The sequence below is a fragment of the Aeromonas sp. 1HA1 genome, assembly GCF_029237385.1.
GTDB lineage: Bacteria > Pseudomonadota > Gammaproteobacteria > Enterobacterales > Aeromonadaceae > Aeromonas > Aeromonas popoffii.
On record NZ_JAACGC010000017.1, the window covers coordinates 1 to 57671 of the forward strand.

At 58.7% G+C, this 57671-nt stretch carries 52 protein-coding genes, 1 tRNA gene, 2 pseudogenes and 1 riboswitch (1 of these 56 running past the window's edge); of the genes and pseudogenes, 21 read left to right on the plus strand and 34 right to left on the minus strand.

Annotated features, from left to right (window positions below):
* The first annotated feature begins 371 nt into the window (after positions 1-371).
* Positions 372-794, plus strand: coding sequence for a hypothetical protein (locus tag GWQ22_RS07685; RefSeq protein ID WP_275929936.1), 423 nt, complete (start codon positions 372-374; stop codon positions 792-794).
* Positions 787-1098, plus strand: coding sequence for a hypothetical protein (locus GWQ22_RS07690; RefSeq protein ID WP_275929937.1), 312 nt, complete (start codon positions 787-789; stop codon positions 1096-1098). Before GWQ22_RS07685 ends, GWQ22_RS07690 begins: the two co-directional genes overlap by 8 nt.
* A 162-nt stretch (positions 1099-1260) precedes the next feature.
* Here the strand turns inward: GWQ22_RS07690 and phoU are convergent, their stop codons facing one another.
* The 6 genes and pseudogenes from phoU to GWQ22_RS07720 form a co-directional block, all read right to left on the minus strand.
* Positions 1261-1971: a phosphate signaling complex protein PhoU gene (gene phoU, locus GWQ22_RS07695; RefSeq protein ID WP_275929938.1), complete on the minus strand. Its 711-nt coding sequence runs from the start codon at positions 1969-1971 to the stop codon at positions 1261-1263.
* A gap of 194 nt (positions 1972-2165) precedes the next feature.
* Positions 2166-2984: a phosphate ABC transporter ATP-binding protein PstB gene (gene pstB, locus GWQ22_RS07700; RefSeq protein ID WP_275929939.1), complete on the minus strand. Its 819-nt coding sequence runs from the start codon at positions 2982-2984 to the stop codon at positions 2166-2168.
* A gap of 225 nt (positions 2985-3209) precedes the next feature.
* Positions 3210-4859, minus strand: coding sequence for a phosphate ABC transporter permease PstA (pstA, locus tag GWQ22_RS07705; protein ID WP_275929940.1), 1650 nt, complete (start codon positions 4857-4859; stop codon positions 3210-3212).
* A 32-nt stretch (positions 4860-4891) separates the two neighbouring features.
* On the minus strand, positions 4892-7129 hold the full coding sequence (locus GWQ22_RS07710; protein ID WP_275929941.1) for an ABC transporter permease subunit: 2238 nt from the start codon (positions 7127-7129) through the stop codon (positions 4892-4894).
* 204 nt (positions 7130-7333) lie between these two features.
* Positions 7334-7873 (minus strand): tRNA adenosine(34) deaminase TadA, encoded by a 540-nt coding sequence (tadA, locus tag GWQ22_RS07715; RefSeq protein WP_084204632.1) that lies wholly within the window; start codon positions 7871-7873, stop codon positions 7334-7336.
* A 53-nt stretch (positions 7874-7926) separates the two neighbouring features.
* A pseudogene (locus tag GWQ22_RS07720) lies at positions 7927-8070 on the minus strand (tRNA adenosine(34) deaminase TadA); the annotation flags it as partial.
* 322 nt (positions 8071-8392) lie between these two features.
* On the opposite strand from GWQ22_RS07720, the gene GWQ22_RS07725 reads away from it, so the two are divergent.
* The 4 genes from GWQ22_RS07725 to aceA all read left to right on the plus strand — a co-directional run bounded on the left by GWQ22_RS07725 (position 8393) and on the right by aceA (position 12573).
* Positions 8393-8469, plus strand: a tRNA-Pro gene (locus GWQ22_RS07725).
* A 259-nt stretch (positions 8470-8728) separates the two neighbouring features.
* A complete protein-coding gene (locus GWQ22_RS07730) occupies positions 8729-8863 on the plus strand; it encodes a hypothetical protein (protein WP_275929942.1) in 135 nt (44 codons plus the stop codon).
* Positions 8864-9577: 714 nt separating this feature from the next.
* Positions 9578-11185: a malate synthase A gene (gene aceB, locus GWQ22_RS07735; RefSeq protein ID WP_275929943.1), complete on the plus strand. Its 1608-nt coding sequence runs from the start codon at positions 9578-9580 to the stop codon at positions 11183-11185.
* A 74-nt stretch (positions 11186-11259) separates the two neighbouring features.
* Positions 11260-12573, plus strand: a complete 1314-nt coding sequence (gene aceA, locus GWQ22_RS07740; protein ID WP_042036481.1) for an isocitrate lyase — start codon at positions 11260-11262, stop codon at positions 12571-12573.
* A 100-nt stretch (positions 12574-12673) separates the two neighbouring features.
* On the opposite strand, the gene hda is transcribed toward aceA, so the two are convergent.
* From hda to upp, 3 genes are all read right to left on the minus strand, one after another.
* Complete coding sequence (hda, locus tag GWQ22_RS07745; protein ID WP_041998276.1) at positions 12674-13375, minus strand: DnaA inactivator Hda; 702 nt, start codon at positions 13373-13375, stop codon at positions 12674-12676.
* Between the two features lie 103 nt (positions 13376-13478).
* A complete protein-coding gene (locus GWQ22_RS07750) occupies positions 13479-14498 on the minus strand; it encodes a DUF2066 domain-containing protein (RefSeq protein WP_275929944.1) in 1020 nt (339 codons plus the stop codon).
* 147 nt (positions 14499-14645) lie between these two features.
* Positions 14646-15272 (minus strand): uracil phosphoribosyltransferase, encoded by a 627-nt coding sequence (gene upp / locus GWQ22_RS07755; RefSeq protein WP_212514474.1) that lies wholly within the window; start codon positions 15270-15272, stop codon positions 14646-14648.
* Between the two features lie 175 nt (positions 15273-15447).
* Between upp and purM the strand changes: the two genes are divergently transcribed.
* Positions 15448-16485 (plus strand): phosphoribosylformylglycinamidine cyclo-ligase, encoded by a 1038-nt coding sequence (gene purM, locus GWQ22_RS07760; protein ID WP_042036471.1) that lies wholly within the window; start codon positions 15448-15450, stop codon positions 16483-16485.
* A gap of 8 nt (positions 16486-16493) precedes the next feature.
* Complete coding sequence (gene purN / locus GWQ22_RS07765; protein WP_275929945.1) at positions 16494-17132, plus strand: phosphoribosylglycinamide formyltransferase; 639 nt, start codon at positions 16494-16496, stop codon at positions 17130-17132.
* A gap of 118 nt (positions 17133-17250) precedes the next feature.
* Here the strand turns inward: purN and GWQ22_RS07770 are convergent, their stop codons facing one another.
* The 5 genes from GWQ22_RS07770 to GWQ22_RS07790 all read right to left on the minus strand — a co-directional run bounded on the left by GWQ22_RS07770 (position 17251) and on the right by GWQ22_RS07790 (position 23194).
* Positions 17251-18012: a Nif3-like dinuclear metal center hexameric protein gene (locus tag GWQ22_RS07770; RefSeq protein ID WP_042036465.1), complete on the minus strand. Its 762-nt coding sequence runs from the start codon at positions 18010-18012 to the stop codon at positions 17251-17253.
* A 138-nt stretch (positions 18013-18150) separates the two neighbouring features.
* Positions 18151-19494: a sigma-54 dependent transcriptional regulator gene (locus GWQ22_RS07775; RefSeq protein WP_275929946.1), complete on the minus strand. Its 1344-nt coding sequence runs from the start codon at positions 19492-19494 to the stop codon at positions 18151-18153.
* The gene (locus GWQ22_RS07780) at positions 19491-20525 is read right to left on the minus strand and encodes a sensor histidine kinase (RefSeq protein WP_108537396.1); all 1035 of its coding nucleotides are present in this window, start codon (positions 20523-20525) and stop codon (positions 19491-19493) included. Before GWQ22_RS07780 ends, GWQ22_RS07775 begins: the two co-directional genes overlap by 4 nt.
* Positions 20526-20631: 106 nt before the next feature.
* Complete coding sequence (locus GWQ22_RS07785; RefSeq protein WP_275929947.1) at positions 20632-22053, minus strand: sigma-54 dependent transcriptional regulator; 1422 nt, start codon at positions 22051-22053, stop codon at positions 20632-20634.
* A 265-nt stretch (positions 22054-22318) separates the two neighbouring features.
* The gene (locus GWQ22_RS07790; protein WP_275929948.1) at positions 22319-23194 is read right to left on the minus strand and encodes a DUF2726 domain-containing protein; all 876 of its coding nucleotides are present in this window, start codon (positions 23192-23194) and stop codon (positions 22319-22321) included.
* Between the two features lie 189 nt (positions 23195-23383).
* Here GWQ22_RS07790 and GWQ22_RS07795 point away from each other — a divergent pair, with 189 nt between their 5' ends.
* From GWQ22_RS07795 to ppx, 3 genes are all read left to right on the plus strand, one after another.
* Positions 23384-23896 (plus strand): ACT domain-containing protein, encoded by a 513-nt coding sequence (locus GWQ22_RS07795; protein ID WP_042036456.1) that lies wholly within the window; start codon positions 23384-23386, stop codon positions 23894-23896.
* A 75-nt stretch (positions 23897-23971) separates the two neighbouring features.
* A complete protein-coding gene (ppk1, locus tag GWQ22_RS07800) occupies positions 23972-26041 on the plus strand; it encodes a polyphosphate kinase 1 (protein ID WP_042036455.1) in 2070 nt (689 codons plus the stop codon).
* Positions 26031-27521: an exopolyphosphatase gene (gene ppx, locus GWQ22_RS07805; RefSeq protein ID WP_275929949.1), complete on the plus strand. Its 1491-nt coding sequence runs from the start codon at positions 26031-26033 to the stop codon at positions 27519-27521. Before ppk1 ends, ppx begins: the two co-directional genes overlap by 11 nt.
* Positions 27522-27603: 82 nt before the next feature.
* Here the strand turns inward: ppx and mgtE are convergent, their stop codons facing one another.
* The 14 genes from mgtE to GWQ22_RS07875 all read right to left on the minus strand — a co-directional run bounded on the left by mgtE (position 27604) and on the right by GWQ22_RS07875 (position 42050).
* Positions 27604-28947, minus strand: a complete 1344-nt coding sequence (gene mgtE, locus GWQ22_RS07810; protein WP_275929950.1) for a magnesium transporter — start codon at positions 28945-28947, stop codon at positions 27604-27606.
* 122 nt (positions 28948-29069) lie between these two features.
* Positions 29070-29239: riboswitch (M-box (ykoK) riboswitch) on the minus strand.
* A gap of 219 nt (positions 29240-29458) precedes the next feature.
* Positions 29459-30667 (minus strand): flagellar hook-associated protein FlgL, encoded by a 1209-nt coding sequence (gene flgL / locus GWQ22_RS07815; RefSeq protein WP_275929951.1) that lies wholly within the window; start codon positions 30665-30667, stop codon positions 29459-29461.
* Positions 30668-30671: 4 nt separating this feature from the next.
* Entirely contained in the window at positions 30672-32669 is a 1998-nt protein-coding gene (locus tag GWQ22_RS07820) for a flagellar basal body rod C-terminal domain-containing protein (protein WP_275929952.1), read from the minus strand.
* Positions 32670-32672: 3 nt separating this feature from the next.
* Positions 32673-33746, minus strand: coding sequence for a flagellar assembly peptidoglycan hydrolase FlgJ (gene flgJ / locus GWQ22_RS07825; protein WP_275929953.1), 1074 nt, complete (start codon positions 33744-33746; stop codon positions 32673-32675).
* Positions 33747-33789: 43 nt separating this feature from the next.
* Positions 33790-34887, minus strand: coding sequence for a flagellar basal body P-ring protein FlgI (locus tag GWQ22_RS07830; RefSeq protein ID WP_042036444.1), 1098 nt, complete (start codon positions 34885-34887; stop codon positions 33790-33792).
* Positions 34888-34895: 8 nt separating this feature from the next.
* On the minus strand, positions 34896-35567 hold the full coding sequence (gene flgH / locus GWQ22_RS07835; protein ID WP_108536316.1) for a flagellar basal body L-ring protein FlgH: 672 nt from the start codon (positions 35565-35567) through the stop codon (positions 34896-34898).
* Positions 35568-35627: 60 nt separating this feature from the next.
* A complete protein-coding gene (gene flgG, locus GWQ22_RS07840; protein ID WP_042036440.1) occupies positions 35628-36416 on the minus strand; it encodes a flagellar basal-body rod protein FlgG in 789 nt (262 codons plus the stop codon).
* A gap of 14 nt (positions 36417-36430) precedes the next feature.
* Positions 36431-37177, minus strand: a complete 747-nt coding sequence (gene flgF, locus GWQ22_RS07845; RefSeq protein ID WP_275929954.1) for a flagellar basal-body rod protein FlgF — start codon at positions 37175-37177, stop codon at positions 36431-36433.
* A 146-nt stretch (positions 37178-37323) separates the two neighbouring features.
* Positions 37324-38655 (minus strand): flagellar hook protein FlgE, encoded by a 1332-nt coding sequence (gene flgE, locus GWQ22_RS07850; RefSeq protein WP_275929955.1) that lies wholly within the window; start codon positions 38653-38655, stop codon positions 37324-37326.
* Positions 38656-38665: 10 nt separating this feature from the next.
* Positions 38666-39400, minus strand: a complete 735-nt coding sequence (locus GWQ22_RS07855; RefSeq protein ID WP_042036436.1) for a flagellar hook assembly protein FlgD — start codon at positions 39398-39400, stop codon at positions 38666-38668.
* 15 nt (positions 39401-39415) lie between these two features.
* Positions 39416-39835: a flagellar basal body rod protein FlgC gene (gene flgC, locus GWQ22_RS07860; RefSeq protein WP_275929956.1), complete on the minus strand. Its 420-nt coding sequence runs from the start codon at positions 39833-39835 to the stop codon at positions 39416-39418.
* On the minus strand, positions 39835-40233 hold the full coding sequence (gene flgB / locus GWQ22_RS07865) for a flagellar basal body rod protein FlgB (protein ID WP_108537813.1): 399 nt from the start codon (positions 40231-40233) through the stop codon (positions 39835-39837). Before flgB ends, flgC begins: the two co-directional genes overlap by 1 nt.
* A 62-nt stretch (positions 40234-40295) precedes the next feature.
* Complete coding sequence (locus GWQ22_RS07870) at positions 40296-41120, minus strand: protein-glutamate O-methyltransferase (RefSeq protein ID WP_042036433.1); 825 nt, start codon at positions 41118-41120, stop codon at positions 40296-40298.
* 18 nt (positions 41121-41138) lie between these two features.
* Positions 41139-42050: a chemotaxis protein CheV gene (locus GWQ22_RS07875; protein ID WP_042036432.1), complete on the minus strand. Its 912-nt coding sequence runs from the start codon at positions 42048-42050 to the stop codon at positions 41139-41141.
* 222 nt (positions 42051-42272) lie between these two features.
* Between GWQ22_RS07875 and flgA the strand changes: the two genes are divergently transcribed.
* The 3 genes from flgA (at position 42273) to GWQ22_RS07890 (ending at position 43702) form a co-directional block, all read left to right on the plus strand.
* Positions 42273-42878: a flagellar basal body P-ring formation chaperone FlgA gene (gene flgA / locus GWQ22_RS07880; RefSeq protein WP_275929972.1), complete on the plus strand. Its 606-nt coding sequence runs from the start codon at positions 42273-42275 to the stop codon at positions 42876-42878.
* Positions 42879-42965: 87 nt separating this feature from the next.
* The gene (flgM, locus tag GWQ22_RS07885; RefSeq protein WP_275929957.1) at positions 42966-43289 is read left to right on the plus strand and encodes a flagellar biosynthesis anti-sigma factor FlgM; all 324 of its coding nucleotides are present in this window, start codon (positions 42966-42968) and stop codon (positions 43287-43289) included.
* A complete protein-coding gene (locus tag GWQ22_RS07890; RefSeq protein WP_275929958.1) occupies positions 43286-43702 on the plus strand; it encodes a flagellar protein FlgN in 417 nt (138 codons plus the stop codon). Before flgM ends, GWQ22_RS07890 begins: the two co-directional genes overlap by 4 nt.
* Before the next feature lie 65 nt (positions 43703-43767).
* Here GWQ22_RS07890 and yfcE read toward each other — a convergent pair whose 3' ends face one another.
* Both yfcE and GWQ22_RS07900 read right to left on the minus strand, forming a co-directional pair.
* Complete coding sequence (gene yfcE / locus GWQ22_RS07895) at positions 43768-44310, minus strand: phosphodiesterase (RefSeq protein WP_108537815.1); 543 nt, start codon at positions 44308-44310, stop codon at positions 43768-43770.
* A gap of 10 nt (positions 44311-44320) precedes the next feature.
* Complete coding sequence (locus GWQ22_RS07900) at positions 44321-45958, minus strand: peptide ABC transporter substrate-binding protein (protein ID WP_275929959.1); 1638 nt, start codon at positions 45956-45958, stop codon at positions 44321-44323.
* Positions 45959-46196: 238 nt separating this feature from the next.
* On the opposite strand from GWQ22_RS07900, the gene GWQ22_RS07905 reads away from it, so the two are divergent.
* Positions 46197-47096, plus strand: coding sequence for a DMT family transporter (locus tag GWQ22_RS07905; RefSeq protein ID WP_275929960.1), 900 nt, complete (start codon positions 46197-46199; stop codon positions 47094-47096).
* A 137-nt stretch (positions 47097-47233) separates the two neighbouring features.
* On the opposite strand, the gene rsuA is transcribed toward GWQ22_RS07905, so the two are convergent.
* A complete protein-coding gene (rsuA, locus tag GWQ22_RS07910; protein ID WP_275929961.1) occupies positions 47234-47926 on the minus strand; it encodes a 16S rRNA pseudouridine(516) synthase RsuA in 693 nt (230 codons plus the stop codon).
* A 173-nt stretch (positions 47927-48099) separates the two neighbouring features.
* Here rsuA and GWQ22_RS07915 point away from each other — a divergent pair, with 173 nt between their 5' ends.
* Positions 48100-49296: an HD-GYP domain-containing protein gene (locus GWQ22_RS07915; RefSeq protein ID WP_275929962.1), complete on the plus strand. Its 1197-nt coding sequence runs from the start codon at positions 48100-48102 to the stop codon at positions 49294-49296.
* Here the strand turns inward: GWQ22_RS07915 and GWQ22_RS07920 are convergent.
* Both GWQ22_RS07920 and fsa read right to left on the minus strand, forming a co-directional pair.
* A complete protein-coding gene (locus tag GWQ22_RS07920; RefSeq protein ID WP_275929963.1) occupies positions 49293-49481 on the minus strand; it encodes a hypothetical protein in 189 nt (62 codons plus the stop codon). The two genes, GWQ22_RS07915 and GWQ22_RS07920, sit on opposite strands and share 4 nt — an antisense overlap.
* Before the next feature lie 109 nt (positions 49482-49590).
* Positions 49591-50241 (minus strand): fructose-6-phosphate aldolase, encoded by a 651-nt coding sequence (fsa, locus tag GWQ22_RS07925; RefSeq protein ID WP_275929964.1) that lies wholly within the window; start codon positions 50239-50241, stop codon positions 49591-49593.
* A gap of 127 nt (positions 50242-50368) precedes the next feature.
* Between fsa and GWQ22_RS07930 the strand changes: the two genes are divergently transcribed.
* From GWQ22_RS07930 to GWQ22_RS07950, 5 genes and pseudogenes are all read left to right on the plus strand, one after another.
* On the plus strand, positions 50369-51265 hold the full coding sequence (locus tag GWQ22_RS07930) for a glycyl-radical enzyme activating protein (protein ID WP_275929965.1): 897 nt from the start codon (positions 50369-50371) through the stop codon (positions 51263-51265).
* 4 nt (positions 51266-51269) lie between these two features.
* On the plus strand, positions 51270-53693 hold the full coding sequence (locus tag GWQ22_RS07935) for a formate C-acetyltransferase/glycerol dehydratase family glycyl radical enzyme (protein ID WP_275929966.1): 2424 nt from the start codon (positions 51270-51272) through the stop codon (positions 53691-53693).
* A gap of 94 nt (positions 53694-53787) precedes the next feature.
* On the plus strand, positions 53788-54534 hold the full coding sequence (locus tag GWQ22_RS07940) for a DNA-binding transcriptional regulator YciT (protein ID WP_042036415.1): 747 nt from the start codon (positions 53788-53790) through the stop codon (positions 54532-54534).
* 165 nt (positions 54535-54699) lie between these two features.
* Positions 54700-55519 (plus strand): annotated as a pseudogene (locus tag GWQ22_RS07945) (EamA family transporter).
* A 133-nt stretch (positions 55520-55652) separates the two neighbouring features.
* Positions 55653-57503: an extracellular solute-binding protein gene (locus tag GWQ22_RS07950; RefSeq protein WP_275929967.1), complete on the plus strand. Its 1851-nt coding sequence runs from the start codon at positions 55653-55655 to the stop codon at positions 57501-57503.
* Positions 57504-57630: 127 nt separating this feature from the next.
* Here GWQ22_RS07950 and GWQ22_RS07955 read toward each other — a convergent pair whose 3' ends face one another.
* On the minus strand, positions 57631-57671 hold the final stretch of the coding sequence (locus GWQ22_RS07955) for a DUF2750 domain-containing protein (protein ID WP_042036410.1). 352 nt of this gene lie beyond the right edge of the window; the window shows 41 of its 393 coding nt (coding positions 353-393); its start codon lies beyond the right edge, outside the window; it ends in the stop codon at positions 57631-57633.

Genomic DNA, 57671 nt, shown 5'->3' on the forward strand with positions numbered 1-57671 from the left:
ATTGGCGAGGCCGATACCCTGGAAAAGCTCGAAGCCCTGCTGCCATGGAACGTCCCGCTGGAGCCGATTGCAAAAAAAGTGGCGCAATACGGTAAAGGCAAGTAGGTCGATTTAACGGCGCTTACCTTTATGTTGTTCACGTCAGCAGCAGCAAAGGGAAACCTTTTCCCCCTGAATTTTACCTGCAAAGACAAATGTTATTCAGCAAACTGGATGGGCACTTGTCAAAACTAGCCGTGTCTGGAATCAGTATTTCGGATTACAGCACTCTCAAAAGGCGGCTCGGTCTATCCACAAAATCGGTACTTCATAACTGGCGAACCGTCTCACGCCATGGAGAAGTCCCAGCACTTGGAGAACGAATTGCTCATATGAGTAAGTTCGTTGCAGGTGCAAACCGGATTGGATATGTCAGCATCGGGCTGGATGCGGCGACAGGCTTAACCAAGGTCCATCACGCATGTACCGAAGGCACTCAATGCCAAAAAACTACTGCGCGTGAAATTGGGCGCTTTAGTGGAGCTGTCGGTGGAGGGATCTGGGGAGCGAAAGTAGGGGGTTCTATCGCTATTGGGGCGGCCAGTGGTGTCGCTATCGCCTTTGGCGTTGTGCTATCAGCTCCTGTTATTGCGGTGGTTGGCATCGGTGGAACAGTAGCCGGTGGCTATTACGCTGGTAGCAAGTTCAGTGAGATGGGAGCTCAGGTTGGAGAGATCATTTCCGATGCTGCCGACAATGGTTCAGAAAAGGTTATGGATGTTTTGTATAAAATGAAAGGTGCTCTTGATGACTGACATACTCGATCTGATTGGTGCCATCAGCAGCCTAATATTATTAGGGCTATTTTTCACATTGCCGTTCACTTTGCTAATGATGATTTTCATGACACCAAAGCTGGATCAGTTCATGTCTGATAATCCAAAGTTTGAAAGCCAGTGGTTCGTGAATCGTTTTACGAGATTCCACCGGTATGGTGTTGCGCTGATGGTTGACTCAAAGCGCTACAAATGCCCCAACGGGCTACGACGGCTAGCCGTTCTCTCGACCCTTATGAGTTTTCTTTTCTTACTATCTTGCATCGTAACGTTATTACTCTGAACCTAGAGCTCACGTCAAAAAGCCCCTGCAGTACAGGGGCTTTTTCATTCTAGTTTCTCGATGTGGTCACAGTGTGGACACTGCCTGAAATAAATCCTTTTATTTCAAATGCATAACGAATTATATCAAGGCGCCCAAAGCGCCTTTTTATTCATTTTACGGTCAGTGCTTGCCAAGCAGCTCATTGAGCTCGTCCGCCTTGGTATGGCGCACATCCTTGCCCTTGACGTAATAGACGATGTATTCGCAGATGTGCTGACAGCGATCGCCGACCCGCTCGATGGCCCGCGCCGCCCACAGCACGTTCAGTACCTGGGGTATGGTGCGCGGATCTTCCATCATGTAGGTCATCAGCTCGCGAATGATGGACTCGTACTCCCGATCCACCTTGTCATCTTCTTTGTAAACGGCGATGGCCGCCTCCAGATCCATGCGGGCAAAGGCGTCGAGCACGTCATGCAGCATCTTGATGGTGCGTCGACCCATGTTCTCTAGCGATACCAAAGGCGGCTGCGGCTTGTTGGCGTTGTCGGTCAGCATGCGGGCAATCTTGTCCGCCACGTCGCCGATGCGCTCCAGATCCGTGATGGTCTTGATGATGGCCATCACCAGGCGCAGGTCGGACGCGGTGGGCTGACGTTTGGCGATGATGCGGGTGCACTCCTCGTCGATCGCCACTTCCATAGCGTTGACCTTGTGGTCGTTGGCCACTATCTTGCACGCCGCATCCAGATCCTGATCGTGGATGGCCGCGATGGCGTCGGTCAGTTGCTGCTCCACCAGACCGCCCATCACCAGCACCTGATTGCGCACGCTCTCTAGCTCGGCATTGAACTGACCGGAGATGTGTTTATTGAGGTTCATATTGTCCATACAAATAATCCTTGATGCTCCGATTATGCCTTAGCCGTTGAACTGACCGGTAATCTGTTTATTGATGCTCATCTTGTTCATACCCATGATCCTTGTTGCACCAACCATGCCTCAGCCGTTGAACTGACCGGTAATCTGTTTATTGATGCTCATCTTGTTCATATCAATAAGATCCTTGTTGCACCCACCATGCCTTAGCCGTAACGACCTGTGATGTAATCTTCGGTCTTTTTCTTGGCCGGGGTGGTGAAGATGGTGTTGGTGTTCGAGTACTCGATAAGCTCGCCCATATACATGAAGGCAGTCTGATCCGACACCCGCGCCGCCTGTTGCATGTTGTGGGTCACGATCACCACGGTGAACTGGCTCTTGAGCTCGTTGATCAGCTCCTCGATGGTGAGGGTCGAAATCGGATCCAGCGCAGAGGTGGGTTCATCCAGCAGCAGCACTTCCGGTTCGATGGCGATGGCCCGGGCGATCACCAGACGCTGCTGCTGACCACCGGAGAGACCGAAGGCATTGTCGTGCAGACGATCCTTCACCTCGTCCCACAGCGCCGCACCGCGCAGGGAGCGCTCGGCCGCCTCATCCAGGGTGCGTCTGTCGTTGATGCCCTGCAGGCGCAGGCCGTAGATCACGTTCTCGTAGATGGACTTGGGGAAAGGGTTCGGACGCTGGAACACCATGCCCACCTGACGACGCAGGGCAGAAACATCCACTCCCTTGTCGTAGATGTTGTGGCCGTGCAGCTGGATCTCCCCCTCGATGCGGCAGATCTCCACCAGATCGTTCATCCGGTTGATACAGCGCAGCAGGGTCGATTTACCACAACCGGACGGACCGATAAACGCAGTCACCTGCCCTTTCGGGATCTTCATGTTGACGTTGAACAGCGCCTGTTTGTTGCCGTAGTACAGGTTAAGATCCTTCACCTTCAGCGCGGTCTGCTCCGGGCTCAGGTTGAGCAGATCCAGCGCAGTGTGCTGGGTGGACGTGGTCGTTACGTTGATCATCTGTTACCTCAAATCAGTCGGTGGCGGCGGGCATCTTGATGCGCCAGCGGCCGGAACACTTGACTGGCAAGGGGGGAAACCCGTCCCTTGCCTCACATCAGTCTGGGGTGGCTGGATTCATGTTCCAGCCACCGGGATTTCTCACGCAGTGGTTACGAATGGCTGTGATGTCGGTCAGGTTCATGCTGTTCATCCATTGTCTCAACATCCGTCCGGGCAGCCACATCAATGTTCCAAAGAGCGGAATTTTTCACGCAAGTGGTTACGAATACCGATGGCAGTCAGGTTGAGGCTAACGATCACCGTCACCAGCAGGAAGGCGGTGGCATAGACCAACGGGCGCGCCGCCTCGACGTTGGGACTCTGAAACCCGACATCATAGATGTGGAAGCCCAGGTGCATGAACTTGCGCTCCACGTGCAGGAACGGGAAGTTGCCATCCATCGGCAGGGTCGGCGCCAGTTTCACCACCCCCACCAGCATCAGCGGCGCCACTTCACCGGCAGCACGGGCAATCGCCAGAATAAGGCCGGTCATGATGGCCGGACTCGCCATCGGCAGCACGATGCGCCACAGGGTCTCGGCCTGGGTGGCCCCCAGTGCCAGCGAGCCCTGACGTATGGTGCCCGGGATCCGCGACAGCCCCTCTTCGGTGGAGACAATCACCACCGGCAGAGTCAGGATAGCCAAAGTCAGCGCCGCCCAGATAACACCGGGTGAGCCAAAGGTCGGGCTCGGCAGCGCTTCCGGGTAGAACAGCCGATCCAGCGAGCCGCCCAGGGTATAGACGAAGAGGCCCAGACCGAACACGCCGTAGACGATGGAGGGTACACCCGCGAGGTTGATCACGGCGATGCGGATGATCTTGGTCAGACTGTTCTTGCCCGCGTACTCGTGCAGGTAGACAGCCGCCACCACGCCGAGCGGCGTGACTATGATCGCCATCAGGAGCACCATGAACACGGTGCCGAAGATGGCCGGGAATACGCCGCCCTCGGTGTTGGCCTCGCGGGGATCGTCGGAGACGAACTTGCCGATCTGGTGGAACCAGTGACCCACCTTGGCCAGCAGGCTCATGTCGTTGGGCCACACCACATCCAGTACCTTGGACATGGGCATGGTCACCAGCTCACCACGCATATCCTTGACAGTAATGGCGTCGCGGTCGGCCTGGCTGCGCAGGGAGAAGAGCTCTTTTTCCAGCAGCTGATAACGGTCGTTGAGCGCCTGGCGCTCACTGGCCAGTTCGGCTTTGAGCTGATCGGTCAGCTTGTCATCCAGCTCGGCCCTGCGCTCTTTCAGGCGCAGCCGCTCCAGCTGATAGTTGATCCTGCCAATATCCCCTTTTTGCAGATCGTTAGCCTGTGCGGAGAGCGCATTGGCGCGAGCCAGCACCCGCTTCAGAGCAGGGTGCAGATCCGTGGTCAGCTCGTTGCCATCCTCCTTCACCCCCACGATGTAGCCGTAGAAGTTGCCGTTGGTGGTACGCTCCACCATCGCCAGCTCGGCAGGCCGGGTCCGGGACTTGATGTCGGTCTCCAGCACCCAGCGGAAATCGAGGTCGACGAACTCGCGGTTGCCAGTCTTGACCAGATAACGAGTGATCTGCTCACGCTCCTCCCCTTCCAGCGGGATACCTGCGGCACGCAGCCGCTCCACCGGCACCAGCTCGCGATCATTGATCTCACCGATCAACACGCTTTTGTTGCCGTTGGCATCCTCAAGTTGCCACTCATAGATAGGGTGAGGCCAGAAGTAGACCAGACCACGCCAGCCGATGAGCAGCAACAGACCCAGTACCGCCACCAGACTCAGGCTGACGGCCCCCCCCGTCATCCAGATCCAGGGGGCCCCTGATTTAAACCACTTACCCATTGTCGATTCCTTGTCCATTACAGAGTTGCCCCTTACATCGAGCTGTATTTTTCACGCAACCGCTGACGGACAAACTCGGCCAGGGTGTTGAACATAAAGGTGAACACAAACAGGACGAAGGCCGCGAGGAACAGCACCCGATAGTGGGAACTGCCTACTTCCGATTCCGGCATCTCCACCGCGATGTTAGCGGCAAGGGTGCGCAGCCCCTGGAACATGGAGAAGTCCATGATGGGGGTATTGCCGGTGGCCATCAGCACTATCATGGTCTCGCCCACGGCGCGGCCAAGACCCATCATCACCGCCGAGAAGATGCCCGGACTGGCGGTGAGGATCACCACCCGGCTCAGGGTCTGCCAGGGAGTCGCCCCCAGCGCCAGCGAGCCCTGAGTGAGATGCTTGGGCACGGAGAACACGGCGTCCTCTGCGATAGAGAAAATAGTAGGGATGACAGCAAAGCCCATGGCGATACCGACTACCAGGGAGTTGCGCTGATCAAACTTGATGCCCATCTCGTGAGTCAGCCAGATGCGCGAATCGCCGTGCATGAAGGCGTTCTCGATGAGCGGGCTCACCGCGAAGGCGCCCCAGCCGATCAGCAGCAGCACGGGGATCAGCAGGATGGCGTGCCACCCCTCCGGCAACCAGGATTTGCAGCGCTCCGGCAGATAGTTCCACACCAGCGCGGTCAGCAGCATCCCCATTGGCAGCAGGATGAATAGCAGCACTACCCCGGGCAGCGTCCCTTCGATGATGGGCGCCAGCCACAGACCCGCCAGAAAGCCCAGAATAACGGTCGGCAGCGCCGCCATGATCTCGACCGTCGGCTTGACGTATTTGCGCAGCCCGGCCGACATGAAGTAGGCGGTGTAGATGGCGCCAGCGACCCCGAGCGGCACCGCAAACATCATGGCGTAGAAGGCGGCTTTCAGGGTGCCAAACACCAGCGGCACCAGGCTCAGCTTGGCTTCGAAGTCGTTGCTGGCGGAGGTGGATTGCCACACATACTGAGGCTCGGGATAGCCTTCGTACCACACCTCTTGCCACAGAGCAGACCAGGTCACCTCGGGATGCTCATTCTCCACCGTGAACAACTTGAAGCCACCCTCCTGCTGCATCAGCAGCACGTTGTGGCGTGGCGAGATGGCCAGGGCCGACAAGGGGCCGCCCTCGACCTTCTCGCTCAGCAGCTTGGTCTCGCCGGTGGCGTGGAAGAAGCTGACGGTGCCATCACTGCCTGCACTGATGAAGCCCTTGCGAAAGTGCTCCGGGGTGAGCAGATCCACAGGGCCATCGCCCTTGAAGTCACGAATTTGGGTGAACTGGCGCTTGCCATCCTTGGCCACTTCAAACCACTGGGAGATGACGCCGTTGTCGTTGCCCACCAGCAGGGAGGAGGCACCGGAGAGCAGCTCAACCCGGGTCACGTTGGCATTGGGGGCATTGATCTCCATGACGTTGCGCAGGGAGATGTCATTGAGGTTGTGGATGTCGTAGACAGAGAGGCGGTTGCCGTCACGCACGAACAGGATACGCAGATTGGGGGTCAGCAACAGCTGATCCACATGACGCGGCAGGGAGGGAATGCTGTAGTTCTGGGCGCTCCACTCCACCTCGCCGGAGAGGAAATTCTCCTCGCCGGTCATCACCGTCATCACGCCGCGACCATCCTCGGTCACAGCGGCGGTGGCCATCTTCTCCTTGGTCGCCGCGAACACCATCAGCTGCAACGCTTTTCCTTGCGGATCAATCACCACAGGTGTTTCACCGAAGGGATACTGCAGGCTGGGTTCTATGACCCGCACATCGTTGGGATAGGAGACCTTGAAGTAGGGCTGCATCACCAGCGCCGTGCCATCGGCAAAACCGTAAGCGATGAGCTTCTGACCCGGCGCGGGTGACGCGACCGTGGTGATGTCGCCGGCAACCTGGGCCTGACCCAGGGCCTGCCCCACCTTGACCTTGCCATCCCCCTGGACGGCGAAGAAGTTGACCAGCCCCTTGTCGCTGAAGCGATAGCCAATCTCGTTCTGCTCCTCTACCCCAAGCCAGGCCGTCTTGCCCTCAACGGGCAGCGTAAACGACGCGGTCGGCTCCATCGTGGCACCATTGAAGATGGGTTTCACCACATAGAGCAGGTAGAAGAAAATGAGCAACAGGGCCACCAGCACCAGGGCACCACCTGCGGTGACCCCGTACTTGGCCAACTTATCCTTGATACGGCGCTTTCTACTGCCCGCCATACCCAAGTTTATCGATTCCGATGACATGCAAGACCTCAATGTGCGCTAGCTTGGCGGCATTATATGGCGGTTGCATGACAGTTTTGTTACATCAAGGCCCTCTGCGAATAGGCTATTTTGAGGGGCATTCAGGCAGGATGTTGTGGGCAATCAGCAGTGCCAACCATCTGTTTTATATGGGGATATATGAAGGCATCAAGCGCGGGGCAAGGCGGCTCACCCCCGTTGGCCTCAGACGGCAGGGCCGCCGCTTTGTTGCAGCGCCTGTCTGGCCGCCTTTTTCTCGGCGCGGCGACGCTTGAAGAAGGCTGACAGCTGGGCCGAGCAGGCTTCCGCCAGCACACCGCCGGTCAGCGTCACCCTGTGGTTATGACGCGGGTCCTGCAATATTTCGAACACGGACCCCGCGGCTCCGGTCTTGAGATCTCGCGCCCCGAACACCACTCGCTTGACCCGACTGTGGATCAGGGCGCCGGCGCACATGCAACAGGGCTCCAGCGTCACATAGAGGGTGGTGTCGAGCAGACGGTAGTTCGCCAGCCGAACACCTGCCGCGCGGATTGCCATGATTTCCGCATGGGCGCAGGCGTCATGAGTGCTGATGGAACGATTCCACCCCTCACCGACCACCTCGTCCCCCAGCACCAGCACGGCACCAACCGGGATCTCGCCTATCCCTTCAGCCCTGGCGGCCAGCGCCATGGCGTAATGCATCCAGCGCTCGTCTTGTTGCGCTTGCTCAAAGGAGTCAGCCTTCTCTGATGGCGTCACGCCCTTACCTCTTTGTCGTTATATTGCCTGTGCGCCTTGAACATTGACGCAGTGCCGACCGGGATCTCACCTGTTTCCCCCTCAGCCCTGGCGGCCAGCGCCATGGCGTAATGCATCCAGCGCTCGTCTTGTTCGCTATACCCCAAGCACGGTGCGACTTCTGATAGTTCCACGCCCTTGTCCTCTCTCGACAGCATGTTCATGACGGTTTGCCCTGCCTCCCGGCCTGACTGATGACGCTCATCTGTCTCTGGTCTTTGTGCGGATGTGGTTATCCGGGACAGGTCCCTGCCCGGCGGGTGATAACAAGGTGCGTGATCACCCGGCAAGGCTGCGCGCCTGGCAGTGGCTGCGCGCACCACAACACGGGGCGGCGATTATGCCAAATCTCACCTGCGGCCCCAAGCTACATCTTGGTTGCACAATAAAGAAGCAGTCGGCATCTCCCTGATAAAAAAGGAGTTGCACCAACCAATCCATATCATTAGACTCCCTTTCGTCAGCTCGAACTGACCTCGTCGGTGTGTAGCGCAGCCAGGTAGCGCATCTGCATGGGGTGTAGAGGGTCGGAGGTTCGAATCCTCTCACACCGACCATTTTCCCCGAAAATAGCCCAGTCACATGACTGGGCTATTTTTTTGCCTCGTTGCCAACGCCCTATCTTTATTGTCCTGCAAAACGCCCTACCCAAAGAGCCATCACTTATCAGCGGCACGCTTTTTACCCAGAACCACTTGAAACCCAACCAAAGTATCGCTAGGATACGCCACTTTTCCGCCGGCAGTGGATACAAGGAGGTGGAAACCCGGGTGATGGAGTCACCAACCGGCTTGCAATCCAACAAGGCAAGCACCCATGACGCAAACCGTTGACGCACAACCCGACCAGACCCCTCTACCACCACCGAACGTCGAACTCGGCGATAACGAATACGGCACTATCGTACGCCTCGACGTGGTCGATCTGGCGGCACCGGACGACGATTACTGATCACGCCCTTAAAGGGATCCCCGGCACGCAATGGGATTGTGTGGCCACTGAGCCGTGAATTTCGCCACCTTGCATCCTCCCGAGGGGCCAGAAAGAGCGGCTGATACAAATAACAATAAAATGCTATATATCTGAACATTACCAGTTGTATTCACTATTCATCACCCTCCCCTCCCCCTGCGTGTTGCCAGGCCAAGCTGATACAAACCTACGTTATTGCTCGTCACTTTGCCCTCGCTGATGGGGTAAATCCCATTCGCCTCCCATTCGCGACTCAAGTTTTAAACAAACGTTCACTAGCCAATGCTGGCAGGATCTGGATATTCACTGGGATCGCAGATCCCATTTCATACAACCGTTTTTTGAAAGCTTGGAGTTAGGTCGGGATTTGTTTTTGCATATGTAATTTTATTACGTAATAAATTACATATCGAGCCTCATTATCCCCACTGGATCACACCACCATCAGGGGTCGGAAAACAAGAGCATAACCATCTGCATAGAGTTTTTACGCTAATCATATAAAGCCATTAAAAACATAACCTTAACCACAACCCAAAAACGGGTGTTTTAAAAAACCGGTTGACGAGCAGAGCAATATTTCGCACCTTATAAATCGTGTCACCCCGTCGTTACGGGACGTTTGAAAGAACAGGGATCGACTTTGGTCGTAGTTAGTAAGTTCAAAATGTAATTTTCAAAGGAGTGAACCTTATGTCGGCACCGGCTCAGACCCACTGCAGCGCCCGCCTTCGCATCCAGGGCGAGATGCTGCCCGAATGCGCGCAAATTCTGACGCCGGACGCGGTGGCTCTGGTCGCCGAACTGGTAGAACGTTTTGCTCCCCAAAGAGGGGAATTGCTGAAACAACGTGTGGCACGCCAGGCCCGCATTGATGGCGGCGAGCTGCCGGACTTCCTGCCCGAAACCGCCCACATTCGTGCCGGTGACTGGACCGTTCGCGGTATTCCCGCCGACCTGCAAGACAGACGGGTGGAGATCACGGGCCCGGTCGAGCGCAAGATGGTGATCAACGCCCTCAATGCCAACGTTAAAGTGTTCATGGCGGACTTCGAGGATTCGCTGGCCCCCGCCTGGAACAAGGTGATCGAGGGGCAAATCAACCTGCGCGATGCGGTCAACGGCACCGTTTCTTACACCAGTCCGGAAGGAAAGGCCTATACCCTGACCCCCAACCCGGCCGTGCTTATCTGCCGGGTTCGTGGCCTGCACCTGCCGGAAAAATATGTCACCTTTGATGGCTCCCCCATCCCGGGCGGCCTGTTCGACTTTGCCCTCTACTTCCTGCACAACTATCAGGCGCTGCTGGCCAAAGGGTCGGGCCCCTACTTCTATGTACCCAAGTTGCAAAGCCATCTGGAAGGGCGCTGGTGGAGCGAAGTGTTCGCCTGGACCGAAGACAAGTTCGGTCTGCCCCGCGGTACCATCAAGGCCACCGTACTGATTGAAACCCTGCCCGCCGTATTCGAGATGGATGAGCTGCTCTATCAGATGCAGGATCACATAGTCGCGCTCAACTGTGGCCGCTGGGACTACATCTTCAGCTATATCAAGACGCTCAAGAACCACCCGGATCGAGTACTGCCAGACAGGCAGGTGGTGACCATGGACAAACCCTTCCTCTGCGCCTACTCGCGCCTGCTGATCAAGACCTGTCACAAGCGCGGCGCGCTGGCCATGGGCGGCATGGCCGCCTTCATCCCGGCCAAAGATGCGGCCGTCAACGAGCAGGTGTTTGCCAAGGTCAAAGCCGACAAGGAGCGCGAAGCCAACAACGGCCACGATGGTACCTGGGTCGCCCACCCCGGCCTCGCCGATACCGCCATGGCGGTGTTCAACACCACCATCGCGGCTGGCGCCAAGAACCAGATCGGTGTGTTGCGCGAGCAGGATGCCCCCATCACCGCCGCCGACCTGCTGGCCCCCTGTGAGGGTGAGCGCACCGAGGCGGGGATGCGCACCAATATCCGCGTTGCTCTGCAATATCTGGAGGCATGGATCAACGGCAACGGCTGCGTGCCCATCTACGGCCTGATGGAAGATGCCGCCACCGCCGAGATCTCCCGCACCTCCATCTGGCAGTGGATCCGCCATGGCAAGAGCCTGTCGAATGGTCAAGTGGTGACCAAGGATCTGTTTCGCCAGATGCTGGTCGAGGAGCAGCAGGTGGTCAAACGCGAACTGGGCGATGCCCGCTGGCAGGCAGGGCGTTTTGCCGAAGCGAGCGAGCTGATGGAGCAGATCACCTGCGCGGATACCCTGATCGATTTTCTGACGCTGCCCGGTTACGAGCGACTCTGAATCACGGGCCCCCCAGCGGGGCTCGCCAATAACAAGTCAATGGACACGTGAAATCAATGAAAGAGGGAACTGATATGGCACTGACCCGTGAGCAACAGATCCAGGCTATCGAGAAAGACTGGGCACAAAACCCCCGCTGGAAAGGGATCAAACGCGGCTACAGCGCCGAAGACGTGGTGAACCTGCGCGGCAGCTTGCAGCCTGCGCACACCCTGGCTCAGCGTGGCGCCGACAAATTGTGGGAACTGATACACGGCAGCGCCAAGAAAGGCTACGTCAACTGCCTCGGTGCCCTGACCGGCGGCCAGGCGGTGCAGCAGGCCAAGGCGGGCATAGAGGCCATCTACCTCTCCGGCTGGCAAGTGGCGGCGGACAACAACTTGTCCTCCACCATGTATCCGGATCAGTCCCTCTACCCGGCGAACTCTGTCCCGTCCGTGGTGGAACGCATCAACAACTCGTTTGCCCGTGCCGATCAGATCCAGTGGGCCAACAAGGTGGGTCCGCAGGATGCCGGTTTCATCGACTACTTCCTGCCGATCGTGGCGGATGCGGAAGCCGGTTTCGGCGGCGTGCTGAATGCCTTCGAGCTGATGAAGGGAATGATTGAAGCCGGTGCCGCCGGTGTGCACTTCGAAGATCAGCTGGCCTCGGTCAAGAAGTGCGGCCACATGGGTGGCAAAGTGCTGGTCCCCACCCAGGAAGCGGTGCAGAAGCTGGTTGCAGCACGCCTCGCAGCCGACGTCTGTGGCACCACGACGCTGGTGATCGCCCGTACCGACGCCAACGCGGCGGACTTGCTGACCACGGATGCAGACCCTTACGATGCCGGCTTCCTGACCGGTGAACGCACCGCAGAAGGCTTCTACAAGGTGCAGGCGGGTATCGAACAGGCCATCTCCCGTGGTCTGGCCTATGCCCCTTACGCCGACATGGTGTGGTGTGAAACCGCCAAGCCGGATCTGGACGAGGCGCGCAAGTTTGCCGAAGCCATCAAGGCGCAGTACCCGGACACCATACTGGCCTACAACTGCTCCCCCAGTTTCAACTGGAAGAAGAACCTGGACGATGCCACCATCGCCCGCTTCCAGCAGGAGCTGTCCGATATGGGTTACAAGTACCAGTTCATCACGCTCGCCGGCATTCATAACATGTGGTTCCACATGTACGAACTGGCCTACCAGTACGCCCGTGGCGAGGGGATGAAGCACTACGTCGAAATGGTACAGGAGCCGGAATTTGCCGCCGCCAGCCGTGGTTACACCTTCGTGGCGCACCAGCAGGAAGTGGGCACGGGTTACTTTGACAAGGTGACCACCGTCATTCAGGGGGGCCAATCCTCGGTCACCGCACTGACAGGTTCCACCGAAGAAGATCAGTTCCACTGATAAGCAGGGCTTCCTTGAGATAGCAAAACCCCGGCCAGGTGCCGGGGTTTCTTTTTGTCTGTTGTATCAGCGCCGCTGCGGCTCAGGCACACCCAATGGCTCAGAGTTCGAGGATCTCTTTGACAAAGGGGATGGTGAGCTTGCGCTTGGCGCGAAATGAGGCGTTATCGAGCTGATTGAGGGTGGTAAGCAGGGTGCGCATGTCGCGGGAGAGTCGGTTGAGCAGGAAGCGGCCCACGTCGATGGGCAATTTGAAGCCCCGCAGCTCGGCACGCAGCTGCAGGGCACTGAGCTTGCCTTCATCATCCAGCTCGTCGAGGTGGAAGCTCACCCCCCAGTCGAGGCGGGAGGCAAGATCCGGCAGTTGCAGCCCCAGCTTGCGCGGTGCACTGCAACCCGTGACCACCAGCGTCCCCTCCCCTTTCTCCTGCCAGCGATTGTAGAAATCGAACAAGGCCCGCTCCCACAGCGCATTGCCGGCGATTGCTTCGAGACTGTCGAGACAGACCAGTGGCAGGCTTTCGAGGGCATCGAGCATGCTGGGATCGAGCTGTTCGAACTGATCGAGGGAGAGATAGGCCGCCGCCGCATCGCGGGCGTTGACCTCGGCGCAAGTGGCGTGCAGCAGGTGGGAGCGTCCCGACCCCTTGGCACCCCAAAAATAGAGGAAAGGCGCTCCCTGACCGATGGCCGCATTCTTGAGGGCGGTGATCAGGTGCGCATTGTTGCCGGGATAAAAACTGACGAAGGTTTCATCATCCGGTAATTGTACGGCTAAAGACAGTTGGGCCGGTTGCTTCACTCGTTGGGCTTTGACTGTGACATTTGTGGCTGAGTGTATCATCGCAAAGGCAGATAGAGAACCGCCCGGACTTGGCCGGGCGGTTGAGACAAAGCAGAAATGATCAGGGCTGCGACCATTGATAGCGCAAACCGCTGTCATTATCGTCAATTTGGCGCAACCTGCTCTCCAGTTGCAGGCCACGGATGAGCTCAGCCTTATCCCCCTGCAACGCGAGGTTGAAGGTGACCGTGTCCCCCTCCAGCTGGCCGATCTCCACCTTGGTGACACTGGCCATGCCCTGCAGCATCTTCTGCACCGTGATCATGCCGTCTATGCCGGACAAGCCTTCCACCACCAGGGTTTGGCTGGAGGCGACACCCGAGATGCGCGCACCATAGTTTTGCACCAGCCAGGCCGCCAGCCCATCGGCAAACCCCTGTGCCACCTCGGCCTGGGTGCCGCTGCCACTACCGCGGGTCAGCTCGGCCTGTTCGCCACCGGCTTTGGGTCCATAGAGGCCCCAGTCTATGTTCCACGTTTCCCCTTCCGGGGTCAGCTTGCCCAGCACCACCATCTCGGCGCCATAACGCTGGCTCGCCTTGAGGATGGGGTCGGCGAAGCGGCCCCAGACATCGGTGGCATTGACCGCCATGTTGTCATCGAGATCCATCAAGGGAATACTGACAGGCAAGCCCATGGCCTGGCTCTGGGCACGCAGCGCGGCGGCCCAGCCATCGCTGGACTGATCCGGCAGGAGGCGGCGTTCTCCCTCATTGATCACCAGCCAGATGGCCACTTGAGGCCGCGCTGGTCCAAGCAGGGCAAACTTGCTCTGGGAGATCAGGGCGTTGACCTTGGCGACGTCAAAGTCGGCCTTGAGAAACTTGACCGGTCCCACGTCCTGATAACCGTAGTGCTGCACATAGTCGCCTGGAGCGGCCAGCGCCTTGACCACGGCCGGCTGGGTGAGGATATCCCGCTTGCCGGTCACCTTGACGAGTACCTCCCCCAGCGCCTGGGACTGGGCCGCCACCATGTCGCCGCTGGTGGGCGCCTTGCCCTGATAGAGATCGGTCACCTGAGCGGCCGAGACCATGAATGACAAGCCGCAGCAGAGGGCGGTCACAACACGTTTTAACATGAGAAAAGTCTCGAAATGGGAGATGGTGCTTATGGTAGCGGCAAGGTGCGCATTGCAGCAAGCTGGAGGGGGATAAACAGCAGAGCCGGCAAGGCGCCGGCTCCATTCTCACCCCTCACACAGAGAAGGTGGTCACGTCATCAGGCATTACTTGGTGCCGAAGATCTTGTCGCCGGCATCGCCCAGACCCGGGACAATATAGCCTTTCTCGTTCAGGCCCTGATCGACGGAGGCGCAGTAGAGCTCGACATCGGGGTGCACAGCTTCCAGCGCCTTGATCCCTTCCGGCGCGGCAACCAACACCAGGACCTTGATGGACTGGCAGCCTTTCTTCTTCAGCAGGTCGATGGTGGCGATCATGGAGCCGCCGGTGGCCAACATGGGATCGATGACCAGTGCCAGACGCTCTTCGATGTTGCTGACTATTTTCTCGAAATAGGGAACCGGTTGCAGGGTCTCTTCATCGCGGTAGATACCGACCACGCTGACGCGGGCGCTCGGCATGTGCTCCAGCACGCCATCCATCATGCCAAGACCGGCACGCAGGATAGGCACGACGGTGACCTTCTTGCCCTTGATCTGGTCAACTTCCACTGGCCCGTTCCAGCCATCGATGGTAACCTTCTCGGTTTCGAAGTCAGAGGTCGCTTCGTAGGTCAACAAACTGCCCACTTCTTTGGCCAGTTCACGGAAACGCTTGGTGCTGATATCGCCTTCACGCATCAGACCGATCTTGTGTTTGACCAGGGGGTGTTTGACTTCAACGACTTTCATTATTATCTCCTCTAACTGCCGCAAAAAAATCGCGGAATCATACAACAAAAGCCGACTCTTGTAGAGCTTTTCCACGCAAAAACGCGCAAACGATTTCCTTTCTGCTTTTACCCGGCCACTGTTAGAATACGCCCCGAATTTTACCCTCCACTTCTTTATATGACGGGGAATACGCGTGACTGACAAAACCTCACTGAGCTACAAGGATGCTGGCGTAGATATCGATGCTGGCAATGCACTGGTTGAACGTATCAAGGGCGTGTCAAAGCGCACTCGTCGTCCTGAAGTCCTTGGTGGTCTCGGCGGCTTTGGGGCCCTGTGTCAAATCCCTGCGGGCTACAAGGAGCCGGTACTGGTCTCCGGCACCGATGGTGTGGGCACCAAGCTGCGTCTCGCCATCGATCTGAAAAAGCACGACACCGTCGGTATCGACCTGGTGGCCATGTGCGTCAATGACCTGATAGTGCAAGGCGCCGAGCCGCTGTTCTTCCTCGACTACTATGCCACCGGCAAGCTGGACGTGGACACCGCGGCCGCCGTGGTCACCGGCATAGGTGCTGGCTGCGAGCAATCCGGCTGCGCCCTGGTGGGCGGTGAAACCGCCGAGATGCCGGGCATGTATGAAGGGGAAGACTACGACATCGCCGGTTTCTGCGTCGGCGTGGTGGAGAAGAGCGAGATCATCGACGGCAGCAAGGTCGGTGACGGCGATGCCCTGATCGCCCTGGCTGCCAGCGGCCCCCACTCCAACGGTTTCTCGCTGGTGCGCAAGATCCTGGAAGTGTCCAAGGCAGACGTTCATCAGCCACTCGGTGACACCACCCTGGCCAACGCCCTGCTGGAGCCAACCCGCATCTATGTGAAGCCCGTGCTCAAGCTGATCAAGGAGTGCGAGATCCATGCCCTGTCCCACATCACGGGCGGCGGCTTCTGGGAGAACATCCCCCGCGTGCTGCCCGCCAATACCCAGGCGGTGATCGACGAGCAGAGCTGGCAGTGGCCGGCGGTGTTCGGCTGGTTGCAGCAAGCTGGCAACGTCACCCGTCACGAGATGTACCGAACCTTCAATTGCGGCGTCGGCATGATCATCGCCCTGCCTGCGGATCAGCTCGAAAAGGCGCTGACCCTGCTCAAGGCGGAAGGCGAGAACGCATGGCACATCGGCCATATCGCCAAGGCGGCCGATGGTGAAGAACAAGTCGTCATAAAATGACCTCCCCAATGAAACGGATCCTGGTGCTTGTCTCCGGCAGCGGCAGCAACCTGCAGGCTATTCTCGACAATTGCGCCAGCGGCAAGATTGCCGGCGAAGTGGTCGGTGTCATCAGCAACAAGGCCGATGCCTACGGCTTGGTGCGTGCGCAAACGGCCGGGGTAGCGACCGCCATTCTGGCCCAGCAGCAGTTTGCCAGCCGGGCGGAGTATGACGTCGCCCTGCAGGCGCTGATGGATGACTATCAGCCGGATCTGGTGGTACTGGCCGGCTTTATGCGGATCCTGAGTGCCGATCTGGTGCGTCACTTCGCAGGGCGGATGGTCAACATCCACCCGTCACTACTGCCCAAGTATCAGGGCTTGCACACTCACCAGCGCGCCATCGACGCCGGTGATAGCGAGCACGGTGCCAGCGTCCACTTCGTCACCGAAGAGTTGGATGGTGGCCCGGTGATCCTGCAGGCTCGCGTCCCCATCTTCGAAGATGACGATGTCGAGGAAGTGGCGGCCAGGGTGCAGGTCCAGGAGCACAGCATCTACCCGCTGGTGGTGCAGTGGTTCTGCGAGGGAAGGCTGAGAATGCAAGGCGATACCATCCTGCTGGACGGTATCGAGCTTGGCCCCGCGGGTCATGCCTGCGAGTAACCGCCAAGCACAGCATGCAACATGTGACAAGGGAGGCTTAGGCCTCCCTTGTCATTTCTAGCTACCCGCACAATTGCTGCAGTCATGTCCGATTACGCCGCTACGCGGCTAATCGAACTTACACCGGATTGTCGATATCGATAAAGGTCACATCCAACCCCTGCACGGTCGCCAGCCACTCTCCCAACGCCTTGACGCCGTAACGCTCGGTGGCGTGGTGGCCAGCGGCGTAGAAGTGCATCCCCATCTCGCGGGCGGTGTGAATGGTCTGCTCGGAGGCTTCGCCGGAGATGAAGGCATCGATCCCCTGCTCCGCCGCCAGATTGATATAGCTCTGGCCACCGCCAGTGCACCAGGCTACGGAGCGGATAAGCTCGGGGCCTGTGTCACCACAATAAAGGGGTTCACGACCGAGCCGTTCGGCGATGAGCGTTGCAAAATCGCGACCGCTCATCGGCTCTTCCAGCTTGCCCACCATGGCGACGCTCTTGCTGTTCCAGGGCTCCAGGCCACGGCGCACCTTGATGTCCAGCAGCTTGGCAAGCTGGGCGTTGTTACCCACCTCGGGATGCACATCCAGCGGTAGATGATAGGCAAACAGGTTGATGTCGTGAGTGAGCAGGGTCTTGAGGCGACGCTGCTTCATGCCGGTGATCTGGGCCGGCTCGCCGCTCCAGAAGTAACCGTGATGGACCAGAATGGCATCGGCGTCGAGGGCCACGGCCGCATCGATCAGCGCCTGACTGGCGGTGACGCCGGTCACCACCTTGCGAATGCGTGCGCGCCCTTCCACCTGCAACCCATTGGGGCAGTAATCCTTGATGGCGTGGGGTTCAAGTAGATGGTTGAGTACGGTTTCGAGTTTTCGATGAGAGATCATAGGGGTCCCTTATAAAGGCTCGGTCCCCTGCATCAACGATACAGCAGGGGCCAGGCTCAAACGCCAAGGACCCCATGATAATCGAGCAAAGCCGCCAAGACCATGACAGTTCCCTGGCAGGCCATGCTCACCCAGCACTCAGGCGGGCAGATCGATCCCCGCCTCTCGCATCTGGGCAAGCTTGTAGCGCAGGGTGCGCGGGCTGATGCCGAGCCGGTCGGCCACCGCCTTGCGGCTGCCGTTACAGTCTTGCAAGGTATCGAGGATGATCTGGTGCTCCTGCTGCTTGAGCTCGCTGCCCAGATGCTCGCTCCCGCAGCTGCGATCGCCGCCGGTGAAGCGGATCGCTTCCTCGTCCACCTCTTCCAGGATCAGGTGCTCGCAGCCGATGAGTCCATCCGGGCTCAGGATCAGGGCACGCTGCACCACGTTGTCCAGCTCACGCACATTGCCGGGCCAGGGGTGAGCCAACAGGCGTTCGCACGCTTCATCCGCCAGCTGCGGCGTCGGCAACCCTTGCTGACAGGCATGCAGCGCCAGCAGGTGTTCCGCCAGCGGTAATATGTCGCCGGGCCGCTCCCAGAGCGAGGTCCAACGCAAGGGGAAGACGTTGAGACGGTAGTAGAGATCCTCGCGGAACAGGCCGTCCTGTACCGCCTTCTTGAGATCCCGGTTGCTGGTGGCGATGACCCGCACATCGAGGGGGATCATCTTGCGGCTGCCGAGTCGCTCCACCTCTTTCTCCTGCAAGACCCGCAGCAGCTTGGCCTGCAGCCCCAGATCCATCTCGGTGATCTCATCGAGCAGCAAGGTGCCGCCCTGGGCCTGTTCGAACTTGCCGGGGCACCCCTGCACGGCGCCGGTAAAGGCCCCCTTCTCATAACCGAACAGGGTTGCCTCCAGCATGTTTTCCGGGATGGCGGCGCAGTTGATGGCGACGAAGGTCTGTTCGGCGCGGCTGGAGTTGTCATGAATGTAGCGGGCCAGCACCTCTTTCCCCGTTCCGCTCGGGCCTGTCACCATGACTGTGGCTTCGCTGCGCGCTACCCGGGTCGCCAGCTGGAACAGCTCGGCGGTCTTGGGATCCCCGTACACCACGGCGCGCTTTTCCACCTTCTGGGCCGGCACATAACGGCTGACCTGGTTGAGCAGCACCTCGGGCGAAAACGGCTTGGCGAGGTAGTCGATGGCGCCTTCGCGCATGGCGCGCACGGCACCGTCTATATTGGCGTAGGCGGTCATCAAGAGCACCGGCACCTGGGGATATTGCTGGCGAATGTTCGCCAGCAGGGTCAGGCCATCCATGCCTCCCATCTGGATATCAGAGATCACCATGTCAAAGCTCTGGCGCGATAACGCCAGCAGGGCGCGCTCGCCGCTGTCTGCTTCACGGCACTCGTAGCCGCCGAGCAACAGGGTATCCACCAGCGCTTCGCGCAGGCCATTGTCATCTTCCACGACCAGAATACGAGCCTGAGTCATGCGACACCTCCAAGCTGCACCGCTTGCTGATGCAGGGGGAACGACAGGGTAAAGCAAGTGCCTTCAGCAGGCACTGAGGCCACACTGACCTCCCCCTGATGGGCACGTACCACGGATTGCACCACAGCGAGACCCAGGCCTGTGCCCTGGGAGCGGGTGGTGAAGAAGGGTTCGAAAATCTGGTTGAGCAGGTGGGCGGGCATCCCTTTGCCATTGTCGAGAATACGCATCTCCACCCGGGCGCCACTGCGCGCCGCACTCACCAACAGCGAGGTGGCACCCGCCTGCTGGGCGTTGGCGATCAGGTTGTTGATGGCCCCCGCCAGCGCATTGCTGTTGGCGAGCAGGCAGAGGTCCGGCTCGGGCGCGTCTATATGCAGCTCACAGCCCTGCTGGTTGCAAAATGCCTCGGCGCCGGCCTGCACCTCGGCCAGTAATCCCTGGACCGAAATGGGTGTCACCACCTGATTGTCACCGTTGCGGGCGAACAGCAGTATGTCGTTGATCTGTTTTTCCAGGTCTTGCAACCTGGCCATCAGCTTTTGTTGGAACTGGCTGCGCGACTCGGGCTTGAGGGTGCGGTTGGCCAGATTGGCCGCATAGAGCATGGCGGCGGAGAGCGGTGTGCGGATCTGGTGTGCCAGCGAGGCGGCCATGTTGCCCAAGGCAGACAGCCGCTTCATGTGGTTGACTCTGTCCTGCAGTTTGCGGGTTTCGGTCAGATCCGTGATGAATACCAACTGGCCGGGTTGATCCGGCAGCGGCTGGGTCGAGAGCTGCACCCGACGCCCATCGCGCAGGGAGATCTCGTGACCGTCATCCTCACGGGGCTGGAAGCAGCGAGCGATGATCTGGCGCCAGGCCTGACCCTCCAGCGGCTCCCCCAGCAGCGCCAGGGCGGCGGGGTTGGCACGGGTGATGCGACCCTCGCCATCGAGCAGCAATACACCGGTCGGCAGTGCCGTGAAGATGGCGTAGAGCTGGCTCACCTCGTGAGACTGGAGTGGGTTGACTTGCTGCTGGGCTGTCATAAAGCTGACCTCAAACTGGCTATTGGGTCAGGTTATTCAATTTCCATGCCACTAAAATTATGGTTAAAAATCAACTCGTTGAACAAAGGCGTCAAGGCTTTGACCCTTATGCTTCCTTGCTCATCCCGTATTTTTTCATCTTCTCCACCAGGGTGGTACGACGCATGCTGAGCAAGTCAGCGGCGCGGGCCACCACCCCATCCTGGGACTCCAGGGCCTGACGGATCAGCTCTACCTCGAGGTCGGCCAGCATCTCCTTGAGATTGACCCCCTCCTCTGGCAGCTGCATGGCACGGGAGTGACTTGCACTGAGATCCAGCGCCTGGGGATCCTGGAACACGGCGGCCAATGCGTCGCGCTCGTCCATCTCGGTCAGCCGCTCATCTCTTGGCTCGCACGGCAGCAGGCGATAGCGGCTCGGCAAATCGGCCACATCGACTATCTGCTGCGGGTAGAGGATCAGCAGTCGCTCCAGCAGGTTGGAGAGCTCGCGCACATTGCCGGGCCAAGGGTACTGCATCAGGGACTCCAGCGCCCGCTGGGTCAGGCGAATCATACCCTGATGCTGCTCGGTATGGCGGTTGAGCAGCTCCTGCAGCAACAAGGGAATGTCGTCGACCCGATCCCGCAACGGTGGTGTCTCTATGGGGAAGACATTAAGGCGATAGTAGAGATCTTCCCGAAAGCCCTGGGTGCGGATCATGGCCTCCAGATCCCGGTGGGTGGCCGCGATGATGCGCACGTCCGCCTGAATGGGCTTACCGCCACCCACCCGATCGAACAGCCGCTCCTGCAACACCCGCAATAACTTGACCTGCATCGGCAAGGGCATGTCGCCGATCTCGTCAAGGAAGAGCGTGCCGCCCTGAGCCAGCTCGAAACGGCCCCGGCGGGCGGCGATGGCGCCGGTGAAGGCGCCTTTCTCATGGCCAAACAGCTCGCTTTCCAGCAATTCGGCCGGAATGGCGCCACAGTTGATGGGCACGAAGGGGCCCCCACTGCGGGGAGAAAGTTCGTGAATGGCGCGGGCTACCACCTCCTTGCCGGTCCCGGATTCCCCCAGGATCAACACGTTGGCTTCGGTCTCTGCCACCTGGCTGATGAGACGGCGCACTTCCTGAATGCCTCGCCCCTTGCCCACCAGCAGACGCAGCAGCGCCTGGCCCTTGTCGTGAGTCTGCTGACGGGGATGCAGGGAGACAAACGCCTGACAGAAGTGCAGATGGCGAGTGAGGGATTCGTAGGTGAAGGGGGCCTCGGCGACACCGATGAAATTACTGTTGGGGAAATCAGCCTCTACCAGGGACAGGAAGGGCACGCGAAGGAAGCTGGCCAGCAGCTCATCCAGCGAACGGCTGGTCAAGGCTCCCGCCAGCACCCCTTGCAGCGGACCGGACGACTCGATGGCAACATCCAGCTCGCTCTCGACTATCTCCTGCCACGGGATCCCCATGAACGAAAGCACTGTGCCCAACTGTTGACGCCGCTGCGCATCGGCATCAACAATCAATACTCCCATCGCCATCATATGAATCCCTCTTATTAACGACGTAACTTATTGTTTTATTGTGCTTCTGTGGTCTAGCCACGCACTTTATGCAGGAAGAACAAAGTGCCAAAATTCCGACGTATTGTCAAAAATTGTCGCATTTAACCTCAGTTAATCGACATCACTGCGCAATAAAATAAATTTTGTCGCCTCTTTTTTGATTGGAGGCACAAACAAGATAAAGAGACGGGACTATCGACTACCCGTTCCCGGCCCCATGACAGGGTCGGGAACGACGACAGGGTCAGTGACGGGCGTTCGTGTGGGGCGTGGCGTAGCGGCACTCGGGGAAGCGACTGCAAGCCATGAACAGGCGTCCGGCATGAGGCCCTTTTTTGGCCTCCCGTTCGACCAGCGGGGCATCGCAGCGAGGGCAATGAGGTGCCTGGTGCGAGTGATCCTTTTCTTCGTCATCCACCTCGGCAAACAGGTTGTCCACCAACTCGCTGTCTGTGGCAGAGACCAAGGCACTCCTGACCGGGGCCGTAACGGTCGACATGCTCGAGGAACCGGAAGACGAGCGTCCACCATGACGGGTCTCTTCCGTGTCGACGCCATCGAGCAACAGGGGGCTGAAGGTCGGCTCGCGGCGCTCGCCCGGCATCAGATCATCGGCCAGCGGTGCGGTCGTCTTGTTCAGCAGCGGCAGGATCAGATCCCGCACCGCCTCTACCTCATAGTGGCTGCTTGCCGGGATTTGCAGCAGCGGCAAACCGGCGCTGTCGCACGCGGCCTTGAGGAAGCTGTCCCTGGCTCTGCGCTTCTGCTGGCGGTGGGAACTGTCATCGAGTTCGATGGCACAGATAAAGGAGAGATCAGCCGGATGGCAGAGCAGGTAATCCAGATGCTTGGCGCTGATCTTGTTGAACGCCTGCTGCCACTTGCTCTTGCCCATGCCCGCCTCCGGGATCAGTACATCGGCCACCCGCACCTTGGCAAACACCCGGGCCTTGTCACCGACCGCGAGATCCAGCACGCCGAGGAAGGCGCGCTCGGCCGGACTAAACAGGGTCTCCTGCACATCATAGGGCAACGGCTTGCCTTTCTTGCCTCGGGTCCAGAAGACCACCAGCAGGAGCAGCACCAACAACACCAATCCCGATACGACAAGGGTATTCATGAGCGCACTATCCAGTTCACAAAACAAAAGAGGGGTATCACTCTACCACAGGGGCCCAGTGGCAGGCAGCGCTGAAACATAGCCCCCTCCCGAATCTGCGTTTTTCACCCTGTTTACGCCGGGCAGGGCTTCATATGGCCTGTCACAGCAGGCACAATGCTACAGAAACCCAATTCCAAGGAGAGCAGGATGCAAAAGCAATTGGTCGTGACCGTGATAGGCACAGACAAACCCGGCATAGTCGAAAGTCTGGCGGATGTCATCACTCGGCAGCAGGGGAACTGGCTGGGCAGCGCCATGAGCGAGCTGGCGGGACAGTTTGCCGGTATCCTCCATGTGACCGTGCCCGAGGAGCACTACCGCAGCCTGTGCGAAGCGCTGGCCCTGCTGCCCGGCCTCACCATCAGCTTTGCCGAAGGGACACCCACCGCCGAACCGTCCCATCAGGTGATGATGACGGTGACCGGCAACGACCGCCCCGGTATCGTCCGTGAAATGGCCAGCATATTGCGCCAGCTCAACATCAACGTGTCCGACCTCACCACGGGTTGCGAACCGGCTCCCCACTCCGGCGCCCCGCTCTTCTATGCCCATGCCCTGGTGGCCCTGCCGCCCCAGCTCGAACTCGACGATCTGATCACCGCGCTGGAGTCGCTCTCCGACGATCTGATGGTCGACATAGACCAGGCGTTCGCCGACTGAGCGGATGGTCATCACCCTGTCATATTTTCACGCCATTACTGCCGCGCAGACGCGACCTGACCACGGAGGCATCACATGAGCACCGACAAGCAGTATGAAGAGAAAGAGCTGAGCTGGCTCTCATTCAATGAACGGGTGTTGCAAGAGGCAATGGACAAGACGGTGCCCCTCATAGAGCGGGTCCGTTTCTTGGGGATCTTCTCCTCCAATCAGGATGAGTTCTTCAAGGTACGGGTGTCGGACGTCAAGCGCCGCATCCTGATCAACGAAGTGCACGGCGGCGAGGACGATGCCAAGGTGTTGCTACGCGCCATCCAGCAGAAAGTGATGGCGCTCGGCGAAGCGTTCGACAACACCTACAAGGAGCTGTTGATAGCGCTCGCCCGTCACAACATCTTTCTGGTCAACGAGAGCCAGATCTCCGAGTCTATCCAACAGTGGCTGCGGGTCTTTTTCAGGGAGAAGGTGCTGCGCCACATCATCCCGATCCTGCTCAACAAGGAGGTCAACCCGGTCAAGTTCCTCAAGGACGAGCACACCTATCTGGCCATAGAAATGAAGAAGAATGGCCAGGTGATCCAGTACGCCCTGGTGGAAGTACCGACCGACGATCTGCCCCGCTTCTTCCAGCTGCCGCCGGAAGGCACTCGCCGCAAGAAGCAGATCATCATACTGGACAACGTCATCCGCTTCTGTCTCGACGAGATCTTCAAGGGCTTCTTCGACTACGACGAGATAGCTGCCTATGCGGTCAAACTGACCCGGGATGCCGAATATGATCTCTCCGACCAGCTGGACCTCAGTCTGGTGGACAAGATGAGTGACGGTTTGAAGCAGCGCCTCACCGCCATGCCGGTACGCTTCGTCTACGAGCGGGAGATGCCCGCCGCCATGATAAGCTTCCTCAAGCTCAAACTGCAGATCAGCTCCTACGACGCCATCATGCCGGGCGGGCGCTATCACAACTTCAAGGATTTCATCGGCTTCCCCAACGTAGGCCGAGATTATCTGGAAAACCCCAAGCTACCTGCCCTCGATTGCCGCGATTTTGACGGTTTCGTCAACGCCTTCGATGCGATTACCAAGCAGGATATTCTGCTCTACTACCCGTATCACAAGTTCCACCACTTCACCGAGCTGGTGCGTCAGGCGGCGTTCGATCCGGCAGTGAGCGCCATTCGCATCAATATCTACCGGGTCGCCAAGAAGTCGCGCATCATCCACTCCCTCATCGATGCCGCCAACAACGGCAAGAAGGTGACCGTCGTCGTCGAGCTGCGCGCCCGTTTCGACGAGGCGGCCAACATCGACTGGGCCAACATTCTCACCGATGCCGGAGTCAAGGTGGTGTTCGGGGTGCCGAGCCTCAAGATCCACTCCAAGCTCTGCCTCATCACTCGCCACGAACATGGCGAGGCGGTGCGCTACGCCCATATCGGTACCGGCAACTTCAACGAGAAGACGGCGAAGATCTACACCGACTTCTCCCTGCTGACCCGCCACCCGGACATCACCGCCGAGGTGGAGGGCGTGTTCGAATACATCGAGTACCCCTATCGGCGCTACAAGTTCAACCACCTGCTGGTCTCCCCCATCAACAGCCGCCGTCAGCTCTATCGACTCATCGATAACGAGCTCTCCAACGCCAAGGCGGGCCAACCCAGCGGCATCACCCTCAAGATCAACAATCTGGTGGACAAGGATCTCATCAACCGGCTCTATGCCGCCGGCCAGGCCGGGGTGCCGATCCAGATGATCATCCGTGGTATGTGCGCCCTGCGCCCGGGTGTGCCGGGCCTCAGTGACAACATCAAGGTGATAAGCATCATAGACCGCTTCCTCGAGCACCCCCGGGTCATGGTGTTCCACAACAAGGGCAACCCCCAGCTCTATATCTCCAGCGCCGACTGGATGAGCCGCAACATCGACGGCCGGATCGAGGTGGGAACCCCCATCTATGATGAGCGCCTCAAGCAGCGCATCATGGACATTCTCGAACTACAACTGAGTGATACCTGCAAGGCACGGGTGATCGATGCCGACCAGCAGAATGCGTATGTGAAGCGGGGCAACCGCCGCAAGATCCGCTCTCAGGTGGCGATTTACGACTATCTCAAACGTATCGAGTCAAACAATGGACAATAGTCTCTATGCCGCCGTGGATCTCGGATCCAACAGTTTTCACATGGTGATCGCCCACCTGAGCGAAGGACGCTTTCGCATCGTCGATCGCATCAAGGAGCGGGTCCGTCTGGCCGAGGGGATGGATGAGCAGAAGCGGATGAGCCCAGAGGCGATGGCCCGCGGCCTTACCTGCCTGTCGCTGTTTGCCGAGCGCCTCACCAATATCAGGCCGGATCAGATCCGCATTGCCGGTACCTATACCCTGCGCCGCGCCAGCAACGCCCGCGAATTCGTGAGCGAGGCAGCCAAGGTGCTCAACCACCCCATCGAAATTATCAGTGGTCAGGAAGAGGCGCGCCTCATCTATCAGGGCGTTGCCCATACCCAGCATATCGAAGGCCAGGTGCTGGTGGTGGATATCGGCGGTGGCAGCACTGAGCTCATCATAGGGGAAGGCTTCGATCACAAGGCCCTCACCAGCCGCAAGATGGGCTGTGTCAGCTTGACCCAGCGCTTCTTTGCCAACGGCAAGCTGAACGAAAAGGCCTTCCACAGCGCCGTGCTGGAGACCCAGCATCAGCTCGCCCCCATCATCAACCAGTATCGCAAGCTGGGCTGGCAGAGTTGCCTTGGCAGCTCCGGCTCGATTCGAGCCGTGCGCGACGTGCTGCAAGGAGAAGGCTGGACCGATGGCGCCATCACGCTGGCGGGGCTGGAGCGGCTAAAGCAGGAGATGCTCGACCACAAGCGGGTCGATCAGTTGAAGCTCGCTGGCCTGACCGAGGAGCGCAAGGGGGTGTTTGCCGCCGCGGTGACCATACTGCTTGGGCTTTTTACCTCCCTGCCCATTGAACGGATGGAGTATTCGGACGGTGCCCTGCGCGAAGGGCTGCTGTATGAATTCGAGGAGCGCTTGCAGCACCACGACATTCGCGAGCGTACCGCGCTGGCCCTCTCCACCCACTATCACATCGACAAGCGCCAGGCCAACCGGGTCGAGCAGAGTGTGTTGGCCCTGTTCGATGCCCTTAGCGGCCCCTGGCAAATGCCGGAGGAGCCCTATCGCGCGATCCTCGGCTGGGCGGCGCGACTGCACGAGATTGGGCTGGTCATCAACTACAGCGGCATCCAGCGCCACTCCGCCTATATATTGCAGAACACGGATTTGCCCGGCTTCACCCAGGACGATCAGGCCCTGCTGGCAGCCCTGGTAAGGTTTCAGCGCAAGGGGCTCAAGCTCTCCGAGCTCCCTCCCCTGCCCAACCATGACACGCAAACTGTGCTGCGTTGCATTCGTATCCTGCGCCTCGCCGTGGCGGCGCACCACAGGCGTCAGGACAATTTGTTGCCAAAATGGAACGTGCAAGCAGCCGAAGATCAGCTGGTGGTCACCCTGCCGATCGATTGGTGCGACGAGAACCGCCTGCTGATGCAGAACCTGGAGAAAGAGCACCGTTATTGCCAGGAGCAAGGCTGGCCGCTGCTGTTTCAGCTGAGCTGACCCGCCTCTTTGGCAGGCAGACAGGCAAAAAGGCAGCCCAGGCTGCCTTTTTGCTATTTGACTCATCCGCGTCAGGTGCGGGTTACTGCAACTCGGGCAGCAACCACTTGGCCATCTCGAAGTAGATGATGAGACCGGTACCATCCACCAGGGTGGCGATGAAGGGGGCGGACACCACTGCAGGGTCGATGCCAAAGCGGCGCAGCACCATGGGGATAATGGATGCAACTGTGGCGCTCCACAGCACGATGGCGATGATGGTAAAGGTCACCACCATGCCAATCTCGGGGCCGACGCCCAGACTCCATGCCCGCACCCAGGCCGCCATGGCAATGGCCCCCGAGATAAGCAGACCGGTGGAGAGCTCCTTTTTCAGCACAGTGCCAAGGTTGCGCAGACTCACCTCACCGACTGCCATGGCGCGCACTATGGTGGTGGTGATCTGGGTGCCACTGTTACCGCCAGTACCGATGAGCAACGGGATAAAGAAGGCCAACGCGATGGCGGCTTCCAGCTGCTCTTCGAACGCCCGCAGCACTGTGCCGGTATAGGCCTCCGCCACAAACAGGATGAGCAGCCAGCCCACCCGTTTACGCCACAGTTGCCAGGGGGTCGCCTGCAGATAGGGAGTATCGAGCGGCGAGGAACCACCCTGCATCTCGGCATCCTCTGTGGATTCAAGCTCCAGGATGTCGGCGGCATCATCCACATGGAAGATACCCACCAGCTTGCCCTGCTCCTCCACCGGCAAGGTCGAGATGTCACGGTCGATCAGCAGGCGTGCCGCCAGCTCCTGATCCGCCCGGGCGTTGATGCGCACCGTATCCCTGTCCATCAGCTCGCTGACCGGCAGCAGAGGATCCGCTATCAACAAGGATTTGAGCGCTATGCTGCCGAGCAGACGATGCTCGGTGTTGACCACGTAGAGGTGCTGGAATAACTGGGCGTTGTCCCAGGCATCGTGGATCAGCTGCTTGGCACTGCCCACCGTATCCTGATCGCCGATGGCCAAAAATTCATGGCGCATATTGGCTCCAACCGATTCGGTCGGCCAGTCGAGCAGTGAGTAGAAGGTGGACTGCACCGGCTCCGGAAAGCGGGAGAGCAGCATGGTGCGATCGCTACTACCGAGCCGACGCAGTATGTCCAGCATGTCGCGCCGGGGCATGGCCCCTTGCAACAGACCGACTATGCTGGCGTGCAACCGCATCAGCAGACGTCCGGCACACTCGGCCGACAACGAGTTGAGTAGCGCCACCCCCTCGACAATGGGCAGGGTATCGAAGATGCAGTTGAGCTCTTCCGGACGCAGGGTCAGCAGTTGATCGGCACGCTGAACCGGATCCAGATTATTCTCCAGCCAGCCCTGCAGGGCGGCCAGATCGAGCAGTTGATGACGATTGAGTAGAGTCTGTGTTTTCTTCATCACAAATGATCTCATGTGATTTCAGGCAGGGCCTGAGCGCGATCGGATATCCGGTCGCTGTCTGAAAGAAAACAGCAATTTGATTGACGAGTAATAGGCAGGAAATGACGCCGTCCGGCGTGTCATCATCCCCACGTACCAGCTTTAGCACTGTATAACGTATCCGGCATGCCGGAAGCCACTTGGGTTTACACCTTAATCCGATGAAAACTGTCCTGAGCTTGGGCGTCTCTCGACGTCGTGAGATCAGTGGCCTTTGTTTATACAGGAGCCTCGCCTAACGAGATGCTGCAAAAAAATCAGCACAACCCTCTGTTGTGCGGGCCGCATGATTATCGAATGCGCAGTGTGAGTCAACCCGACAGTGAGGGTTAAATAGCCCATTGCAACAGCTTGTTACAATTGGAGAAAAAAGAGGATTTAAACGAGGATATATCATGGCTGGGCAAACAAGATCTGGATGCCCCCTGTTCATCGCGTCCCGAAATGCGCTGAACAGCGGGGGAAAATATCAACGAATATAGTCAAACAGGGTCAGCTTGCTTATTTTGCTGAAGGAGAGCTGGGAGGCACTCAAGGCTGCATCCTCTTTGGACAATGCAGCAATGACCTCATACAAGTCAGCCTCGGAAACCTTGGCCCTGACCTGCTGATTGAGGGTACTCAGACCCTCGTTCGAACCCAGTACCTGCTCCAGGCTGTTCAACCTGCCGCCAATTTCACCCAGCCCCTTATCGACATTCAGTCGGGCATTTTTCATGTGGGCAGTGGCATCCGCTACCTTCACCTGAAAATCGTCTGCCGACATAGTGGGATCACGCAAAGCCGTAATGAAATCGGACATACCATCCAGAATGTTGTTGTTCTGGGGCGAGTCCAGCACAAAGTTTTGCGCGGCGCCCCCTGCGGGCAGATCCAGGGTCAACTCCAGACCATTGAAGGGGATCTGGTTACCTGCCACATAGTCACCGCTTTGCAGCAGGGCGCCGCCGCTATCCCTTATCTCATAGGTATCAGGAGCCCCCGCCGCTGTGGTCACCGTGTATTGGTTGCTGGCCAGGGCGGGGTCAAAGTTGATGCGATGAAAGTTGTCGAAGTTACCCTGATCGGCCACCCTGACCTGAATATTGGCGCTGCCCGCACTGCTGGTCCTGCGGGTTGGCACCATTTCAAACAGATTGAAGCCGGAATCATTGGCCGCGATTTGCACCGTCGGAGAGACCTGGATATTGCGCTGGCCTGTATCCCCCTGAAAGACGTAATTGCCGCTGGCATCCTTGATGAAGGGCTGGGTCTTGCTCTGGTTGCCACCAAAAATGAATTCGCCCTGGGAGTTCTTGCTGTTCATCAGATCGAACATCTGCTTTTGCAAGCCTTCCAGCTCGCTGGCGATCGCCTTGCGATCATCTGACTCCACCGCCGAGTTGTTGGCCTTCTGGATCAGGGTCTGGGCACTGGTCATGGCGTTATTGAGCGCGGTCAGCACTGTCTCTGCATGGCCCAGGCTGTTCTCAAGCAAGCTGCCATTCACGCCATACTGCTTGAACAGATCTATCTCCTTGGTCAGTGCCATCTTCTGGCTCATGCCGGAGGGATCTTCTCCCGACGTCTTGAATTTATCTCCACTCTGCAGCTGTTCATAAGCCGTGCTCAATCTTTCATTGGCGTTATTCAGGGAGGAGATATTCCGGTTATAAACCATGTTGGTGGTAATACGCATGAACTTACCTCACTGATGACAACAGGGTGTCGAAGATGGTCTTGGCCGTACTGACCACCTGGGCCGATGCCGCATAAGACTGCTGGAAACGGATCAGATTGGCCGCCTCTTCCTCGAGGCTTACACCGGAGACGCTCTCGAAAATATTGGTACTCTGGGTCAATTTTGCCTCGTTGGCCTTGAGCAGCGTCTTGGCCTGGCTGGTGCTGATACCCACCCCGGTCACCAGACCGGAATAGGCCTCGTTGAAGGTCATCTTGTCATTGCTTGTGCCGGTATTAGTGCTCTTGCGCACCAGATCCTTGTTCTGCAGCTCAGCCAGCGCCAAGCCATTGGCGTTATCGGCAAAACCATTTTTGTTATAGCTCAGGGTGAAGCTGTCGTTGGCGGCTACCGAGCCGGTAATGCTGAACTCGTAGCCGGGAGTCTGGGTCGGGTTCGCATACACCTTGGGTCCTCCCAGCGGGCTCTCGATGGCAGCCATCAGGTTCTGGCCCTTGCTGGAAGCCGGCGCGACCCCGAGGAGGTTGTTGTTCCCGTCATAGACCTTGTAGTTACCGCTGTCGTCGACTTTCACCACCTGGGGTGCAGTCGGATCCAGGGTGTTGGTACCAAAACCCGAGCCCGTGCTGGTGTTGAAAATGCCGTTGAACTTGATCTCGGCAGAGCCGTTGTTGTTCTTGTTCTTGTCCGCCTTGAGGGGGGATGCCAGCGCCAGATCCTCGGGACGGGTGACAAGCTGCCCCAAGCTGGCGGCGGCCCGCTTGGTCGGCTGCAGCAGGATGCGATCCCCTGCCGCCGGCGTGCCGGACAGATCAATCTCGATACCATGGCCCGGGAGCTGAAACTTGGCCGGGGGCGTGGTACCGGTCGCCAGCGAGGTACGATTGCCATCCTTGTCGAGGGAGAACACCTCATAACCTGTGGCGCTGCTGAACTGTATCTCGTAATCGAAGGTGGTTACTTCACTGCCTTTACCAGGCACGAAATTGACCTTGGCAGCACCTGTGCCTGTGTTTTTTTCATAAGGCAGGCCATCGCTGACACCAAGGGAGAAGAGATCCCCCCCCAACTCGTTATCCAGATCCATGCCCAGCCGGTTCTGCTGGTTCATGGCATCGGCCATGGCCGCGGCCAACTGACCCAGTTCGCGCTTGGCCGGCTCCAGATCACGACGAGCGGAGAACAAGCCCCCCACGCCGCCACCAATGCTGCTCTCGTTAATGCGGGTCTTGTTGGTCCCCGCGATCAGCTGCAGCTCGGATTCGCGGGGATCAGGATCACCCGGCACGACGCTGAACTGGGCCACCCCGCTATTGAGCACCAGGGAGTGACCCGTGCTCATATTGATCAGCACGCTGCCATTGGCCTGGGGCACGGTGCGGATCTCCATCTTCTCGGAAAGCTGGCGGATGGCTTCATCCCGCTGATCGGACAGCATCAGGTTCTCTTCCGGCGAGCCCTGAGTACGGATGATGGCCTGGTTCAGATCGTTGATGCTGTTGATGAGGCCATTCACCCGCTGGGTCTCGTCACCTATGGTGGTGTTAATGGTGTCGGTCTGCTTGTCCAGCTGGGACGACAGGGTATGAAAGCGGTTAACCATGCCGCTGAGCTCGCTCAGGGTGATCTTGCGGCCGGCAATATCGGCCGGCGCCTCGTTGGCGGTATGAAACGCCTTGAAATAGGAGGTGATGGCCGTCCCGACGCTGTTGCTGGTGTCCCCCAGCAGGGTATCGGTATTGGAGAGCTGCTCGTAGCGGGTCGCCGAGGCAAAATAGGCTGAGGTGTCACGCCGCACTTCGCCCTGAGCATAGGCATTGATGACCCGCTCGGTCAGCATGTCGCCCGTGCCCAGACCGACGGAACTGGTATAGATCAGGGTTCGTTCACGCACATAGCCCTGGCTATTGACGTTCACTATGTTGTTACTGGTGGTCTGCAGCAGTCGCTGCTGTGCCATCACACCCGAGGTACCAATTCCAAGCAGATCGCTTGCCATGACTTACAGCTCCATTTCTGTGTGGTTGGTAGCGGAGTAGCCGGCAATGGCATCACTGCGCAATACCTGTTTCAGTTTCCTGGCGTACTGGGGATCCGTCGCATATCCGGCCTGTTGCAAGGCCTCGAAGTAACGGTCCGGGCTGTCCACTTTGGTCAGGGCCCCCTTGTAGCGAGACCCCGAGGTCAGGAAATCGACATAGTCGTTGAAGCTCTCCTCGAACGACTCGTAAGAGCGAAACGATGCCTTCTGGCGCGAGGCTACCCCTTGCTCATATTCCAGGGTGTTGACCACCGCCTTGGGGCCTTCCCAACGCGGATCGGCCTTGATGCCGAACAGATTGTGGGTCACCTGCCCTTCTCCGTCCTTGATCACCCGTTTGCCCCAGCCGCTTTCCAGCGCCGCCTGGGCCACCAGCACCGCCGGGCTCAGCCCCAACTTGTCCGCCGCCTTCTTGGCAAGTGGCATCAGGCGATTAACGAACTCTTCCGGGGTTTCAAACACTTGCGCCGTCCTGTCCAGCGCCTTGGCCCCCTGCGCGGGCCCCATGGGGGGAACCGTGCGACGGGGGCGATGCGGCACAGCCAGCGGCTGGGCATCGGCACGCATCTCTTTGTTAGCAAAATCTTTGCCAACTTTTGAGGCGGAGATGAGAACGTTTGGGCCAGAGGTGGGGGGCTGGTAGGGTTTGTAGACCCGTTCGGTACGCTGCGGCATCTTGAGCACACGTCCATCGTGACGGGTAAAGGTCTCGGGTGAGAGTTGCTTGGCCACCATCTCGGCCAGCCCCATCCCTCCCTTGCTGGTCATGTCGGCGACCCGCTGTTCATCCAGCATACCCTCGTAGAACTGGGTGTAGCTGCTGTTCATGGGGTTGTCCTGAGTCAAGGCCTGGTTGGCCTGACGCATGCCCTGAAACAGGGTCTGGGTGAAGATGGACTCGAACTGGCGAGAGGCGGCCATGAGCGCCTCGGCCTTGCCCTCTTTGCTCTGGCTCAGCTGGCGCAGGCGGTCCAGGTTCTTGATATCCTGCACCATCCCCATATTCACGCCGCTGTTGGTGTCAAATTCTGCCATTTTGCTTACCTCATTGCCGCCCGTGGCAACCCCTTGCCGCTTGTTACAGTATGACCAGCTGACCTTCGATAGCGCCCGCCTGTTGCAACGCCTCCAGGATCGCCATCAGATCGCCGGGCGCCACCCCGACCTGATTCACCGCTCTCACCAGATCATCCAGGGTCGCACCGGTATCGAGCTTGAACATGCGTCCCTGCTCCTGCTGCACATTGATGGTGGAGTTGTTGGTCACCACCGTCTGGCCGTCAGAGAGCGGGTTGGGCTGTGACACCTGCTGATTCTCGGCTATGGTCACCGTCAGCCCGCCGTGGCTGATGGCCGCCGGTTTGAGCCGCACCTGACTGCCGATGACAATGGTGCCGGTACGGGAGTTGACGATGATCTTGGCCGCCTCGCTGGCCGGGTCTACTTCCAGATTTTCGATGGTGGCGAGGTAGGAGACTCGCTGCCCCGGATCCCGCGGTGCATAGACCTTGACCGAGGTCGCATCGAGCGCCTGCGCCGTGTTGGGGCCCACCAGATCGTTGACCACGTCCGCCAGCCGGCGGGCCGTGGTGAAATCGGGGCGATTGAGGTTGAAGGTGATGGTATCCCCCTGACTAAAGGAGTTCGGTACCTCCCGCTCCACAGTCGCGCCGTTGGCGATACGGCCCACCGTCGGCGTATTGATCACCACCTTGGAGCCATCGGCCCCTTCAGCGCCCAGCCCCCCCACCACCAGACTGCCTTGCGCCACCGCATAGACACGCCCGTCCAGCCCTTTCATGAAGCTTTGCAGCAGGGTGCCACCCCGCAGGCTCTTGGCCTCGCCGATGGCCGATACCGTCACGTCTATGGTCTGGCCAGGCTTGGCGAACGGAGGCAACTCTGCATGAATAGCCACAGGCGCCACGTCCTTGATCTTGGGCCTGATGTTGTCCGGCACCTTGATACCGAAGTTGTTGAGCATGGTGCGGAAGGTCTGCTCGGTGAAGGCGCTGTTCCTCTCGCCGGTACCGGGCAAGCCAACGACCAGACCGTAGCCTATCAGCTGGTTGTTCCGTACTCCTTCCACCGAGCTGATGTCCTTGATACGGGAGGCGTGGGCCATTCCCAAGGGCATCAGGCAGCAGATCAGGGTCACAAGACGGAGTGACTTCATAACATCTCCTAGAGCGGCCACCAGGGGCCATTGAAAAAGCTGGTAAGCCACCCCTGCTCCTGACTGTTGGCCAGATCGCCGGTACCGCCGTAATGGATGCGGGCATTGGCGACCCGCTGTGACGACACGCTGTTCTCGGCCGTCACATCTTCGGGGCGGATCATGCCGGTGATCCGGATATATTCGTTGCCATTGTTGAGCATGATCCACTTCTCGCCACGCACGAGCAGGTTGCCATTGGGCAACACCTTGGCCACGCTGACCGAGATATTGCCCTGCAGGCTGTTGCTCTGATCCGCCTTGGCCTGCCCCTTGAAAGCGCTGTTCTGGCCCAGGGACGCCGACAGATCATAAGCACCAGCCGTGACCGGGACACCGCCCAGGATGACAGGCTCCATGTTCAGCTTATTGTCCTTGCCGCTCTGGGTATTGGCCTTCTTGGAGGCCGAGGTCGACTCGGCCAGCTCTATGGTGATGATGTCACCCACCCTGTGCGCCTTGATGTCCGAATAGATGCTGTTGGCCTGATCCGGTTGAAAAATGGCACCGGTCGGTCTGACGGAGACAGACTCCGATTCCCCGTATACAGGGGAAAACTCGGGGTCATCCGGCTTGGCGGTGTTGAGGGTACTGCTGCAGCCACCCAGCGCCACCAGCCCCAGCATCCATATGGTTTTCATCATGCACCTCCTACCGATGTGCGCGAGACCAAACATGAGTTCATGGTGTCCACCACCCACTTACGTACGCTGGATCAGGAAGGACATCATGCCGTCCACCGCCGAGAGAACCTTGGAGTTCATCTCGTAGACCCGCTGGGCCTGGATCAGGTTGACCAGCTCTTCAGTCACGTTGACGTTGGACGTTTCCAGCATGCCCTGCTTGATGACGCCGAGCCCGTCCGCTCCGGCAGTTCCTTGAATGGGAGCACCACTGGACTGGGTCTCGACAAACATGTTTTCACCCATGGGTTGCAGGCCAGAGGCGTTGACGAAGTCAGAGGTGTTGATCTGGCCCACCACCTGGGATGCGCCATCCCCCTTGAGCTTGACGGATACCTGACCATCCTCTCCCACTGTCACACTCTCGCTGTTCTCGGGGATCTGGATTTCGGGTTGCAGCGGGTAGCCATTGCCCGGGGTGACGATAGTCCCTTCATCATTGAGGGTGAACTGACCGTTGCGGGTGTAGGCGGCGCTGCCATCAGGCAACTGGATTTCGAAGTAGCCGCGGCCGCTGATCATCAGATCCAGCGAGTTGTCCGTGGTCTGTACGTTGCCCTGGCTATGGTTTTTCTGGGTGGCAACAACCTTGGCACCGGCACCCAGCATCAAGCCGGAAGGGAGCTCGGTATCCGCCGACGAACGGCCACCCGGTTGGTTGATATTTTGGTAAAGCAGATCCTCGAAGATGGCCCGTGACTTTTTGAAGCCCACGGTGCTGGCGTTCGCCAGGTTGTTCGAGGTGACCGCAATGTTGGTCTGCTGTGCATCCAAGCCGGTCTTGCTGATCCAGAGTGCAGGGTTCATTTAAAACTCCTTGATTAGCTGATACGCAGCAGCTGGGTTTGAGCTTCGTCGTTCTCTTCCGCGGTCTTCATTATTTTGACCTGGGTTTCGAACTGACGTTGCAACCGGATAAGGTTGGTCATCTCATCGACCACGTTGACGTTGCTGCCCTCGAGCGAGCCGGCGATGAGGCCGACATTGGCCGAGGCGGCTTCATTCTGGCCATCCTTGCGACGAAATAAACCATCCGGCCCCTTCTCCACCGCATCGGCGGCAGGCTTTACCAGCTTGATACGCTGGAAATCTTCGGGCAAGTTGGCCGCGGCACCTTCGGGACGACCGCTAATGGTGCCATCCCGATTGATCTCGATCTTTTCCATCGGTAACTGCAGCACGATAGGTTGGCCACCATCGTCCACGACATTGAGACCGGTAGAGGTCTGCAGGTTGCCGGTCGCACTCAGCTGCAAGTTGCCCATCCGGGTATAGGCTTCGCCCCCATTGGGATCCTGCACCGCGATCCAGCCCTGACCGTCAACGGCCACGTCAAGATCCCGACCCGTGGTCATCAGCATGCCATGCTGCAGGTTCTGACCCGGCCGCTCCGTCATGGCGAACACCCGGGATGGCAGCCCTTCGCCAAACGCCTGCATGCTACGCGCCTGCTCGAAGTCAGACTTGAAGCCGATAGTGTTGGCATTGGCCAGGTTGTTGCCACGCACAGCCAGGCTGTGCATGTTCTCCTTGGCCCCGGACATGGCGATGTAAAGCAGGTGATCCATGGGATCCTCCGTCAAACTGATGACTCTGGAGAGATAACTGCAATTTGAGTGCCAACACCGGTTCATGAATACAAGGGGGGAGATAAAACAGGAGGGGATACGCTCGAAAAAAGGGCGCCGAGGCGCCCTTGTCATCATGAAGTCACTTAACGGATCTGCAGTATGGTCTGCTGCAATGAACTGTTCACTTCCAGCGAGCGGGAGTTGGCCTGGAAGTTACGCTGGGCCGTGATGAGATTCACCAGCTGGGTGGTCAAGTCCACGTTGGATTGCTCCACCGCTGAAGACTTGATACTGCCCAAGGTACCCGAATTAGGCGTGCCGGGCAGCGCATCACCGGAAAGCAGAGACTGGCGCCAGGAGGTATCACCGACCTGAGTCAGTCCTTGCGAGTTGGCAAACTTTGCCAGCGCAACCATGGCGACTTTTAACGTCGTCGCATTGCTGTAGGTGGCAGAAACAACACCGTCCGGCGTAATCTCCACCTTGGTCAGATGACCAACAGTAGCGCCATCCTGGGTCAGTTTAGTAACATCGAAAGGGGAGTTGAATTGGGTAACGGTACCGAGACGAATTTCCATTGATTGATCGGGATCCGCACCGTTGGTAATAATCCCGGCCCCCGGGGGCCCTCCTAACACTTCGGTTTTGATCGGAGCAACCGGGGTGGTTGTATCCAATTTGCCACCGTTGGTAAACACCATCTTAATGCCAGTGGGAATGGTACCTCCGGGGCTTACCCCACCCGTAATGTTGATAGGCTTGTCACCCTCATATGCGAACATGCTCCAGGTGCCCGGGTTTAGTGGCTGCCCCTGATTAGCCGGGTCCTCATGGCGAACAAAATATTTGGTGATCACATGGGGGGCGCCGAGCGAATCATAGATCGTCACGGATGTTGAGTTTGCAAAGGTTGTTGAGTCCGTGGGTTTAAAATCGGCGGGGTTTGTTGGCTTGGTTTTCGCTTCAATGCTCAAGTTAAAACTGGCTTCCACCAGCGAGGTCATTTTAGGCTGACCCGCCCGATCCGGTATTTGAATTGGCTTGGTGGCGTTGATGCTGACCGCCTTGGGCGTACCATCCGCGTTAATTTCATAGCCTTGCAGATAGTGGCCCTGATTGTTGACCATATAGCTGTTTTCATTGAGCTTGAAGGCCCCAGCCCGAGTATAGGTACGGTCAAGATTGGTCAGGCCGTCAGAGGTGACGAAAAAACCATTGCCCTGGATGGCCAGGTCCAGGGCGTTGTTGGTAAATTGCAACGCCCCCTGATGAAACTGCTGCGCCACCGCCCCCGTTGCCACACCGTTGCCGACCTGTGTTTTGGCATTGACAAAAATCGAGTTGGCGTACACATCCGCAAACTCGGCACGGGACTCTTTAAAGCCCATGGTATTGACGTTTGCAACGTTGTTGGCGGTAACGTTCAGATCTTTTTGTGCCGCGTTGACACCGCTCAAGGCATTGTTAAATGACATATCCAGCTCCTTAGATCGATGCTGTAGGCTTGGTCGTTGGTGGTGTGGTCTGGTTGGAATTGGTACCGGCAATCTCCAGGATATCCCCCAGAGAAATGGCCCCAAGTCCTTTCAATTTAACCAGGGTGGGAGAGGTGCCATTACCCAGGGTGACGCTTTCTACTCGCCCATAGGTCAAGGCCGAAATGCTCTCTGATATGCCGGCCACAGTGCCGGTTGCTTTAATCTGGTACTTGCCCTCTTTGACGGGCTTACCGTCCTGGTCGGTCCCATCCCAGCTGAAAGACACGTTACCCTTATGTTCTCCCTCAAGGGAGAAGGACTTGATAACCTGCCCTTTTTCATCTTCAACTGTGATTTTCACGTTCGACATTGTCTTGTCGCCGACAGCGACCACCCCGGAAATCTCGCCATCTTTTTCCAGATAGCCGGTATTGGAGGGGATCAGTACATTCTGCCCCACCAGAGCAGAGGCCTGCAGCGCCTGGCTGGAGGTCATCAAGGTATTCAGATTGCCCATCTGGGTCGACAGACTCGAGATCCCTTCCGAGGTCGACATCGATGTCATCTGGGACAACATCTGGGCGTTGTCCACCGGCTTGAACGGATCCTGATAAGAGAGCTGCATGGTCAGCAGCTTCAGAAACGACGCCTGATCCAGCTCTTTCTTGGGCGTCGTCGGCGTGCCAGTGGTCTGGGATGTGGTACGGCTGATACCGTTCACATTATTGGTTGTATCTACCATCTGTGCGTACCCCTATCAGGACTTGCCAAGCTGAAGCGTCTGCTGCAGCATCTTCTTGGCAGAATCGGCAACCTGCACATTGGTCTGATAACTGCGTGAGGCGTTGATCATGTCTGCCATCTCTTCCACCATGTTGACGTTGGGCTTGAAAATAAAGCCATCCTTGTCAGCCATGGGGTGGCCCGGGTTGTACTCCTTGAGCAAGGGCGCCTGGCTCTCGACGATCCCCTTCACCTCGACCCCGACGGATGCCTGCTTGTCGGACATGGCTCGATCCAGCTGAGCGGCAAAGATTGGCCGCCTGGCATGGTAAGTATTTTCCACACTGGAGCTGACGCTGTCGGCGTTGGCCATGTTGCTGGCCACCGTGTTGAGTCGAACAGACTGTGCACTCATGGCCGAGCCTGCAATGTCAAAGACCTTGAACAAACTCATTACTGTTCTCCTTTCAGCGCCTTCAGCAGGCCACTGATCTTGCTATTCATAAATTCAAGGGAGGTCTGGTACTCAAGGCTGTTACGCAAAAACTCGCTGCGCTCCTGCTGCACATCTACCGTGTTGCCATCACCGGTGTCGGGCTGCAGGGGATTGCGGTACTGCGTCAGGCCTGGGGCATCCGACTGCAAGGCGAAGTGCTTCTCACTGGTCGTCGCCAGGCCGAACCCCTGCCGATGCTGGGCCCCTTCCAGTGCCTGTGAGAAGTTGATATCCCTGGCCTTGAAACCCGGGGTATCCGCGTTGGCAATGTTGCTGGACAACACCTCTGCACGCTTGGAGCGAACGCTCAGCGCGTATTGATGAATACCAAATGCCTTGTCGAATGAAATTGCCATAGCACACCTCCTGCTTGATAAAGCATTAGCAAGAGGCGTGCCAAAGGGGATTTAAGCGGGGATTATTTGACTTTGTAAATGATACCGGGATTGCAGCGGACCATTTCGAACTTGTCGGTCAGACCGGCCAGTGACTCGGAAGCCCCCAGCATCAGATAACCACCGGGATTGAGACTGCCGGCGAACTGGTTGAGGATCTTGGACTTCACTTCCGGTGCAAAATAGATGAGTACGTTGCGGCAGAAGATGATGTCGAACTTGCCGAGCAGGCTGTAGCTCTCCAGCAGGTTCAGTGGCCGGAAGGTGGTCAATTTTCTGACACGCTCCACCACCCGCATCTTGTTGTCACCATAAGGTTCGAAGAACAGCTTCTTGCGCTCCGGCGACAGGCCTCGGGCCAGCGCCAGGCTGTCGTACACCCCTTCCTTGCACTGGTTGAGCATAGTGCTGGAAATATCTGTGCCCACGATCTGCACGCCACCGGGCAAGGTACCCGGCTTCTTGACCTGCTGCTCCAATGCCGTCATGGCGATGGAATAGGGCTCCTGACCGGATGAGGACGCGGCCGACCAGATCTTGATCGGACGGCCGCTCTTGCCAAGCTCAGGAAAAATCTTGTCCGTCAGCAACTGAAATGGATAAGTATCCCGAAACCACAGGGTTTCGTTGGTAGTCATGGCATCAACCACTGCCATTTTCAGGTCGCGCTCACGCACACTCATTGCTCGCGTAACCAGATCAGACAAACTCTCAATACCAAACTGAGTCATCAAGGGCGAAAGCCGACTCTTGACCAGATACTGTTTGTTGTCACCCAGCACGATCCCGCTCTGTACTGCCAGAAAGTTGCTGAATTGTTTGTATAAGTCGTCCGAAAGTGTCTTCATGCAGTTTGTTCTTCTTGATTAGAGTGCGCCTTGTACGGCCTTGGCCAATTCATCCGGCTGGAATTTGGCAATGAAATTGTTCGCACCGACTTTCTGCACCATGGCCTGATTGAACACCCCACTGAGGGATGTGTGCAGAATAACATGTAAGTCCTTGAGATTGGGATTGTTGCGGATCTCGGCGGTAAAAGTATAACCGTCCATTTCCGGCATCTCGATGTCCGAGATCACCAGAGCAATCTGATCCTTGATAGGGCCATTTTTGGCCATCTCCAGCAACATGTTGAGCGCCTCGCGCCCATCCTTGGCCAGCACGCACTGTACACCGATAGCCTCGAGGGCCCGCTGAACCTGTTTGCGAGCAACAGAAGAGTCATCTGCCACCAGCACGGGACGACCATGGGTATTGTGCTCGATACTGGCATCCACCAGCTCGGCACTCACCTCGGTCGACACTGGAGAGATCTCGTTGAGGATACGTTCAACGTCCAGGATCTCCACCAGCTCGCCATCTACCTCGGTGACCGCCGTCATGTAGTTGATGCGACCAGCCCCTTTTGGGGGGGGCAGAATGGATTCCCAGTTCATGTTGATGATGCGCTCGACCGAGTGCACCAAAAAGCCCTGCACGGAACGGTTGTACTCGGAAATGATGATAAAGCACTTGCTCAGATCCTCGATGGGACGCTTGCCCACCGCCATGCTGAGATCGATCACCGAAATGGTCTGGCCACGGATATGGGCAACCCCGCGAATGCAGGAGTTCAACTTGGGCATGACGGTCAATGAGGGACATTGCAACACTTCACGCACTTTGAATACGTTGATGCCAAATCTTTGACGTCCATTGAGACGAAACAACAACAACTCCAACCTGTTTTGTCCCACCAGCTGGGTACGTTGGTTGACCGAGTCCAGAATACTGGCCATAAACACTCCCTAAAAACGCTTGGCACTAATCATGCATGCGTGTTGGCTTACGTCAGACTATCAATGTCACTACAAACGAATTCTGAAGCAAGCATAGTTAAATGTGGTGATACGCGTGAACAACTTATCGGCCTGCGAGCGAAAATGATTAGTAGACTTTTCCTCATCTTACTGCTGTTTTGCGGCATATCTCACACCACGGCTTCCGAGGTGACCAGCTATCTGCAAGAAATGGCGCAAGAGTTTGTGCTAGGCCAGCTCGATATTCCGCTCGACGCCCAGGCGCAGGTGCTAGCAGCCTCCATCGATGACCGTCTGCCTCTGAGCCGCTGCGAAGAGCATCTGACCATCAGTTTTCCCGCCAGGATGGAGGTGCGTCGCAACACCACTGTCTACCTCAAATGCGAGGAGGATAAACCTTGGGATCTCTATCTGCCGGTTCGGGTCAGCATACAAAAGCCCTATGTGACCGTCTCAGCGCCGGTGGCCAAGGGCGACATCCTCAGCGAAAGCATGCTGACACTGGCCTATCAGGATCAGACGCTGATCCGTGGTGACTACCTCAGCGATCCGACCCCCCTGATAGGCGTGCGTAGCAAGCGGGAGCTCAAACCGGGTCAGCCCATACGGCTCACCCAGGTCTGCGTGGTGTGCAAAGGCGATCAAGTCACACTCAGTGCAGAAAATAGCAGCATGCAAATCAAAACCATGGCCCGAGCCTTGCAAGATGGTAGCTTCGGAGACATGATCAAACTCGTCAATATTCGTTCAGGAAAAACGGTGCAGGGAAAAGTCAGCGCAGTCGGTACCGTGGTGGTCACTTTCTGAATGTTTTAGGCCACTTTTTTCTAAAGTTCTGACGACCGTCACCGATAAACAGGTAAGCGAACAGCAAAGCAGACGAAGGTAAATAACATGGCTATCAACAATATCAATAACCTAGCGAACAATCGGTTGCAAAACACCGGTAGCAGCCTGGGTGCCAATACCAAACCAGCGACCTCATCCCCCGACAACCGTGCGGCGACCGTCAGGACCGACTCCGTCTCCTTGACCAATGAGGCGCAGCAATTGCAAAAGATGCAGAAAAACCTCAACTCAGCCTCTACTACCGGCAATGAAAGCCGGGTCGAGAGCTTGAAGAAAGCCGTGGCCAATGGTGAATATCAGGTCAACAGTGAAGCTGTGGCCAAGAAGATGTTCAGCTTTGAATCCAATCTGGACAAGCTGCTGGGATGATGGATTTACCTTCGCTGCTGCATACCCAAGACGAATACCTCTCCCAGATGCAAGGTTTGCTGGGGGAGGAATTTAACCTGCTCAAACAGCACCAGGCACTGGCACTGCCTGAGCTGGCAGAGCGCAAGCAGAAACTGCTTGCCGATATTGAAGTGCTGGATCAGACCCTGGCCCAACTGCCCGATCTGCAACAACAGCTGAACGCCTTTCCCGAGAAGATGCATCTCCTGCGTGAAAAACTCGATGCCTGCCAGGAACAAAATGATCTCAATGGCCGCCTGCTCGAACTCAGCATCGTCTCCAACCGACGCCTGGCAAGCTTCCTGAGCAAGTTGCGTGATCGCAACTCACTGATCTATGACGCCAAGGGCAATACCCGCTCAGGTACTCGCTCATTCGGCATAAAGGCCTGACTTCTCTCTTCTCACTTTCAGTTTCCCCTTACAGCCGTCCCTGATCTGCCCCCTCGCCACACACCTTACAAATTCAGACGCAGCAAGGCCTCGCTATCCGCACAGGCATGGATGCCCAATACACCGTCTTCATAGCGGCCATAAGTTGCCGCCAGCTCTGCACGTGGAAAACAGATGGATCCCGGATTCATCAGCACCAGCTCCCCTTCTCGCTGCAACACGGGCATATGGGTATGACCGCTGATAAACAGGCTGCCTGCCGGCAGCGGCACCGCCTCCGGGCGATAGAGATGACCATGGCTGACAAACCAGCGCCGGCCATCCACCAGCAACTGGTTGTAGGGGGCCATCATGGGGAAATCCAGCAGCATCTGATCCACTTCCGAGTCGCAATTACCACGCACCGCCATGATGTGCGGCGCCAGCTGATTAAGCCGCTCGGCCACAGCAGCAGGGGCATAACCCGGCGGTACCGGATTGCGCGGACCGTGGTTGAGCACGTCGCCGAGCAACAGATAGTGATCAGGCTGCCAGGTGGAAAGCTGGTCAAGTACCTGCTCCAGGGCACTCAGGCTGCCGTGCAGGTCCGACATAATGGCAATCTTCATCGCTCGTTCCTCACGGCTGACTGAAATAGAGATCCTTGGTGGCGATCGCCCCCTTGAGATTCTGAACGGGCAAGCCACGCAGGGTGGGATCCACCAACCGCATCTGGTTGTAGTGATAGATGGGAATGGCGGGCATCTCATCCATCAGCAACTGTTCGGCCTGTTGGTAGAGCCCTACCCTGACGTTACCATCCAGGGTATCCGAGGCCTGCTGCAACAGGCCGTCAAAGGCCGGATTGCAGTAGCCACTCTCGTTCTGGGGATCTTGGCAACGGAAGCTGTTGAGCATGGATGAAGGCTCCACGTAATCCCCGAACAGGAAGGAGCGAGCCAGCATGAAGTCCCCGCTGTCTTTGGCCACCTGATAGGCGTTCCACTCCATGTTATTGAGCACGACTTCCACACCAAGCGGCTTCCACATAGCGGCCACCGCCAACGCCAGCTTCTTGTGATTTTCCGAGGTGTTGTAAGTCAGCGTCAGCTTGAGGAGATGAGCGCTGTTGTAACCCGCCTGCGCAAGCAGCGCGGTCGCCTTGGCAAGCCGGGTTGGCTGATCCTGCAAGGCCAGCGGTGAGCTCAGCGCCTCATAGCCCGGCATGGTGGGCAGCAGTGACCAGGCGGCTTGTTCACCCTGACCGCTGACCTTCTCGGTCAGCAAATGTCGGTCTATGGTCATCGCCAGCGCCTGGCGCACCCGCACATCCTGCAACTCGGGGCGACGCAGGTTGAAGGTATAAAGATAGGTACCGAGCAGCGGCAGGCCCCAGATCCGCTCGGGGGTCGCTTCCTTGGTCTTCTGGTAATACTCCTGTGCCACCTTGTTGGTGAGCTGGATCTCGCCCGCCTCGTAGCGCAGCCGCTCGGCGTGTTGGGAGGCAAGCGGCAGATAGGTGACCCGCTGGATCCGGGTATGGGCATCATCCCAATACTGAACGTTGCGCTCCGCCTCGATACGCTCGTTGGGCACCCAGTTCACCAGCTTGTAGGCGCCGTTGCTGACCAGCTTGCCCGGCAGGGTCCACTGCTTGCCAAACTGGTTGATAGCCTTCTCGTTAACCGGTACGAAAGGACGCTGACTGACCAGCTGCAAGAAGTAGGGCACCGGCCGCTCCAGAGTCACTTTCAGGATCTGCTCGCTCTCGGCCTCCACCCCCAGGGTATTGAGATCCAGCGCCCCTGCGTAGATGGATTGGGCATTGTTGATACCGGTCGCCAGCAACAGCCCGGCGGAAGGTGAGCCCTGCGCCGGATCCAGCAGTCGCCGCCAGGCATAGACAAAATCCTGCGCGCCGAGCGGCTCACCGTTGGACCACGTGAGCTGCGGACGCAGGAAGAAGCGCCAGACCAGCCCATCGTCACTGCTCTCCCAGCGCTGGGCCTGAGCCGGCACTATCTTGCCCTGACCATCTTCGCTCACCAGCCCCTCGAACAAGTCCACCAGCACGACCTCACCCGGAAAACCGGATCGGATCTGGGCCGGGTCGAGGGATTCCGGCTCGGCGCCATTGCCCTTGACCAGGGTCTGGCGGTCCGACAATACGGGCTCTTGGGACACAGTGGTGGCCTGCAATGAAGGGGCCATCAACAGGCCCAGCAGCAAGGGAGAGAGCCAGCGACGGGTGGGCCGGGAAGCGGGGCACAAAACCATGACATACACCTCGTTCAATTCACTTTATTTCAAGAAGGGGGAAGGCCGGCAGCGCGCCTGAATACGAATGCATGATGCTGCGCTTGTTATCCCCAAAGACGCCCCGTATTGTATCGGGCTTGCTCAAGAGATGGAGTCTTGCGGGCGATTTTTTTCCGTAGTTTTTATGAGGTGCGAGTGGCTGTCGCCGGTAACGGCCTGATGCGTCTTTCATCTGGCTACATTTTCAGGAGTTGTTATGGGGTATGAGTGGCTGGCACTGGCAGCGGCCAGTTTGTGGGCAGTGGCGGCCCTGATCTCCGTCAAACCGGCCCGTCACCTGGGGGCTTTTGCCTACAGCCGCTGGCGCATGTTTCTGGTCAGCCTGATGCTGGGCTCCGTCAGCCTCGCCACCGGCGGCTGGCAATCTCTCACCGAGAGCGCCCTGCCCCTACTGGTATTGTCGGGCCTTATCGGCATCTTCGTCGGCGATACCGCCCTGTTTGCCTGCATGAACCGGTTGGGCCCCAGGCGCAGCGGCTTGCTGTTCTCCTGCCATGCTCTCTTCTCCGCCCTGCTCGGCCTCTGGTTGTTTGGCGAGCAGCTCGGTGGCTGGCGACTGGTGGGGGCCTTGTTGGTGTTTGCGGGCGTCATGCTCGCCATTTTGTTCGGCCGGCGTGGCGGCAATGAACACAACGAGTGGGAACAGGTGCGTGGGCATCTCGCCATCGGCATAGGTCTGGGTCTGACGGCCGCCTTCTGCCAGAGTCTGGGCGCCATCATCGCCAAGCCCGTGATGATGAGTGGTAGCGTGGATGCAGTGAGCGCTTCCGGCATCCGCATGGGCAGCGCCCTGTTGGCCCACTGCACCTTGCGGGCGCTGCGGGTGCCGCTGTCACTGCCGCACAACCCCATTAACCGTCAGGTACTGGGGATGATTGGTATCAACGGCTTCCTGGCGATGGCCATGGGGATGACGCTCATCCTGGTCGCCTTGCGTCAGGGAGACGTCGGCATGGTGGCGATCCTCTCCTCCACTACGCCTGTCATTCTGCTGCCCCTGCTGTGGTGGCACTCGGGCCAGCGCCCCTCCCTCACGGCCTGGGCGGGCGCCCTGCTGGCCACACTGGGTACGACCATGGTGCTGGGGGCGGGCTAACGCGGCTCAACGTCAGCGCCGGGGTTAACACCCCAAGCCGCACCCACTTCGCTATTCGCCCCCTCGACCAGAGGTGAGCTGCAGCGTCGATTAGCCCCGTCGCGGCATCACCGGACTTTCGTTGCAGAGTCGGGTGACTAGAACTGGGCGATTTCCTCGGCCGTCAGCTCGCGGTATTCGCCCGGTGCCAGCGCGTCGTCCAACGTCAGTGCGCCGATCCGCTCCCGATGCAACCCCACTACCTTGTTGCCGATGGAGGCAAACATCCGCTTCACCTGATGATACTTGCCTTCATGGATGGTGAGGCGTGCCTCGCACTCCCCCAGAATGTCCAGCTGGGCGGGACGGGTCTTCTCGGATTCGTTGCGCAGGAAGACACCATCGGCAAACAGGGAGATGGCATCCTGATGCACCGGGTCGGCCAGCCAGACATGGTAGGTCTTGGCACACTCATGGCGCGGCGAGGTGATGCGGTGGGACCATTTGCCATCGTCGGTGACCAGCACCAGACCCGTGGTGTCAAGATCGAGTCGGCCAACCACGTGCAACTTGCCCATGGCGGGCTCGTCCATCAGGAAGAAGACGGTTGGATGATCCGGATCCTCGTTGGAGCAGACGTACCCTTCCGGTTTGTGCAGCATGAAGTAGCGATTGCGCTGATCCAGCGTCAGCATGACGCCGTCGAATTCGACCTGGCTCTGCTCGTTGATGTGGAAAGCGGGTTGTTTGACCACTATGCCGTCCACCGTGACCTCTCCCTGCCGGATCAGCTTGCCCGCCAGGGACCGGGTCAAATCGGAACAATCGCAAAGAAATTTATCGAGCCGCATGCACAACCTCAGAGTCCATCAATAAAGGGGCGTCATTATATAGGCCGAGGGCAACAACTCCAGCACTAAGCGGTAGTGATGCAGACCATGTCGTCATGACGAAGCCCGGCGCGGGTGTTAGACTGCCTGCAGAGGGCCTAATGTTACGCATAATAATAAAGTCAGGAAGCCGAATGAAGTCGCACACTCCTCATCCAGTCATTCCCGTCAACCAGCTGCAAGCCGGCATGTACGTGATCGCCATCATCAGCCAGACAGGTGGCATGGAGATCGCCCAGATGGGGCTGGTGACCACCCGTCAGCAGATCGATGACCTGGTCCGGCGCGGTGTGCTAACGGTGCGCGTGGATCTCGCCCGCAGCAAGCTGGCTGGCATAGAGCAGATCATCTCCCCCGGCCTGGCTACCTTGTCAGGGTCATCCCAACGCACGGCAGGCAGTGCCAACGGCGAGGGCCGCGAACTCAAGATCCGCCGTCTCTATCAGGAGGCCCGCGAACTGCAAGGCAAGTTCATCCGCCAGCTCAAGGCGGGTGAACCCATCGACATCACCCCGCTGGCCGAAGTGGCCGAAGAGATGGTGGACACCATGTTCACCCACGGCGATGCCATGCTCTGTCTGGCCCGCATTCGTGCCAAGGATGCCTACCTGATGGAGCACTCCATGAACGTGGCCATTTTGCTCGCCAACTTCGGCCGCTATCTGGGGTTGGAACGCAGTGTGCTCAAAGAGCTGACCCTTGGGGGCCTGCTGCACGATGTGGGCAAAATCATGACCCCGGATGAAGTGCTCAACAAACCGGGCAAGCTGACCGATGAAGAGTTCACCATCATGCGCCAGCATGTAGTACACAGTTACGACATCCTCAGCCAAACCCCCGGCATCACGGCCACCATGCTGGAAGTCGCCGCCAATCACCACGAGCGGCTCGATGGCACGGGTTATCCCAGCCACCTCAAGGGAGATCAGCTTTCTCTCCATACCCGCATGAGCGGCATCGTCGATGTCTACGACGCTGTGACGGCAGATCGGGTCTACAAACAGGGGATGCAGCCGACCCAGGCATTCCGGATCCTGCTCAAGGGGGCCGACCATCATTTCGATCGGGGGCTGGTAACCAAGTTCATCAAGTGCATGGGGGTTTATCCGGTGGGGACGCTGGTACAGCTCTCCAACCAGCGGTTGGCTATCGTGATGCAGCGCAACGAGCAGCAACCGCTCAAGCCGGTGGTCAAGGTGATCTATCACGCCACCCAACGCCACTATCTCGATGTACAGTGGCTGGATCTGGCGAAATCCGGGGTACAGGAGAGCATAGAAAGCACGGTCGATCCCAAGGAGTTTGGCATCAGCCTCGCCCACTTCGTCTAGTTGGTCCCCTCCTCCCGGGACCGCTCGACACAATGCAGAATAAGAAACTCCTCATCCAGCGGTGACAGGTCAAAGCGGATACAGGCCTCTTCGATGGCCCGGACGTCGTGTTGACGGCGCTCGCTGAGCCAGCGCACAGCGCGACGCAGATCTTCACCATGGGGCAGTAGGGGATGGTCGCTCATGAGGCACCTCCGGTAAGCCATCGATATCAGCCCGTCAAACCGGGCTGTCCTCTATAGCTTAGTCCGCCAGCCGCACCACCTCTATGTTCCCTCAATCAGGCCTCTGACCTCAGGCAAAAGCCCGCTGCCAATCTTGGTCAAACTTCGCCAATGCCGCATCCACCGCAGGCACAGTCAGCAACTGTTCGGCCACATCGAGCGGCAGGGTGATGGATTGGCAACCAGCCAGCAGGCAGTCAAGCGCCTGACGGGGGGTACGGAATGACGCCGCCAGCACCTTGCTGTTCGGTGCGTGCAGCTCAAGCAGCTGTTGCAGCTCCTGCACGGTGGCAATGCCATCGCCGCCCTGAGCGTCCAGCCGGTTGACATAAGGGGCGACATATTCCGCCCCCGCCACTGCGGCCAGCCAGCCTTGCAGCGGGGTATAGACCGCGGTACCCAGGGTCGGCACGCCGCTGGCGGTCAGGCTCTTGATGGCCGCCAATCCCTCTGCACATACCGGGATCTTGATCACCAGATCCGGGTCCAACTCACGCAGGGCGAACGCCTCGTGCACCATCTCGGTTTCAGTTTTGGCCATCACCTGGGCAAACAACCGAGCCTTGGGCCCCAGCACGTCGCGCAGAGCGGGCAGCAGCTCGCTCAGCGGCAACCCCCCGGCGGCGGTAATGGAAGGGTTGGTGGTGACACCGGCCAACGGCAGGATCCGTGACCAGCGACGCACTGCCGCCACATCGGCGATATCGAGATACAGCTCCATCTCTAACTCCTTAACGGGATGTTCAATATGTCGCCATTCTAGCGACAAAACATCTGCGCATTGCTTGATCAAAATCAAATAAACTTTCGAATGAAAGCAAATAGAATGAAAAACAAAAGGAGGCGGTATGATTTTCGACCTGCAACGATATTCAACTCACGATGGCCCCGGCATTCGCACCCTGGTGTTTCTCAAGGGGTGTTCGCTGGCCTGCCTGTGGTGTCAGAACCCGGAAAGCCGCTCTCCCCAGCCGGACATCTTGCTCGACCGGCGTCAATGCATCGAGGGATGCCAGCTCTGCAGCCAGGCCTGTCCGGCAATCTTGCATGACAGCGAAGGCATTCAGCTCACCCGCTCTGCCCTCAGTGCACAGGATAGGGAACGGCTGCGTGGCCTCTGCCCCAGCGAAGCGCTGCAGGTGTGTGGCCGGGATGAAACGCTGGACATCCTGATGGACACCATACTGCGGGATCGCCCCTTCTTCGAGCGCAGCGGCGGTGGTGTCACCCTCTCCGGTGGCGAGCCGTTTATGCAGCCCGACTTTGCCGCTGCCCTGCTGGCCCGCTGCAAGGCCGAAGGGCTGCACACCGCGGTCGAGAGCTGCTTGCATGTGCCCTGGCACCAGATTGAGCCAAGCCTCCCCTCACTGGATCTGGTGCTGGCGGATCTCAAACACGTGGATAAAGAACGTTTCTTCAACTGGACCCGCGGCAAGGTGGAGTTGCCCATCGCGAACCTCAAACGCCTCGCCGAGCACGGCGTGCCGATGCAGATCCGGGTGCCGCTCATTCCCGGCTTCAATGCCGACCGCGCATCGATCACCGCCATCACTGACACCGCCGCCAGTCTCGGCAGTGTGCAGGAGATCCACTTCCTCCCCTACCACACCTTGGGGATGGGCAAATATGCCCTGCTGGATCTGCCCTATCAGGCGCCGGAGACACCGCTCGACGACCCCGATTTACTCAGTTTTGCCCACGCATACGCCCAACGTCAGGGGCTGACCCCTGTGACCAGAGGATAAGATCATGACCCAGCTCGACCTCAATACCCTCAGCCCACGGATCCGCGCCCACAAAGAGAGCCTGATCCACATAGTGCAGCCACCGGTCTGTACCGAGCGTGCCCGCCACTACACGCAGGCCTATCAGGCTCACCTCGCCCGTCCGCTGCCGGTGCGCCGCGCCCTAGCGCTGGCCCATCACCTCAAGGAACGCTCCATCTGGATCAAGCACGACGAGCTAATCGTCGGCAACCAGGCCAGTCAGGTACGGGCGGCGCCGCTGTTTCCCGAATACACGGTGAGCTGGATTGAGAAGGAGATCGACGAGCTGGCAGACAGACCCGGCACCGGTTTTGCGGTCAGCGAAACCGACAAGGAGATCATCCACGCCCTCACCCCCTTCTGGCGTGGCCAGACAGTGCAGGATCGCTGCTTCGGCCTCTTTACCGATGAGCAGAAAGCACTGCTGGAGAGCGGCATCATCAAGGCCGAGGGCAACATGACCTCGGGGGATGCCCACCTCGCGGTCAACTATGAGGAGCTGCTCACGCTGGGGCTCGATGGCTTCAAGGCCAAGGTGGCCGAGCGGCGCAGTCGGCTGGATCTGGCGGACTGGGCCGATCTGCAGCGCGAGCAGTTCCTGCACGCCGTCGCCATCACTCTGGATGCAGTCAGCGATCACATAGCGCGCTACGCCACCCTTGCCTGCGACATGGCTGCGCAGGAACTGCGCCCCGAGCGCCGAAGCGAGCTTGAGACCATAGCGATCAACTGCGCCCACATCGCCCACCAGCCCCCCGAGACCTTTTGGCAGGCGCTGCAGCTTTGCTACTTCATCCAGCTCATCCTGCAGATCGAATCCAACGGCCACTCGGTGTCGTTTGGCCGGATGGATCAATACCTCTACCCCTGGTATCGCCGCGAGGTGGAGCTGTCAGAATCCCTGTCACGCCCTCGCGCCATCGAGCTGCTGCAAGGGTGCTGGCTCAAACTGCTGGAGGTAAACAAGATCCGTTCCGGCACCCACCCCAAGGCCTCCGCCGGCAGCCCCCTCTACCAGAACGTCACCATCGGCGGCCAGAACTGGCGCGATGGCGCGGCCCATGACGCGGTCAACGGCCTCTCCTACGCCATTCTGGAGTCCTGCGGCCAGCTGCGCTCGACCCAGCCCAACCTCTCGGTGCGCTACCACGCCGGGATGAGCGAGGACTTCCTCGACGCCTGCATTCAGGTGATCCGCTGCGGCTTTGGCATGCCCGCCTTCAACAACGACGAGGTGGTGATCCCCGAGTTCATCAAGCTCGGGGTGAGCGTGGAGGATGCACACCACTACGCCGCCATCGAGACCGCCGTGCCCGGCAAGTGGGGCTACCGCTGCACCGGCATGAGCTTTATCAACTTCGCCCGCATCCTGCTGGCCTCCCTCGATGGCGGTCGCGATGCCACCACAGGCCAGGTATTCCTGCCCCAATCCCAGTCGCTGCGAGATGGAACCTTTGGCAACTTTGACGAGGTGATGGCCCGCTGGGATGAGCAGGTGCGCTACTTCACCCGCAAATCCATCGAGATCGACTGCGTGGTCGACAGCGTGCTGGAGGCGCAGGCCCACGACATCCTCTGCAGCACCTTGGTGGATGACTGCATCGAGCGCGGCAAGACCATCAAGGAGGGGGGCGCCGTCTATGACTGGGTCTCCGGTCTGCAGGTGGGGATTGCCAACCTCGGCAACAGTCTGGCGGCCCTGAAGAAACTGGTGTTCGAACAGGGTGTGGTGGGGCAGCAAGAGCTGGCTGCCGCGCTGGAGCAAGACTTTGCCGGGCTGGCGGGGGAGCAGTTGCGCCAGCGCCTCACCAATGCCGCCCCCAAATATGGCAACGATCTGGACGAGGTAGACCTGCTGCTGGTGCAGGCTTACCAGAGCTATATCGATGAGCTAAAAGGATTGCATAACACCCGCTTCGGGCGCGGCCCCATCGGCGGCACCTACTACGCCGGCACCTCCTCCATCTCCGCCAACGTGCCGTTCGGTGCGGCCACCCTGGCCACCCCGGATGGTCGCCACGCCCGCACCCCGCTGGCGGAAGGGGCCAGCCCCTCCTCGGGTTCGGATCGTCTCGGCCCGACGGCGGTGTTCAACTCCATCGGCAAGCTGCCCACGGCGGCTATCCTCGGCGGGGTGCTGCTCAACCAGAAGCTGAGCCCGGCCAGCCTTGAGAACGAGCGGGACAAAGCCAAGCTGATGAGCCTGCTGCGCACCTTCTTCGAGGTGCACAAGGGGTGGCACGTGCAGTACAACATCGTCTCGCGCGAAACCCTGCTGGCGGCCAAGGCCAATCCGGATCAGTACCGGGATCTGGTGGTACGGGTGGCGGGCTATTCGGCCTTCTTCACCGCCTTATCCCCGGATGCGCAAGATGATATCATCGCCCGCACCGAGCACAGTCTCTGACGGGGCGCACCCCATGGCGCCTGTGACGTCATATGATTGGCAAGCCACCCTCGGGTGGCTTGCCGCTATCTACCACCTTGCATACGAGCGCACCATGAATCCACGCCACCAACTGATCCTCACGCTGGTCCATCAGGCTCGCAAGATGAGCGTGAGTGAGCTCGCCCAACACACCGGCGTGTCAGAGGTGACGGTACGCAACGACCTCACCGCGCTGGAGAAACAGGGGCTGCTCAGACGGGTACACGGCTCGGCCATGGCGCTGGAGACCGATGACCCGGATGCCCGGATGAACATCAACTACCTGCTCAAGGAGCGCCTCGCCGAGCGCGCAGCCCAGCTGGTGGACGATGGCGAGACGGTCTTTATCGAAGGGGGCAGCGCCAACGCCATGCTGGCGCGCCACCTCGCCCTGCACAAACGGGTCACCATCATCACCATCAGCAGCTATATCGCCCATCTGCTCAAAGACACCCCGGCTCAGGTGGTACTGCTCGGCGGGCTGTTCCAGCATCAGAGCGAAAGCGTGGTGGGGCCGCTGACGCGCCTGTGTATCGAGCAGGTACACTTCTCCAAGGCCTTTATCGGGGTCGACGGTTTTCACCCCGAGGTGGGCTTTACCGGCCGCGACATGATGCGGGCCGACGTGGTCAACAGCGTGCTGGCCAAGGGGATGACCAATGTGGTGATCACCGACAGCAGCAAATTTGGCGCCATCCACCCGAGCCAGCTCGGCGCGCCGGGCCAGATCAAGGTGCTGGTCACCGACGATGCCCTGCCCGCCCCCATGCGTGCGGCCATCGCGGCCAAGGGGATCACCCTGCACTGCGTTGCGGCCTGATCTGCCCTGACCTTGCCACCAGGATCCGCCATCGACCCCTCTACCAGGAACTTCCAAACGGGTCTTTCACCTTGACACTCACCACATGCCCAAGGGTATGCTCCCCCCCTTGCCGATAACTGCGGACCGCCAGTCGCCGCCCCTCTGATGACAAGGATTTCAACCATGCAAACCAAGGACAAGTGTCTGGCCGCCCTGGTCATCCTCTGCTGAGGGCTCAACTTCGTCGCCATCAAGTGGGGACTGGAAGGCATTCCCCCCCTGGCGCTGGCTGCTGGCCTATGGCGGTGCCATCAGTCTGGGCCAGTTCGCGTTTCTGTTCAGTGCCATGAAGTTCGGTATGCCCGCGGGCATGGCCTCGCTGGTGCTGCAATCCCAGGTGGTGTTCACCCTGCTGTTTGCCATGATCTGGCTGGGGGAGCGCTGGCAGCCTCACCACTGGGTAGCACTGCCTTTGGCGGGGTTCGGCCTCTATCTCATCGCCACAAACGGCGAGGGCAACCTCACCCTGCTCGGCTTCGTCTTGACACTGTGCGCCGCTGCCTGCTGGGGTCTTGGCAACGTCATCAATCGCCAGATTGGTCTGCGTTATCACACCTCCCTGCCCAGCCTCATCGCTTGGGCTGGTCTGGTGCCGATATTGCCATTTTTCGCCCTCTCCTGGCTGTTCGAGGGGCCGGAGCGCATTGCCAGCAGCTTGCTCAATTTCAGCTGGCAAGGATTACTGTGCGTGCTCTATCTCTCTTATGTTGCTACCTGGCTTGGCTACGGCCTGTGGGGACGGCTACTGATACGCTATCCGGTAGCGCAAGTAGCACCGCTCTCCCTGCTGATCCCCTGTGTCGGCCTGGTGGCGGCCGCTATCCTGCTTGATGAACACCCGACCGCCTTGCAGTGGCTGGGCGCTGGCCTGGTACTGCTCGGCTTTGTGGTCCATCTGCTGGGTGGCCGACTGCGCTGGTTCAAACCACAGAGCGCAACTTGATAACCACCTGCTTATTTACGTCATCCCATTGACCTGACAGGATTAAATTTTCATGATGAGCCAGTCCCCCATCGGGACTGGCGTCACCAAAGCATGACCTGCAGGAAGCAGACCATCAGGAGAGAGCAAGGATATGCCATCGACCATCACCGCCGGGGGGCGTTGCCTCCCCCACTTCATACGCGCCACCGCCATCACCCTGACGCTGTGCTGGAGCCCGTTTGGCTGGAGTGCCACGCTGCCCGCTGACTTGAAATGGGAGAGCAACAACACGGATCCGGTCTATGCCGATCCGGCTGCCAAGCGCGGCGGCACGTTTCGCACCTTTATGACCAGCTTTCCCCTGACCCTGCGCAAATTTGGCCCCGACTCCAACGGCGGGTTTGCCGGCTACGTGCGGGAGACCAACCTGCCACTGCTGAGCACCCATCCGGTGACCGGCAACCCCATGCCCATGCTGGCAAGCGAATGGGCCTTCGGTGCCGACAACAAGACCCTCTATTTTCGCATCAATCCCAAGGCACGCTGGTCAGACGGCCAGCCAGTCACCGCCGATGACTGGCTCTTTACCCTCAAGATGATGCGTAGCAAAGAGATCAACGACCCCTGGTACAACAACTACTACAGCACCCAGATAACCGACATCACCAAGTTTGATGATCACACCCTGGCCATCACCAGCGGTACCGAAAAGAGCCGCCAGGACCTGCTGGAGTCGCTGCCCATCAGCCCGGAGCCGAGCCACGCCATCAAGCTCACCGAAAACTGGGTCAAGGAGTACAACTGGAAGGTGCTGCCGGTCACCGGCCCCTATCAGATCGACCAGCTGAAAAAAGGAAAGTCGGTCACCTTCAAGCGAATTGAAAACTGGTGGGGGGATGAAGAGCGCTATTTCCAGCATCGCTTCAATCCGGAGCGGATCGAGATCAAGGTGCTCAGGGATCAGAACATCGCCTGGCAACACTTCCTGCGCGGCGATCTCGACACCTTCCCGCTGAACATGCCCAACTGGTGGCACGACAAGACCAAAACAGCGGCGTTCGAGAAGGGTTATATCGAGCGGGCCTGGTTCTACAACCAGACCCCGCAATCGCCGATGGGGCTCTATCTCAACACCGCCGATCCACTGCTGAGCAATCTCGATGTGCGGCTCGGCATCCAGCATGCCCTCAACCTCGACAAGATGCTCACCACCCTGCTGCGGGGGGATTACCAGCGCCTCAACAGCTATGGATCGGGTCAGGGGGAGTTTACCAACAGCGAGCTCAAGGCCCGTCCATTCGACCCCAAACTGGCACGGGAATACTTTGCCAAGGCCGGTTTCAACAAGGTGGGGCCGCAGGGGATTTTGCAAAATGACAAGGGGCAATCACTGACCCTCTCCATCACCTACACCACCGCAGAACATGCCCAGCGGCTCACCTTGCTGCGAGAAGAGGCGAAGAAGGCAGGGCTCAATCTGGAGCTCAACCTGATGGATGCCTCAGCCGGTTTCAAATCAATGCTGGAGAAAAAACATCAGAGCGCCTGGATGGCCTGGAGTGGCGGCCGCTACCCCGCTTATTGGGAATTTTTCCACAAGTTCAATGCCAACAAACCCCAGACCAACAACATCATGAACATCGATGACGACGCCATCACGGCGCTGGTGGAGCAGTACGACAAGGAGTTCGACTTCGCAAAAAAAGCGGCCCTTTCACGGCAGATCCAGCAGCGGCTCTATGAGCTCGCCAGCTTCGTGCCAGCCTATCAGGTGCCCTACACCCGGGAAGGAGCCTGGCGCTGGATCAAACTGCCCAAGGTGCCGGCGCCCCCCAAGAGCGAGCAGCTCTACTGGCCACTCGACGGCGGAAATAGCGGCTACAGCTATGGTGGCCTGTTCTGGATTGACGAGCAGGCGAAAGCGGAAACCAGGGCAGCCATCAAGAGCGGCAAGACCTTCCCCGCCGTCACCCTGACCGACACCCGCTACCAGCAGCACTGAGGCTGCTCACCCAGTCATGGGTCTCGCCCCCAAAAAGACGCAGCCCATAGAGCCGAAAACAAAAGACCCCGCACGTTGGCGGGGTCTTTTTATTGCAACCAGGGTTGCAAGGGAAGCTCAGGAGCGATTAAGCGCGCTTGGCCTGCTTCTCGGCAATGGCGTCGGCCA

Bases quoted from the DNA above. Each gene is read 5' to 3' on its own strand.
- GWQ22_RS07855 (WP_042036436.1), bottom strand. From the start codon at position 39,400: ATGGTAGATACAACCAATAATGTGAACGGTATCAGCCGTACCACATCC.
- pstB (WP_275929939.1), bottom strand. From the start codon at position 2,984: ATGATCAACGTAACGACCACGTCCACCCAGCACACTGCGCTGGATCTG.
- flgL (WP_275929951.1), bottom strand. From the start codon at position 30,667: ATGCGTATTACCACCAACATGGTTTATAACCGGAATATCTCCTCCCTG.
- upp (WP_212514474.1), bottom strand. From the start codon at position 15,272: ATGAAAGTCGTTGAAGTCAAACACCCCCTGGTCAAACACAAGATCGGT.
- GWQ22_RS07920 (WP_275929963.1), bottom strand. From the start codon at position 49,481: ATGAGCGACCATCCCCTACTGCCCCATGGTGAAGATCTGCGTCGCGCT.
- yfcE (WP_108537815.1), bottom strand. From the start codon at position 44,310: ATGAAGATTGCCATTATGTCGGACCTGCACGGCAGCCTGAGTGCCCTG.
- fsa (WP_275929964.1), bottom strand. From the start codon at position 50,241: ATGGAGCTGTATCTCGATATCGCCGATGTGGCGGCAGTGCGTCGCTGG.
- GWQ22_RS07710 (WP_275929941.1), bottom strand. From the start codon at position 7,129: ATGTCATCGGAATCGATAAACTTGGGTATGGCGGGCAGTAGAAAGCGC.
- aceB (WP_275929943.1), top strand. From the start codon at position 9,578: ATGTCGGCACCGGCTCAGACCCACTGCAGCGCCCGCCTTCGCATCCAG.
- aceA (WP_042036481.1), top strand. From the start codon at position 11,260: ATGGCACTGACCCGTGAGCAACAGATCCAGGCTATCGAGAAAGACTGG.
- GWQ22_RS07890 (WP_275929958.1), top strand. From the start codon at position 43,286: ATGATGGATTTACCTTCGCTGCTGCATACCCAAGACGAATACCTCTCC.
- ppk1 (WP_042036455.1), top strand. From the start codon at position 23,972: ATGAGCACCGACAAGCAGTATGAAGAGAAAGAGCTGAGCTGGCTCTCA.
- GWQ22_RS07930 (WP_275929965.1), top strand. From the start codon at position 50,369: ATGATTTTCGACCTGCAACGATATTCAACTCACGATGGCCCCGGCATT.
- phoU (WP_275929938.1), bottom strand. From the start codon at position 1,971: ATGGACAATATGAACCTCAATAAACACATCTCCGGTCAGTTCAATGCC.
- flgC (WP_275929956.1), bottom strand. From the start codon at position 39,835: ATGAGTTTGTTCAAGGTCTTTGACATTGCAGGCTCGGCCATGAGTGCA.
- GWQ22_RS07730 (WP_275929942.1), top strand. From the start codon at position 8,729: ATGACGCAAACCGTTGACGCACAACCCGACCAGACCCCTCTACCACCA.
- GWQ22_RS07900 (WP_275929959.1), bottom strand. From the start codon at position 45,958: ATGGTTTTGTGCCCCGCTTCCCGGCCCACCCGTCGCTGGCTCTCTCCC.
- GWQ22_RS07875 (WP_042036432.1), bottom strand. From the start codon at position 42,050: ATGGCCAGTATTCTGGACTCGGTCAACCAACGTACCCAGCTGGTGGGA.
- rsuA (WP_275929961.1), bottom strand. From the start codon at position 47,926: ATGCGGCTCGATAAATTTCTTTGCGATTGTTCCGATTTGACCCGGTCC.
- flgB (WP_108537813.1), bottom strand. From the start codon at position 40,233: ATGGCAATTTCATTCGACAAGGCATTTGGTATTCATCAATACGCGCTG.
- GWQ22_RS07685 (WP_275929936.1), top strand. From the start codon at position 372: ATGAGTAAGTTCGTTGCAGGTGCAAACCGGATTGGATATGTCAGCATC.
- pstA (WP_275929940.1), bottom strand. From the start codon at position 4,859: ATGGGTAAGTGGTTTAAATCAGGGGCCCCCTGGATCTGGATGACGGGG.
- GWQ22_RS07915 (WP_275929962.1), top strand. From the start codon at position 48,100: ATGAAGTCGCACACTCCTCATCCAGTCATTCCCGTCAACCAGCTGCAA.
- GWQ22_RS07795 (WP_042036456.1), top strand. From the start codon at position 23,384: ATGCAAAAGCAATTGGTCGTGACCGTGATAGGCACAGACAAACCCGGC.
- GWQ22_RS07820 (WP_275929952.1), bottom strand. From the start codon at position 32,669: ATGGCAAGCGATCTGCTTGGAATTGGTACCTCGGGTGTGATGGCACAG.
- GWQ22_RS07870 (WP_042036433.1), bottom strand. From the start codon at position 41,120: ATGAAGACACTTTCGGACGACTTATACAAACAATTCAGCAACTTTCTG.
- GWQ22_RS07950 (WP_275929967.1), top strand. From the start codon at position 55,653: ATGCCATCGACCATCACCGCCGGGGGGCGTTGCCTCCCCCACTTCATA.
- GWQ22_RS07830 (WP_042036444.1), bottom strand. From the start codon at position 34,887: ATGAAGTCACTCCGTCTTGTGACCCTGATCTGCTGCCTGATGCCCTTG.
- GWQ22_RS07750 (WP_275929944.1), bottom strand. From the start codon at position 14,498: ATGTTAAAACGTGTTGTGACCGCCCTCTGCTGCGGCTTGTCATTCATG.
- GWQ22_RS07790 (WP_275929948.1), bottom strand. From the start codon at position 23,194: ATGAATACCCTTGTCGTATCGGGATTGGTGTTGTTGGTGCTGCTCCTG.
- flgM (WP_275929957.1), top strand. From the start codon at position 42,966: ATGGCTATCAACAATATCAATAACCTAGCGAACAATCGGTTGCAAAAC.
- flgG (WP_042036440.1), bottom strand. From the start codon at position 36,416: ATGAACCCTGCACTCTGGATCAGCAAGACCGGCTTGGATGCACAGCAG.
- GWQ22_RS07785 (WP_275929947.1), bottom strand. From the start codon at position 22,053: ATGATGGCGATGGGAGTATTGATTGTTGATGCCGATGCGCAGCGGCGT.
- GWQ22_RS07780 (WP_108537396.1), bottom strand. From the start codon at position 20,525: ATGACAGCCCAGCAGCAAGTCAACCCACTCCAGTCTCACGAGGTGAGC.
- GWQ22_RS07905 (WP_275929960.1), top strand. From the start codon at position 46,197: ATGGGGTATGAGTGGCTGGCACTGGCAGCGGCCAGTTTGTGGGCAGTG.
- flgH (WP_108536316.1), bottom strand. From the start codon at position 35,567: ATGAAAACCATATGGATGCTGGGGCTGGTGGCGCTGGGTGGCTGCAGC.
- GWQ22_RS07935 (WP_275929966.1), top strand. From the start codon at position 51,270: ATGACCCAGCTCGACCTCAATACCCTCAGCCCACGGATCCGCGCCCAC.
- flgJ (WP_275929953.1), bottom strand. From the start codon at position 33,746: ATGGCAGAATTTGACACCAACAGCGGCGTGAATATGGGGATGGTGCAG.
- GWQ22_RS07770 (WP_042036465.1), bottom strand. From the start codon at position 18,012: ATGATCTCTCATCGAAAACTCGAAACCGTACTCAACCATCTACTTGAA.
- flgE (WP_275929955.1), bottom strand. From the start codon at position 38,655: ATGTCATTTAACAATGCCTTGAGCGGTGTCAACGCGGCACAAAAAGAT.
- purN (WP_275929945.1), top strand. From the start codon at position 16,494: ATGAAACGGATCCTGGTGCTTGTCTCCGGCAGCGGCAGCAACCTGCAG.
- GWQ22_RS07690 (WP_275929937.1), top strand. From the start codon at position 787: ATGACTGACATACTCGATCTGATTGGTGCCATCAGCAGCCTAATATTA.
- GWQ22_RS07775 (WP_275929946.1), bottom strand. From the start codon at position 19,494: ATGACTCAGGCTCGTATTCTGGTCGTGGAAGATGACAATGGCCTGCGC.
- flgF (WP_275929954.1), bottom strand. From the start codon at position 37,177: ATGGATCACCTGCTTTACATCGCCATGTCCGGGGCCAAGGAGAACATG.
- ppx (WP_275929949.1), top strand. From the start codon at position 26,031: ATGGACAATAGTCTCTATGCCGCCGTGGATCTCGGATCCAACAGTTTT.
- mgtE (WP_275929950.1), bottom strand. From the start codon at position 28,947: ATGAAGAAAACACAGACTCTACTCAATCGTCATCAACTGCTCGATCTG.
- GWQ22_RS07940 (WP_042036415.1), top strand. From the start codon at position 53,788: ATGAATCCACGCCACCAACTGATCCTCACGCTGGTCCATCAGGCTCGC.